At 71.7% G+C, this 57671-nt stretch carries 32 protein-coding genes, 1 pseudogene and 1 riboswitch; of the genes and pseudogenes, 25 read left to right on the forward strand and 8 right to left on the reverse strand.

The window, feature by feature from the left end; all coding sequences use genetic code 11:
• From ACF1DX_RS27415 to ACF1DX_RS27435, 5 genes and pseudogenes are all read left to right on the forward strand, one after another.
• Window positions 1–1509: pseudogene (locus ACF1DX_RS27415) on the forward strand (hypothetical protein); the annotation flags it as partial.
• Window positions 1510–1525: 16 nt separating this feature from the next.
• The gene (locus ACF1DX_RS27420; protein WP_391793812.1) at window positions 1526–2038 is read left to right on the forward strand and encodes a YbaB/EbfC family nucleoid-associated protein; all 513 of its coding nucleotides are present in this window, start codon (window positions 1526–1528) and stop codon (window positions 2036–2038) included.
• Window positions 2039–2040: 2 nt separating this feature from the next.
• Window positions 2041–2388, forward strand: a complete 348-nt coding sequence (locus ACF1DX_RS27425) for a hypothetical protein (protein ID WP_085571654.1) — start codon at window positions 2041–2043, stop codon at window positions 2386–2388.
• Window positions 2389–26979, forward strand: coding sequence for a lonely Cys domain-containing protein (locus tag ACF1DX_RS27430; protein ID WP_391793813.1), 24591 nt, complete (start codon window positions 2389–2391; stop codon window positions 26977–26979).
• Between the two features lie 5 nt (window positions 26980–26984).
• Window positions 26985–27599 (forward strand): type VII secretion system-associated protein, encoded by a 615-nt coding sequence (locus ACF1DX_RS27435; RefSeq protein WP_391793814.1) that lies wholly within the window; start codon window positions 26985–26987, stop codon window positions 27597–27599.
• Window positions 27600–27734: 135 nt separating this feature from the next.
• Here the strand turns inward: ACF1DX_RS27435 and ACF1DX_RS27440 are convergent, their stop codons facing one another.
• The 4 genes from ACF1DX_RS27440 to gcvT all read right to left on the reverse strand — a co-directional run bounded on the left by ACF1DX_RS27440 (window position 27735) and on the right by gcvT (window position 32166).
• Window positions 27735–29102, reverse strand: a complete 1368-nt coding sequence (locus ACF1DX_RS27440; protein ID WP_391793815.1) for an L-serine ammonia-lyase — start codon at window positions 29100–29102, stop codon at window positions 27735–27737.
• A 177-nt stretch (window positions 29103–29279) separates the two neighbouring features.
• Entirely contained in the window at window positions 29280–30539 is a 1260-nt protein-coding gene (gene glyA / locus ACF1DX_RS27445; RefSeq protein WP_391793816.1) for a serine hydroxymethyltransferase, read from the reverse strand.
• A 15-nt stretch (window positions 30540–30554) separates the two neighbouring features.
• Entirely contained in the window at window positions 30555–30932 is a 378-nt protein-coding gene (gcvH, locus tag ACF1DX_RS27450; protein ID WP_391793817.1) for a glycine cleavage system protein GcvH, read from the reverse strand.
• A 115-nt stretch (window positions 30933–31047) separates the two neighbouring features.
• Window positions 31048–32166 carry a glycine cleavage system aminomethyltransferase GcvT gene (gene gcvT, locus ACF1DX_RS27455; RefSeq protein ID WP_391793818.1) on the reverse strand — a complete coding sequence of 373 codons (1119 nt, stop codon included), beginning with the start codon at window positions 32164–32166 and terminating at the stop codon, window positions 31048–31050.
• Between the two features lie 202 nt (window positions 32167–32368).
• A riboswitch (glycine riboswitch) is annotated at window positions 32369–32469 on the reverse strand.
• 218 nt (window positions 32470–32687) lie between these two features.
• On the opposite strand from gcvT, the gene ACF1DX_RS27460 reads away from it, so the two are divergent.
• The 10 genes from ACF1DX_RS27460 (at window position 32688) to ACF1DX_RS27505 (ending at window position 43740) form a co-directional block, all read left to right on the forward strand.
• Window positions 32688–33362: an AAA family ATPase gene (locus ACF1DX_RS27460; RefSeq protein ID WP_391793980.1), complete on the forward strand. Its 675-nt coding sequence runs from the start codon at window positions 32688–32690 to the stop codon at window positions 33360–33362.
• 52 nt (window positions 33363–33414) lie between these two features.
• On the forward strand, window positions 33415–34194 hold the full coding sequence (locus ACF1DX_RS27465) for an enhanced serine sensitivity protein SseB (protein WP_391793819.1): 780 nt from the start codon (window positions 33415–33417) through the stop codon (window positions 34192–34194).
• Between the two features lie 199 nt (window positions 34195–34393).
• Complete coding sequence (locus tag ACF1DX_RS27470; protein ID WP_391793820.1) at window positions 34394–35188, forward strand: enhanced serine sensitivity protein SseB C-terminal domain-containing protein; 795 nt, start codon at window positions 34394–34396, stop codon at window positions 35186–35188.
• Window positions 35189–35544: 356 nt separating this feature from the next.
• Window positions 35545–36543 carry an ABC transporter permease gene (locus ACF1DX_RS27475; protein ID WP_391793821.1) on the forward strand — a complete coding sequence of 333 codons (999 nt, stop codon included), beginning with the start codon at window positions 35545–35547 and terminating at the stop codon, window positions 36541–36543.
• A gap of 37 nt (window positions 36544–36580) precedes the next feature.
• On the forward strand, window positions 36581–38353 hold the full coding sequence (locus ACF1DX_RS27480; protein ID WP_391793822.1) for an ABC transporter substrate-binding protein: 1773 nt from the start codon (window positions 36581–36583) through the stop codon (window positions 38351–38353).
• Window positions 38354–38422: 69 nt separating this feature from the next.
• On the forward strand, window positions 38423–39430 hold the full coding sequence (locus tag ACF1DX_RS27485) for an ABC transporter permease (RefSeq protein WP_391793823.1): 1008 nt from the start codon (window positions 38423–38425) through the stop codon (window positions 39428–39430).
• Window positions 39427–40524, forward strand: coding sequence for an ABC transporter ATP-binding protein (locus ACF1DX_RS27490; protein ID WP_391793824.1), 1098 nt, complete (start codon window positions 39427–39429; stop codon window positions 40522–40524). The genes ACF1DX_RS27485 and ACF1DX_RS27490 overlap by 4 nt, the downstream gene beginning before the upstream one ends.
• Window positions 40521–42059 carry an ABC transporter ATP-binding protein gene (locus ACF1DX_RS27495; RefSeq protein WP_391793825.1) on the forward strand — a complete coding sequence of 513 codons (1539 nt, stop codon included), beginning with the start codon at window positions 40521–40523 and terminating at the stop codon, window positions 42057–42059. Before ACF1DX_RS27490 ends, ACF1DX_RS27495 begins: the two co-directional genes overlap by 4 nt.
• A 69-nt stretch (window positions 42060–42128) precedes the next feature.
• Window positions 42129–42785 (forward strand): trimeric intracellular cation channel family protein, encoded by a 657-nt coding sequence (locus ACF1DX_RS27500; RefSeq protein WP_391793826.1) that lies wholly within the window; start codon window positions 42129–42131, stop codon window positions 42783–42785.
• Between the two features lie 58 nt (window positions 42786–42843).
• Window positions 42844–43740, forward strand: a complete 897-nt coding sequence (locus ACF1DX_RS27505; RefSeq protein ID WP_391793827.1) for a thioesterase family protein — start codon at window positions 42844–42846, stop codon at window positions 43738–43740.
• Between the two features lie 67 nt (window positions 43741–43807).
• Here the strand turns inward: ACF1DX_RS27505 and ACF1DX_RS27510 are convergent, their stop codons facing one another.
• The gene (locus tag ACF1DX_RS27510) at window positions 43808–44455 is read right to left on the reverse strand and encodes a TetR family transcriptional regulator (protein ID WP_391793828.1); all 648 of its coding nucleotides are present in this window, start codon (window positions 44453–44455) and stop codon (window positions 43808–43810) included.
• A 113-nt stretch (window positions 44456–44568) separates the two neighbouring features.
• Between ACF1DX_RS27510 and ACF1DX_RS27515 the strand changes: the two genes are divergently transcribed.
• From ACF1DX_RS27515 to ACF1DX_RS27530, 4 genes are all read left to right on the forward strand, one after another.
• A complete protein-coding gene (locus ACF1DX_RS27515) occupies window positions 44569–44730 on the forward strand; it encodes a hypothetical protein (protein WP_391793829.1) in 162 nt (53 codons plus the stop codon).
• Window positions 44731–44782: 52 nt separating this feature from the next.
• Entirely contained in the window at window positions 44783–45049 is a 267-nt protein-coding gene (locus ACF1DX_RS27520; protein WP_391793830.1) for a DUF4190 domain-containing protein, read from the forward strand.
• Window positions 45050–45118: 69 nt separating this feature from the next.
• On the forward strand, window positions 45119–46288 hold the full coding sequence (locus tag ACF1DX_RS27525; RefSeq protein ID WP_391793831.1) for a cysteine desulfurase family protein: 1170 nt from the start codon (window positions 45119–45121) through the stop codon (window positions 46286–46288).
• Window positions 46289–46612: 324 nt separating this feature from the next.
• Window positions 46613–47146: a Repetin gene (locus ACF1DX_RS27530; protein WP_391793832.1), complete on the forward strand. Its 534-nt coding sequence runs from the start codon at window positions 46613–46615 to the stop codon at window positions 47144–47146.
• Window positions 47147–47334: 188 nt separating this feature from the next.
• On the opposite strand, the gene ACF1DX_RS27535 is transcribed toward ACF1DX_RS27530, so the two are convergent.
• Window positions 47335–48054 carry an N-acetylmuramoyl-L-alanine amidase gene (locus ACF1DX_RS27535; protein ID WP_391793833.1) on the reverse strand — a complete coding sequence of 240 codons (720 nt, stop codon included), beginning with the start codon at window positions 48052–48054 and terminating at the stop codon, window positions 47335–47337.
• 60 nt (window positions 48055–48114) lie between these two features.
• Here ACF1DX_RS27535 and mnmA point away from each other — a divergent pair, with 60 nt between their 5' ends.
• The 5 genes from mnmA (at window position 48115) to ACF1DX_RS27560 (ending at window position 55537) form a co-directional block, all read left to right on the forward strand.
• On the forward strand, window positions 48115–49251 hold the full coding sequence (mnmA, locus tag ACF1DX_RS27540) for a tRNA 2-thiouridine(34) synthase MnmA (protein ID WP_391793834.1): 1137 nt from the start codon (window positions 48115–48117) through the stop codon (window positions 49249–49251).
• Between the two features lie 171 nt (window positions 49252–49422).
• Entirely contained in the window at window positions 49423–50703 is a 1281-nt protein-coding gene (locus ACF1DX_RS27545; protein ID WP_391793835.1) for an ATP/GTP-binding protein, read from the forward strand.
• A complete protein-coding gene (locus ACF1DX_RS27550) occupies window positions 50700–51536 on the forward strand; it encodes an RloB family protein (RefSeq protein ID WP_391793836.1) in 837 nt (278 codons plus the stop codon). Before ACF1DX_RS27545 ends, ACF1DX_RS27550 begins: the two co-directional genes overlap by 4 nt.
• 106 nt (window positions 51537–51642) lie before the next feature.
• Entirely contained in the window at window positions 51643–54276 is a 2634-nt protein-coding gene (locus ACF1DX_RS27555) for an N-6 DNA methylase (RefSeq protein ID WP_391793837.1), read from the forward strand.
• Window positions 54277–54628: 352 nt separating this feature from the next.
• Window positions 54629–55537 carry a hypothetical protein gene (locus tag ACF1DX_RS27560; RefSeq protein ID WP_391793838.1) on the forward strand — a complete coding sequence of 303 codons (909 nt, stop codon included), beginning with the start codon at window positions 54629–54631 and terminating at the stop codon, window positions 55535–55537.
• Here the strand turns inward: ACF1DX_RS27560 and ACF1DX_RS27565 are convergent.
• Complete coding sequence (locus ACF1DX_RS27565) at window positions 55534–55743, reverse strand: DUF397 domain-containing protein (RefSeq protein WP_391793839.1); 210 nt, start codon at window positions 55741–55743, stop codon at window positions 55534–55536. The two genes, ACF1DX_RS27560 and ACF1DX_RS27565, sit on opposite strands and share 4 nt — an antisense overlap.
• A 3-nt stretch (window positions 55744–55746) precedes the next feature.
• Window positions 55747–56598 carry a helix-turn-helix domain-containing protein gene (locus ACF1DX_RS27570; protein ID WP_391793840.1) on the reverse strand — a complete coding sequence of 284 codons (852 nt, stop codon included), beginning with the start codon at window positions 56596–56598 and terminating at the stop codon, window positions 55747–55749.
• Between the two features lie 342 nt (window positions 56599–56940).
• On the opposite strand from ACF1DX_RS27570, the gene ACF1DX_RS27575 reads away from it, so the two are divergent.
• On the forward strand, window positions 56941–57507 hold the full coding sequence (locus tag ACF1DX_RS27575; protein ID WP_391793841.1) for an ATP-binding protein: 567 nt from the start codon (window positions 56941–56943) through the stop codon (window positions 57505–57507).
• The last annotated feature ends 164 nt before the right edge of the window (window positions 57508–57671 follow it).

Genomic DNA, 57671 nt, shown 5'->3' on the forward strand with positions numbered 1-57671 from the left:
GCCGCGAAGGCGGAGGCCGCCGCCGAGAAGGAAGCCGCCAAGCAGGAGCAGGCCCAGGCGAAGGCCGAGGCGGAGCGCGAGCAGGAGGCCGCCAAGGCGGAGGCCGAGAAGGAGAAGGCCGAGGCCAAGGCCGAGCAGGACCGCGAGAAGGCGGAAGCCGAGGCGGAGCAGGAAGCGGCCAAGGCGGAGGCCGAGAAGGAGAAGGCCGAGGCCAAGGCCGAACAGGAAGCCGCGAAGGCGGAGGCCGCCGCCGAGAAGGAAGCCGCCAAGCAGGAGCAGGCCCAGGCGAAGGCCGAGGCGGAGCGCGAGCAGGAGGCCGCCAAGTCGGAGGCCGCCGCCGAGCGGGAAGCCGCCAAGCGGGAACAGACCGACGCGCAGTCCAGGGCGGAGGCCCAGCAGGAGGAGGCCCGCCGCGAGGCTCTGCGGGAGCAGCAGCAGGCCAGGCTGGACGCCCAGAACGCCAAGGCCGAGGCACAGGCCGACTACGAGCAGCAGAAGGCCGAGGCCCGCGCCGAGCGCGACGCCGCCCTCCAGGAGGCCGACCGCCAGGAGGCGGCGGCGCGACAGGAGTACGAGCGGGAGAAGGCCGAAGCCCAGGAGCAGCGGGACCAGGCACGCCAGGACGCCGAACAGGAACGCGCCGAGGCACGCCAGGAGTACGAGCGGGAGATCGCCGCCGGCACCGACGAGGACGTGGCCCGTGAGGAGTACGACCGGCGGATCGAGGAGATCGACGCCGCCGAACGGGAGGCCCTCGAACGGGCGGACGCCGCCGAGGCCGAGGCCAGGAGCGAGTACGACCGGGCGAAGGCCGACGCCCGGGCGGACCGCGAGGAGGCGCGCACCGAGGCCGAGCAGGCGCGCAAGGACGCCAAGGCCGAGTACGACCAGCGCATGGGCGACATCCAGGCCGAGTACGACCGGATCGGCGCCGAGCAGAAGGACATCGACGAGCTGATCCGGCAGCGCATCGCCGACCTCCCCGAACCCCCCGACCTCTCCGCCTACAACCCGGGCGGCTCCACGGGCTCGGCGGGCTCCGCGTATTCCTCCGCGTTCAACGACAACCTCTACAACCAGGACGACCTCGCCTCGGCGCTCGGCCGTCCGCAGGGCGGCGACGCCCTGGCGGGCACCTCCGCCGGCGGCACCGGCACGGGAGCGGGCTCGCCGATGTACCCGCCGATGATGCGCGGCGCGGGCGGCGAGGCCGGCGGCAACTCCGGCGAGCGCACCAGGACCGTCATCGAGCCAGGGGTCGGCCGCTCCGGCCGGACGGCAGCCGGCACGCCGACCGTCGGCGACGAGGAACACCGCGTCGTTCCCAGGTCCACGCAGACCAGTAGCAGCACGCCCTTCATGCCGCCGATGGGTCCCATGGGCGGGGCGGGGGCGGGGGACAGACCGCAGACGGAGAGCGGTGACAGGGAACGGACCACCTGGCTGGCCGAGGACGAGGACGTCTGGGGCACCGACGAGGGCGGCGCACCGCAGGCCCTGGGACGCTGAGAGGAAGGGGACCGGAATGAGCCGGCCGATGGAGGACCGGGTGGCCCAGGCGATGGCCCACCTCAAGGCGGCGGAGCAGGCCGCGGCCTCGGCACGCGCCGAGCTGGACGCGGCCTCGGTCACCGCGCGTTCGACGGACCGGTCGGTCCGGGTCTCCGTCGGCGCGAAGGGCGAACTGACCAGCCTGGAGTTCCTCGACGGCAAGTACCGGACCATGGCAGCCCCCCAGCTCTCCGCGGCCGTGCTGGAGGCCGCGAACAAGGCGCGGGCCGAGATGGCCCGCCGGGTCGTCGCCACGCTCGACCCGCTCACCAGGATGACCGCGCGCGGCGCCGCCCCGGACCGGATGGGCGTCGACTGGGAGTCCGTCTTCGGATCACTGCTCCGCGAGACCTCCGTGGCGGAGGGACCCACGGCGATGAGCAGGCTCCGCGACGAAATCGTCGAGGACGACGAGGAACCCGCCGCCCCGCCCGGGGCGGCCCGCGGCACGGACGACGGACGACGGGAACGGCAGGAGGGCGCGTAACCGTGGCCGGCAACTACTCCGCCGACATCCAGGCGATTCTGCAGGGTTCCAGGCACCTCGCCGACGCCGTGCGCTACGGCGACGAGATGCTGCCCCGGTTCGAGACCGGCAACGCCCGGTACGCGGGCTGGTGGGGCGTGGAGGGCGGCGACGACGACTTCGCCAACGCGGTCGGCGAGCAGGTCCGCCAGGAACAGCAGCAGGTGACGGACACGGTCCTGGCCATCACCAGCGGGTTCATGGCGCTGGTCGACGCGGTCGCCGCGGAGGCCGACCACGTGCAGCGGCCGCAGGTCCAGGCGGTGGAGGACATCGAGACGCACGGCTCGGAGAGCGAGAACAGGCGCTGAATGGCCATCATGTTCCCGCCCGGCCTGCGGGAGTTCATCGAGGTCTGGGTGGGCGCGAACGTCGCCACCGGCAACGAGGACCTGGGCTTCGACAGCCGTAACCCCTACAAACGGCTGGCCGACGACGTCAGGGACCTGTCCGACGCGATGAAGGGAGCGATCTCCACCGCCGGGAACTCGCTCCCGCCCCGGATCGCCGAGGAGTTCGTCGCGGCGATGAAGCTCTTCGTCGACGACAACGGCCAGAACCACCTGCAGAAGTTCTCCGACGAACTCCGGGAGCTCGGCTCCCGGCAGATCGACCGCTCCATCAAGCTGTCCGAGGGGAAGTACCAGATCCTCCTCGAGTTCATCCTGATGAACATCGAGCTGGCCCTGATCGCCGCGCTGGCCGTCTTCACCGGCGGCACGTCGCTCACCGAGATCGCCATCCAGAAGGCGCGCACCGCGCTCACCATCCTGCTGATCCTCCAGCGGCTGGGACGTGCCATCCCCACACCGTTGTCGGTGCTGCTGGAGGCGATCCAGGAGGCGTTCGTCTCCTTCGCCTCGCAGCTGATCTCCATGACCGCGCCGGACGACCCGGAGCGCCGGCGCTACAAGTTCGACTGGAAGGACATCGGCCAGTCGGCGGTCGCCGGCGCGTTCGCGGGACTCTTCGGGGGCATCTTCGGCGAGGTCGGCGGAAGGTTCATCAACAAGTACTTCAAGAACAACAACTTCTGGAAGGAAACCTCCGAGCTCCCGTTCACCTTCATCAACGAGGGGCAGGCGGAAACCTTCGCCGAGGCCTTCACCGGTCTCATCTTCCTGGGCACGTTCACGCTCAACCCCGGCACGTTCCTCAGCGCGGGCCTCAGCGGCCTCGTCTTCGAAGCGGCTTCCACGGGCGCGGAGTTCGGCGGCAAGTGGCTGAACAACAAGTTCTTCCAGAACCTCGACTTCGGCCCCGACGGCATCAACGACCTGCCGGGCGGCGGCAACCGGTACGACCGCGACAGCGGAAGCGACCACACGAACACGTACGGGAACCGGTACGGGAACAGCCCGTACGGGAACAGCCCGTACGAGAACAGCCCGTACGAGAACAGCCCGTACGACAACACCTACGACGACCCCGGCACGTACCAGGACACCTACGACGTCACGAACTCCCCCTCCACCTCGCCGTACCGGCCGTACGACTCCGCCTCCTCCACCGACGACATCAGCGACACCTCGTCGATCTACAGCGACACCGCGTCGGTCTTCAGCGATGTCAGTGACATCAGTGACGTCTCGTCCCTCCCGGACCCGGACCCGGCCGGCGGCGTCACCAGCCCCGTCAACCCGTACCAACTCCCGGGCGTGACAAGCGCGTTCAAGCCGCCGTACGCCACCTCCGTGCCGAACGCGTACGACGACGCCTACCGGGACTCCTTCGCGGGCACCCCGGACACCGACACCGACACCGTCTTCTCCACCCTCAACCCGCCGGCGACCCGGACCCCGGAGACCGACCGGACCGACGACACGGACCGCTCGCTGCCGCTCGGCAGGCCCTCCACGGTCGGCTCCTCCGTCCCGGAGCCGCCGTCGACGCGGACGGGCAGCGGCGCCTTCACGGCGGACGGGGCCGAGCGGCAGGACACCCCCGCGCCCCACGTGACCCCGACCGCACCCGCCCCGTCGAGCACCGCGTCCCCCGGCGGCCACGCCTCGCCGAACGGCGCCACCCCGCAGCCACGGCCGCAGACCACACCCTCCGACGACCCGGCCGTCACCCCCGACCCGTCGCACGCGGACACCCCCGGCACGGACGACGTCCGTACCCCCGGGACCGAGGAGTCCGGGCGTTCCGGACCGTCCACCGCGGTGCCGAAGGGCGAGACGCACCGGGACACCCCCGACACCCCCGCGCCCCACCGGACCGTCCGCACCGAGTCCGAGGACGTTCCGGCCACCCGGCCCGTCACCGTCGACGAGACGCCGCTCAGCTCCCCGGCGCCGGGCGGGCTCCCCGCGGACCTGTCCTCCGAGCCGGGGTCACCCGACTCGCTCGACATGATCATGGACTGGGAGGACGACCAGGACGCGTCCGAGTCCGAGTTCGGGAGCGAACCCGAGCCGGACCCGGTCACCGAGGCGCTGTACGACCGGCTGCTGGCGGACGTGTTCGGCCCCGACATCGCGGCGAACCCCCTCCACCCCGCCCTCCGCGACACCCTCGCGCACCTCGACCAGCTCCGGCAGGCCGATCCCGCACTGCGGGACGCCCCGCTCGACCTGGACGCCCTGACCCGCAAGGTGCTGCTCCTGGACACCGCCCATCCGGTGACCCACGCGCAGCGCGGCGAGCTGTTCCGGGTGGCGATGGACCCGGCGGTGGAGTCGGCGGGCAGCCTGGCCGCCCTGGCCGCCTTCCACCTGGAGCTCCGCGGCGTACTGTCCCCCACCCAGGCGCTGACCGCCGACGACGGCGGCGTCTGGGGCCGCAACTGGACGAACGCCACGATCCCCGACCTCGACCTCACCGAGGTGGGGAAGGTGGTCCGGCAGCCCGACGGCACCCTGGGCCGCGGCGAGGTGGAGCCCGCGCCCTGGCACCGGGCCGGCGAGCCGAAGCCGTACGTCGTCATGGCGGAGGGCGACCACCGGCGGATCGTCGTACGCGGCTACGACGGCGCCCCGCGCCAGGTGCCGATCGACGTGTTCGCCGAACTGCTGGCCCGCGACCCCCGGCTGGCCGGGCTGCCCCCGGACACCCCCGTGGTGCTGCTCGTCCCCGACGCCGGTGCCCGCGGCCTGGAGCTGCCGCGCCAGGCGGCGGACCGCATCGGCCGGGAGGTCTGGTCGGCCAACGGCACCGTGAAGGTGTCCCCGCAGCGCGACCCGTCGCAGCCGTACGTCGTCTCCCTGCTGTACGGGGAGGGGGTGCCGCGCGCCGACTGGATCCGCAGCACCCCCGGCCAGGTGCTCGACCCGGCGGAGCGCGAGAACGCGCCGGAGTGGGAGCGCGAGGTGCTGTCGCACAGCGTCGTCGGCGACGGGGGCACGACCATCGGCAGAGGCGTGTTCGAGGACTCCGAGGCCCCGCGCCGGATCGCGGCGCTGAAGCTCGCGACGGAGTCGTCGGAGCTGTGGCACTACGACCCGGTCACCAAGGACGCGGTCAAGGACGACGAGCCGGTCCCGTTCGCCGGCAAGCCGGTGTACGTCTTCAGCGCCCACGCCCGGCCCGGCGCGACCCGGGTGCCGACCACGACGGACCCGAGGCACCACACCCACCAGCGGGAGACCGGCCGGATGCTCAGGCGGCGCCCGAGCCTGGCCCAGCTCCCCAAGGACCACGCCGTACTGATGGAGGCGTGCTCCAGCGCCAAGCCGCCGGGCGTGGTCCGCACCCGCAGGGGCATCGACGACACCTTCGTCCCCGACCCGCTGGCGGTCGTCAGCGAGAGCCAGCACGTCGCCAACGAGACCGGCCGCACGGCGTACGGCGGCACCCACATGGTCAGCTTCGCGACGCTGCCGGACGGGAAGTTCGTCCACCGCCTCTACACGGACTCGCGGGGGCGGCGCGGCAGGTGGGTGGAGCACCGGCCGGAACCCACGGGCGCCCTGCTCGACGACCGTGCCCGCGCCGCGGGCCTGCACAAGGACCCCGGGCGGCCGGTCACGGACGCCACCCGCGAACGGACCCTGCGGCTGGTCCGCGCGCTGCGGCTGGCCTTCGGCGCGGCGATCGAGGACGACAGCCGGTACGGCGAACTCCTCGCCGGGATCGGCGCACTGGAGACCATGCGGGCGGCCGACCCGGCCCTGCGCGACCTCGGCCCGTTCTCCATGGACCTGCTCGAACGCGCGGCCCACGCGGACCGGCCGGGCGACCGGGGCACCGACGCCTACCGCGACCTGCTCGTCCGGGCCGCCGACACCGTGCGCGGGCAGCCTGACACCGTACTCTCCGACTTCGTCACCCTGCCCCACGTCACCGCCGCCGCACGGCGTCTGGGCGGTCTCCCGGACCAGGAGCTGGACACCGAGGCCGCCCGCGTCCTGCGGCTCCCCGACGGCCCGGCGGGCGTCGGGGACGCCGAGCGGGCCCGGCTGTTCTGGGCCATGGTCAAGGCCCTGGAGTGGGAGAGCCGGACCCCCGACCCGGACGCCCTCACCAGCAGGATCCTGCACCTGGACCGGCCCGACCCGGCCCGGCGGCCCGAGCTGCTCGACCTGGTCGCCCAGGCGGCGGCCGTCGGCGTCGACGTGGACAACCCGACCGAGCTGGGCGCCTTCCACCTGGAGACCCTGGGCGCCCTCGCGCCCCGGACCCAGTTGCTCGACCTGAACGGCGTGCCGACCGGGCGACGCTGGTCCCCGACCCCGCCGGACGCGGCCACGACCACGCTCACCGACCGTGTCGTCGTCGCCGCCCCGCAGCAGGGCGGCGGTTACCAGGCCGTGGGCCAGGAACGCCCGCCGTGGAGCGCCCCCGGCGGATCACCGGCCTACCTGGTGTGGGCGGGCGGCGGCCGGGACCACCTCCTCATGACCCTGCCCGGCGGCTTCCGCGCCCGCGTCCCCTACGACGAGGTCGCCGAGCTGCTGGCCCGCGACCCGGTGCTCAACACCCGCCCGCAGGACACCACGGACGTCGTCCTGGCCGTCCCGAAGGCGGCCCCGGCGGCAGCCACCGGACCGGCCGCCGGCGGCACCCCGGACACCGATCCGCGGGCCGTCGTCAGCGCCGGGACCGGCCGTACCGTATGGGCCTCACAGGGCAGCGTGAGCCTGGCCCCGACCGGGCCGTCCCGGCCGTACGTCCCCTCCCTCCTGCCCAGCGCGCCGGGGCGTCCCGCGGCGGCCGACTGGGCGGCGGTCCGGCCCGGCGACCTCACCGCGCCCGGCACCGGCGACACCGGAGTGGACGACGTCACCTTCGCGGACCGCCAGGTGACCGAGGTCCCGGCCGAGCCGCCCGCCGCACTCGCCGACCTTCTCGATCCCGGACCGGTCGGGGGCCTCGACATCCCGTTGCCGAGCCTGGACGGCCTGCTGGAGGGTTTCGACGCGCCGCTGTCCGACCACCAGGACGACGACGCGGACGGGGACCGGGGGGAGGAGCCGACCCCGGAGGAGGTCCGGCACCGGGAACTGCTGGCGGACATCTACGGCCCCGACGTCACGTCGAGTCCCCTGTACCCGGACATCCGCGACGGGCTCGCGCGCCTCGACCGGCTCCGCCGGGCCGACCCCCTGCTGGAATCCGGCCCGCTCGACCTGGACGCCGTGGCCCGCCGGGTGCTGCTCCTGGACCCCGCCGATCCGGTGAGCAACGTGCAGCGCAGCCGGCTGCTGGGGCTGGCCACGGCACAGGAGGCACGGGCGGCGGGCGGTCTGGCCGCCCTCGCCGCGCTCCACCTCCACCGCCAGGGCGTGCTGTCGCCCACCCACGCCCTGACCACCGGCCTCGACGGGCGCCCCCGCGGCCGCGACTGGACCCGGGGCAAGGACGGGACCGACGACCTGGACCTCACCCGTACGGGAAGGACCGGCCCCCGGACCGACGGCACCCTGTCACGCGACGAGGTGGGGCCCGCGCCCTGGCACCGGCCCGGCGGCCCGGACCCCTACGTCGTGCGGGCGGACGGCGACCGCGACCACGTCGTCGTGCGCGGCCACGACGGCGCCCCGCGCGAGGTTCCCCTCGACGTGTTCGCCGAACTGCTCGCCCTCGACACCGAGTTGAGCGGACTCCCGGCGGACGTGCCGGTGCTGCTGCTCGTCTCCGACGCCGGCGGAGGAGGCCTGGAGCTGCCGCGGCGGGCGGCGGACCGGACCGGCAGGGACGTCTGGTCGGCCAACGGGGCCGTGGACGTCGCCGAAGGCCCGGACGACAGCGCCTCCCACCCGTACGTCGTGCCGCTGCGGAGCGGCCGGGGCAGTGACCGCACCGACTGGATCCGCAGCTCCCCCGGCCTGCTGCCCGACCCCGCGGAGTCCGCCCGCGCCCCCTTCTGGGAACAGGACCTGCAGTCCCACACCATCGTCACCGACCGGGGGCCGATCGGCAGGGCCGTGTTCGAGGACGGCGAACGCGCGCGGCTGCTGCCGGGGATCCGGCACTCGGCGACGGCGACGGAGCTCTACCACGTCAACCGGCAGGACGGGACCTGGACCAAGGACGACCGGCCCGTCCCGTTCGCCGGCAAACCGGTGTACGTCTTCGCCGCGCACGGCTCTCCCGGCGAGACGGCGCTGCCGACCCGGTCCAACCCCCGCCACCGGAAGCGGGAGCGGGCGGCGGGCGGCATGCTCAGGCGCCGTCCGAGCCTGGCGCGGCTCCCCAAGGACCACGCCGTCGTGATGCAGGAGTGCTTCTCCGCGACACCGCCGGGCCTCACCCGCAGGCGCAGACTGGTCACGGACACGTTCGTCCCCGACCCGCTGTCCGACGTCAGTCAGAGCCAGCACGCGGCCAACGAGACCGGCCGGACCGTCTACGGCGCCACCCAGGAGGTCGGCTTCAAGTTCGAGAAGGACGGCCGGGTCGGCCACTACATCATCATGGACTCGCGGGGCCGGCGCGGCCAGTGGGTGGAGCACCGGCCGGAACCCGCCGACGCCGCGCTCGACGACCGCGCCCGCGCGGCGGGCCTGCACACCGACCCGGTGGGACCGGCTTCGGAGGAGGTCCGTGAGCGGACGCTGCGGCTGGTGCGCGCGCTGCGGCTGACCTTCGGGGTGGCGATCGAGGACGACGGCCACTACGGCGAACTCCTCGCGGGGATCGGCGCGCTGGAGTCCCTGCGTGCCGCCGACCCGGTGCTGCGCGACACCGTGCCCTTCTCCATGGACCTGTTCGAGCGCGCGGCCCGCGAGATCCGCGCGACGGAACACGGCGACCCGGCCGGCGAGTTGGGACCCGACGCCTACCGGGACCTGCTGGCCAGGGCCGCCGACGCCGTGCGCCGGGACCCCGGCGCCGTGCTCACCGACTTCGTGACCCTGCCGCACGTGACCACCGTGGCCGAAGGGCTGGACGGTCTCTCGGACGAGGAGGTGAACGACGAGGCCGCCCGGTTCCTGGGGCTGGACCCGGACCAGGTGGTCATCGGGGCGCCCGAGCGGGCCCGGTTCTTCTGGGCGACCGTGAAGACCCTGGAGTGGGAGAGCAGGACCCCCGACCCGGGCGCCCTCACCGGCAGGGTGCTGCACCTGGACCGGCCGGACCCGTCCCGGCTGTCCGACCTCCTGGACCTGGTGGCGCGCGCGGCGGCCGTCGGCGTCGACGTGGACGACCCGGTCGCGTTGGGCGCGTTCCACCTGGAGACCCTGGGCGCCCTCGCGCCGGACACCCTGCTGTTCGACGACTCGGACGCCCCGGCCGGCCGGAGCTGGGCGCCGGGTCCACCGGCTGCGGCGGTGGACGTCAACGCCGCCCTCGTCATGGCGGCGACACCGGACGGCGGCCACCGTCCGCTGCGCCGGGCGAAGATGCCGTGGACCACCGACACCACCAAGCCGGCCCCGTACCTGGTGCGGGGCGAGGCCGGTCCTGACCACCTCATCATGGAGCTGCCCGGCGGATTCCGCGCCAAGGTTCCCTACGAGGAGATCGCCGAACTGCTCGCGGTGGACCCGGCGCTGAACGACTTCCCGCGCACGGCCGACATCGTCCTCGCCTCCACGACCCCCACCCCCACCCCGACCCCGGCCCCGACGGATCCGCAGGTCGCCGACCGGCGGGCCCTCGTCGGCGCCGGGACCGGCCGCGGTGTGTGGACCTCACCGGGGCCCGTGGGCCTGCTCGCACAGAGCGACCCGTCGCTGCCGCACGTCCTCTCCCTGCTGCCCAAGGCGGACGGCCGTCGTCAGCAGGCCGACGACTGGTCGGCCGCCCGGCCGGCCTCCGCGTCCCCGGCGGACGCCCACCTGTCACCCACCACGGTCACGGCCGGGGGCGAAACCGTCACTCCTCCCGGCCCGCCCCTGCCCCCGAAGCCGGACCCGACGACGGCCCTCGTCACGTCGACCACCGAGCCGGACCCGACGACGGCCCTCGTCACACTGACCACCGAGCCGGTCCCGGCGTCTCCGGACGCCCCGCGCCTCGACCCCGCCATGGCGCCCCCGCCGAGGCGCCGCACCCCGGCCCGGTTCCAGGACGGCCGGCAGATGCCCGCGTACGTCGACGACCTCCGGTCGCTGCTGCCGTCCGACCTGACCCCCGCGGAGATCGAACAACTCCTCGCCAATCCGAGCACGTTCGGTCAGAGCACGGTCCTCCTGCGCGGCACCGAGCAGGCCCTGGACGCCATCGACCGCGAACTGGAGCGCAGGCCGGACGCCCGGCCCGCGGACCACACCCAACTGCTGGACGACATCCGGCGGACGCTCCGGGACAAGCCGAAGACCCTGGCGGACGGCGAGGGGCGCCCCTTCCCCTACGTCAACGCGGACGGGAAGGCGCGCGTCCTGTGGGTCAGGGCGCGGCACCACGGCAACTGGGCCCCGTTCGACGACGGCATCGGTGACTCGACGAAGATCGACAGCATGCACCGGGCGGCCGCGACCTTCGGGCTGACCAAGAACATGCAGGTCAACTCCCAGTACGGCCTCGGCGGGCCGATCGGCCCGGCGGGCACCGCGGCGTTCGGCGGCTTCGGCCGGCTCGCCCTGCGGTTCGGCTTCATCGACAAGGTCGGCTACACCCTGACCGACCAGCGCATGAACCAGATGGAGACCCGGACGCTGGACAAGTCGCGGGCGTTCCTGGACGACGTCCACTACGAGATCCGCGTCACCGACCCCGCCGGACGGGTCGTCACGGGCATCGACCCCGAGCCCGGCACCGCCCCCGATCCCAGGACCGACCGGGCCGTGCTCGCCCGGTTCTCCTTCGGCGTCCGCAAGGGCCTCCTGGTCCGCCTGCCCGACAGCGTCACGAAGATCCCGAAGCCGGGCAGGATCCCCCGCTCCATCGACCTGGACCGCAACTCCCAGTACCGCTTCGTCCGTATCGAGGGGTTCGGCCCCGTCGCGGCGATCCGCGACTGGGCGGCCCGGCAGATCGGGGTCCTCCCCGGCAGCTCCGCCTACACCGAGCTGGACATCTTCTTCTCCGGCGACAGCTTCCAGCGGCACGGCGGCACGATGGCGCGCGGCCGCATCACCACCCCGCCGCTGTTCGCCGACGACAAGAAGAAGTCACCGCTGGGCGTCTTCGTCGTGGAGGAGCTGATCCCGCGGACGGCGATCCTCGTCGGCGAGACCGACCAGGCCGAGATGCGGGACATCAACACCTCGACGGTCCGCAGCGAGCGCAGCCGGGCCGACGGCAGGAGCCTGCTGCTGCAGGCCGTCGCCGGACCCGCCTTCAACTTCTTCGACCCCGGTACGGCCCCCTTCGACCTGCGGCTCCAGCTCGGGCCCGCCCTCCAGGCCTCGTTCGCGAAGACCTGGTCGGCCGGACTCGGCGCGGCCGGCACCCTCAAGTCGGCCGGACAGGTGAAGGGCCCCAAAACCGCCCTCTACCTGGTCGTGAAGTCGGTGCGGGTGCGGCGGGCCGGCGACAACGCGCCGCCGACGCGCTTCCTCACCTGGAGCCTGGACCGGATGACCAGCTCCGAGGCACGGCGGCTGGCCGGCTGGGACGACGGGACCACACTCGCCCTGCGCAACGGCGCCGCCCCGCCGTTCGTGCCGCCCTATCTGACCGTGGACCGCCCGCGCACCCTGGGCATGCACCGGGTGAAGGAGTTCACCTTCGACGACGGCCTGCGCACCCGGGTCACCCCGGACGCGGCGGACGGCGTCGGCCGCACCCTGCTGGACCGGTTCGCCGACGGTGTCGTCGACGCCGTCTCGCATCTGAACCAGGACCTGGTGGTGCCCCTCGACCAGCTGCTGCCGCCGAACCTGCCGAAGGGCTGGCGCACCCGCTTCAACGACCTGCTGGGACGCAGGCCCGACCAGGTGCTCCAGGCGGCCCAGAGCCTGCCCATGCCGCCCCGGTGGACCGATCCCGTCAAGTACCGGATCGCGCTCCAGAACACCCTGCAGATCCTCGGCGTGCTGTCCCAGCAGAACGTCACCGCGAACCTGGAGGCGCTCACCACGGTCGGCCTGCCGGTCAGGCTCACGGACCCCGACTCCGTCGGGACGACCTACTACACCCTCCGCGTGCACGGGAGCCTGACCGGGCGCCGCTACGAGGGCAAGGACGTCGACGAGGGAATGCGCTTCAGCGCCCAGGGCGTCGACCGGATCGACGGCCAGGCGAGCGCGAAACGAGGCCTGGAGCTGGGCTTCGAGGGCACGTTCTCGGGCCGTGACAACAGCGTCGACGAGCTGGCGGGCCTGCGCCGCAACACGCTCGGGCTGACTCTGGGCGCACGCGGGGGCTGGCAGTGGGAGACGGAGACCACCTTCGGCTCGACGGTCACCAACGAACCGATGTCGGTGACGAACCAGCCCACCCACCTGTACCGCTACGACCTCGCCCTCGCCGCGAGCCTGAGCGGCTACTGGCGGCCCCGCGGCCTGATCCGCGGTCTCGGCCTCGGGCTGCCGGGACTGCTGGTGCTGGACGAGCCGGTCAACGTGCTCTTCGGCCGGACGTCGCGGGGCCACCTGCGGGGCGGCGGCCCGATGACCGGGCAGGTGCTCATCGGCGTCCCCGTACAGCACACGCCCGACGCGGACCCGTACGCGGACGGGGCGCTCAACCCGTACCTGTCCGACGAGCCCGCACCCACGTCCATGACCACCGAGCGGGCCCTCGCCCTGGCGAAGGGCGACCTCGTCCTGCCCGCCGGCCACGGCACGCAGCAGCCCGCCGGACGGCTCGCCGACCGCGGGACACCGCAGTTCAAGGAGTTCCGGCAGCACCCGTTCGTCATCGTGAACGTGGTGCTGTCACCCACGCTGACCGCGGAGGTGGACCGGGTCCTGCGGGCGGCGTCGGGCAGCGCCTGGCAGCTGGTGAAGGAGGGCGCCCCCACCCGGGACGCCATCGTCCGCACCTTCACCCCCCAGTACCTGACGTCGAGCTTCGACCAGAGTTCGGGGCCGCTGGGCCTGGTGGGCAGCGGCCTGCTGGGCAAGGGGCCGTACGGCGAGCTGTGGGGAACCTTCCGGTACACCACCACGGTCGGGAACCTGCGCGCCCTCACCCCGCCGATGTCCATGGACACCGAGATGACGCTCGGCGGCACCCGCCAGGCGGCCGGCAAGATCAGCAACAGCACCAGTTTCGTCTTCGGCGGCCAGCTGGTCTACTCCGTCGCGCAGAATCCGGGACACGGACTCATGGGCGCGTACGGAATCGTCGCCAACCCCGTCTCGAGGAGCGGCACGCAGAGTCTCAGCGTCGTCCGCACCGTCGTCGCGGACATGAACCGCAAGGGCTTCACCCACCAGGTGCTCGTGGCCGGCGACGTGCAGCACTGGTTCGCGCTGCTCACCAGCCGGCTGGGCATGGGCCGGATCGGCACGGCCGCGGCGGGCAGCGCCCTCGTGCCGCGTTCCCTCGCCGGGGCCGCGGGGACCGCGCTGACCAGCCCGGGCGGTCTGCTGGGGCACCTGCCGGAGAAGAGCGCCCACCGGATGGGGCTGATCGACGACGGGCTGGGCGACGTCCCCCGCTACACGAGTCAGGTCTGGACGCCGCAGCCCTGGATGCGCGGCGCCGCCTTCGGCACGTACGCGGTGAACGCGCTGGACCCCACGGACGTGCTGCTCGCGTTCGACAAGCGGATCGGGAAGCTGGGACTCGACGACGAGAGCCGGGAGCGGATCCGGCAGCTGGTGACGGGCCGTGCCACCCGGGCGCTCAAGGGGGAGATGACGACCACCGGCCCGTCGACCCTGGTCAAGGCCGGCGGCTGGGGCTGGGACAGTATCCGGATCGGCAGCCGGCGGGTGCGGGCACGCGTCGAACTGATCCCCGGGACGCCCGTGTTCGACGGACTCGACCACAGCGCCGAACTGGAGGAGAACCGGCGGGCGATCGAGACCGCCCAGCGGAACTCCGAGTTCTCGGCCGGCGCGGACCTGGGCTTCCTGACCAGCCAGATGGTGTACACCGGCAACCCCCAGGTCCCGGCCGCCGGACCCACGTACACCGAGGGCGGCTCCAACCGGAAGACGGTCGCGTCGAGTCACACGGTCACCACCGTCACCATCTACCGGGCGGCGTCCACCGAACCGCACGCGGAGGTCGTCACCCCGTACCGGATGCGCATCACCCTGGAGGCCGACGACACCCCCAACACCGGCGCGCCGGCCGACCCGGACCTGAAGGAGGCGGAGTCCACGGCCCTCGACCGCTTCCGGGGCCGGCTGAGCATCGTCGAGGAGGGTGACGTCGGCGAGCTGCGCGAACACGTGCCGCTCAGCCTGATGGAGCCGACGCCGTCACCGACGGGTGCGGACGGGGCCGGCACCTCCGGGGCCGGCCGGCGGCTGCCCGCGCCCGACCCGGCGGCCGACCCCGCCCTCGCCGGTCCGCCCCGCCCGGTGCCGCTCTCCGGGGTGGAGGGGAGACTGACGGTCCGGGACGGGGACGGCGTCACGCGGTCGTTCACCTTCCCCGAGAACGGCATGCACCCGCGCGGGATCATCGGCATCGAGAACATCCGCATGGCCGGCGACCTCCTCCTCACGAAGGCGTACGACGTCGGCTTCTCCCTCCGGGCCCTGGAGGCCGAGGGCGGTCCCGACGCCTCCGCCCTCACCGACCTCCTGCGCAGGACCAGGGAGACCGGGCTGACCCGCCTCGGCACCGGCTCGGCGCAGGCGCTGGAGGACGGCACCAGCTCCACGGCGGTCACGGCGTTCTTCCCGCGCACCACCGAACCGGACGGCTACCAGGTGGCGGGGCTGACCGAGAAGTCCCTCATGGGCACCGACACCGGACAACTGACGCTGCGCTCGGCGCCCGACTTCAGCCGCGCGCTGCTGCTGACGGTCGCCGACGGCAAGAAGCTGGAGGTGCTCAGGCGGTACGGGGACAACGCCGGTACGTCGTCGTCCGTCGAGCACAGCCAGTCCTCGGGCTTCGGCGGCGGCTTCCTGTACGACTCGCCCAACAACGCGGGCCTCAACCAGATCGGCGCCTTCGGCCCCGGCCCCAACGACCTCGACGGTGACGTCATGCCGGTCGGGGACGACCACCTGACCTCCCGCAACCTCAAGCCCAAGACGGGCCGGACCTTCCTGTTCGCCGTCCCGGCCACCTGGATCGGCGTCGGCGACGTGCACCGCGGCATCGTGGACTCCAGGCTTGCGAACCGGATCCGGGGCGGGACCTTCGCCAAGGCCCGGTCGGGTCCGCAGGCGATGGAGTCCGAGGCGTACGTCGTCACCTGGATCCGGGAGGACGTCGCCCGCGAGCTGAGGATCATCACCGACACGAACTTCCCCGAACGCGTCTCGAAGGCGTGGGACGCGGTCGAGAGCGCGAGCAAGGCGTGGGTCGACGCCGACAAGGCCTACTGGAAGAAGCGGCGTGCCTCCGGCGGGCTGCGCGCGGACCTCGACGCCGCGCAGACCGCCCTCGACGAGGCCGCCGGGGTCGCCCGCGCGGCCACGCGCCCGGTCGACCTCGCCCGGACCGGCGTCGACGACGCGGACCGGGCCCTGACACAGGCCGAGGCCGACGCCCGCCGGGACCACGGCATCGCGGACGCGAACGTGGCCGCCGCGCAGGCCGAGGTCGACGCCTTCGCCGACGACGAGTACGGCGCCGCACCCGAGCACGACGGCTGGGCGGAGCTCCTGCGGGACGAACAGGACGCCGCTCTGGCCCGCCTCGCCGACGCGCAGGAGGCCGCCGGGAAACTGCGGAAGGCGGCCGATCTGCGGCTGGAGACCGCGCGCACCGAGAAGGCGCTGGCCGACGGGCGGCTCGACGCGGCCCTGCTGTCCGCGCGCGCACCCGGCCGGGCCCTCGACGAGGCCACCGCCCGCCGGGACACGGCACGCGACGCCTTCGACACCCGGCGCGCCGAGCTGGACGCGCTCAGGGACACGGCGGAGAAGGCCGCGGCGGAGTACCACCGGGTACGGGCCGGGGCGGACCAGCTCACCCGTTGGCACCGGCTCGCGGCCACCGCGGAAGGCCGGGAGGAGCTGGACGGTCTCGCCGAGCCGCCCGCGGTGACCTACCAGGCCCCGCCCAAGGCCCCCGTGGTCAAACCCCCGGCCCCGCCCCGCTACACCAGGACCGGTACGGCACCGGACACCGTCCTCACGTCACCCACGAACGAGACGTACACGCTCCAGGACGTGCCGAGGGACGGTGACGCCTTCTTCCGCGCGCTCGCCCTCGGCCTCGAACGCGCCGCCCCGGGACTGCCGGCCGCGCAGGGCATCGACCTCGCCGACCCGCGGGCGGTGTCCGACCTGCGCCGGAGGATGGCCTCCTGGCTCACCGACCACGCCGACGAGGACCTGCTGGCCGCCGTCGCCCCCGACCACACCGACGCCTTCAGCGCGGAGGAGATCGCCGCGGCGGGCCTGGACCTCGGAACGGACACCCCCGCACGCCGGGAGTTCGACGGCCTCGGCGGTCTGATGCCGCACGCCGTCGACCTGCCCCCCGAGGTACGGGCCGAACTGGCGATCACCCAGCTCCTCCGCCGGGGCGACGCCCCGTCCGAGGCCGGCTGGAACCACGCCGCGTCCGACCTGCTCCCGCTGCTCGCCGCACGCACCTTCGGCGTGCGCGTCACGGTGGTCGGGAGCGACGGCACCTTCCAGGACTTCGCCCCCGAGGTCCCGGCGGGCGCCGGCAACCTCCAGGCACTCGTCGGCACCTCCGCCCACTCCGGCGCACACGTGGTCCTGAGCCTCGACGACCGCCACTACCAACTGGCCCTGCCGACCAACCCGGAGCCGAAGCCCCCGGCACCGGGCCCAGACCCGGAGCCGGAGCCCGAGCCGAAGCCGAAGTCCGAGCCGAAGTCCGAGCCGGAGCCGAAGTCCGAGCCGAAGTCCGAGCCGAAGTCCGAGCCGGAGCCGGAGCCAAAGCCCGAGCCGAAGCCGAAACCGGAGCCGCCCCAAGGGGACGGCAAGAAGGACGCCGGGTCGAAGGACGCCGAGCCGAAGGGCGACAGCGGTCAGGCGAGGGGACGTCGGGTGCCGGTGCCCGGCACGGGGGAGTGCCTCCTGTACTCCTTCATGGCCGGCGACCCCGTGCACATCCGAAGCCGTCTGGCCGGCCTCGCCGTCACCGACCGAGCCGCGTACGACTGGCTCGGGGACCCCGACGCGGTACGCGCCGAACTGCGCCGGCAGGCCCGCTTCGGCACCGAGGACGGCCCCTCGCGGACCGCCCTCCACACCATGCGGTCCCACGTGGAGGACTACGTGCGCCGCAGCGCGGGACGGCTGCACCCGCAGATCATCGGCCAGTACCGGAAAACGGTCGCCGACGCCTTCGCCGCACGGGTCCAGAAAATGAACCGGGCCGAGAGGCTCGCCCTCCTCGCCCACCACGGCGTCCGGCGCGTCCCCGTCCCCGAGGCCCTCGACCCCGCCGAACTGCGGAAGCGGTACGTCGACGCCCGTATGACGTCGCTCCCCGCCGATCCGAGCATCTCCCCGCAGGACGCCCGGGCCGCCCTGGAGGCGGAGGCCGAGGACCTGAGCCCGAGCCAGATGTTCGAGCACCTCGATCAGCACGGCCTGCTGCCGACCCCCGACGAGCTCGGCGACCGTGCACTGGCCCGCCTGCTCGGTACCGCCTACACGCAGAGCACCGCGCCGCTGGACGACACGGAACTGTCCAGGCTCCTGGACGCCGTCGTCAACTGGGAGCAGCGCTGGGGGACGCCGGAGGGGGAGGCCTTCCTGCCCCTCGCCGCGCACGCGTTCGACCTGAGGGTCGACGTGGTGCGGTCCTTCCGGTCGGGCGCCCGACGGGTCAGCGAGGCCGGGCCCGACAACGCCACGCGGCAGACGGAGGTCTACTACAACGGCGTCAACCACTACGACGGCAGCGACGCCGCGGCCCGCGACCGGTTCGGTGACTCCGTCCTCCCGAAGCGGGTCAAGGACGAGGAACGCGACCAGGACGGTGACGTACGGCTCAACCCCCTGTGGGTGCCGTTGGACGAGGTCGACCCGGACCTGCTGATCACCGGCAACCGCGACGCCGTATGGCTGTACACGGTCACCGATGACGGGCGGGTGATCCTGGGCACGGAGGACCTGAGTGGGATCATCACGCCGGAGCAGTTCGACGCGCTGCTGGCGGGGATGCGGGAGAAGGACCCCGACCTGACGGCGGAGGCGCTGCGCAAGACACTGGACGGCCTGGGGCACACCGGCATCGCCGCCGGTTTCGTCGACGACGGCGGGGTGACGGCCGGCCGGACGCTGCCGGGACGCAGCCGGGTGTCCGGCGAGTTCCGCTGGAGCGAGAAGCTGCGTTCCTGGGTGGTGAACGACAAGTCGGGCCGCTACATGAGCGAGTCGGTCCGCCCGGGGCTGGACGCGGCGGAGGCCGCCGGCTGGCTGACCAACGTGGCGGCCCTGTTCAGCGCCCGGCTGGGCGTCGTCGTCCGGACCGACCAGGTGAAGACCGCCGCGACCGTCCCCCCGCCTCCACCGGCGCCCGCGCCCCCGCCTCCGCCGTCGGCGCCCACCGCCACTCCGGCCTCCTCGACCACGTCGGCCTCCTCGACCACGTCGGCCCCCTCGGCCACGTCGGCCACCCCGTCCGGTGACGACACCGCCAAGCTGGACGTCGCGCGCCGGTTCGGCGCCGTGCTGCACGGCCTCGGCCACCCGGTGGTGCTGTCCGGAGCCGCCCGCGGCCGGGTGCAGTTCGGCGGGCCCCGGCCGCTGGGCGCCGTGGAGTTCCAGCTGTCCGCGGCCGCCCTGCCCGCCGTCGACGGGATTCGCGAGGCGCTGGAGCGGGAGCTGCCCGGAGCGTCGGTGCGGGTCCTGCCCGGCACGGACGGCGGCCGGGTCCTCGGCCTGTCGGTGAACGGAGTCGACCTCACGGTCACGGCGGTGGACCGGCCCGCCTCCGGCACGGTCACGGCCGACGGCTTCACCGTGCCGGCCCCCGCGGAGTCCCTGGCCGACGCCGCCCTCGCCCTGGCCACCGGGACCGATCCGGAGCTGCGCGGACGCGACCTGCTCGACCTGCTGTGGGCACTGCACCGCACCCCCGCCGACGGCCCCCGCACGGTCACGCCGGTCCTCACGCGCGAGGACGCCTACCGTTCCGCGCGGCCCGCCGGCGCCGCCCCCTCCCTCGCCGTACGGCTCAGCGAACTGCTCGACTCCACCGCCCGGAACCCCGACGCCCTCACCCGCCACGAGGAGACCTGGCGCGCCCTCGGCGTCACCGACGCCGACCTGCCCGCGCTGCGCGCCGAACTGACCGCGCTCGCCGACGGGCTGCGGTCCCGTCCGGAGGTGACCGCGGACCCGGTCCGGGCGCTCGCCGCACGGCTGCCCGGCCTGTCCACCGCCGACCGCGCGGCGGCGCTGGCGTCGCTGCCGCCCGCGGACCGCGAACGGCTGGCCGCTGATCCCGCGCTGGTGGACGCCCTGCGCGCCGGACTCGACCCGGCCGAGTTCGCCACGGTCGCGGCGCACCTCATGACGCAGGTGCCCGACGGGGTCGAGCAGCCCGTCTCCGCCGGTGACCGGGCCCGCGCCCAGATCGCCCGGATGCTGCAGGATCCCGACGTCGCGGCGCGGCTGCTCAAGCGCGGCTCACGGGTCCTGGTGGTGCCCAAGGGCGAGGCCCTGACCTCGCTGGACGCCTTCCGCTTCCTGCGGGACGCCGTCACCGGCGACGGCCGCCCCTGGAACGACGTCCGAGGCGTCGGCACGCGCACCGCGGCCGTCACCGAGGAGAACCTGCTCGGCGAACGCACCACCGTCGGCACCGGCAAGTCCGCCTATCCCGACGGCTACTCGACCACCCTGCACGAATTCGCCCACACCATCCACCAACACGGCCTGGACCCCGTCGCCCGGCAGCGCATCACCAACACCTTCCGCACCACCACCCGGGCCGGCGAGGCGGGCAACTGGCCCGACGGCCCCCTCCACAGTCGCGACGCCGACGGCCGCCGCAGCGCCCCCAACTACAGCAGCCACAACGAGCTCGAGTTCTTCGCCCAGCTCACCAACGTCTACCTCATGGCCAACGGCGGCGACGACCCCTACACCGGGCTGCCCCGCAACAACGCCGGCCCGGAGTGGGTGCGCACCCACCAGCCCGCCCTGTACCCCCTGCTGCGCCGGCTGTACGGCGAGGGCCCCAAGCCCCGCCCCCGTCATCCGCGCAGTGTCGAACCCGCCCGCCCGCGCGGAGTACGTGCCGCGGAGGTCAACCCCGTCGACGCCACCGACGTCGAGAACGAGGCGCTGGCCCGCGCCCGCGCCCTGTGGGACGTCGCCGAGGGCGGCCCGGGCGACGGCGGCGACTCCTCCGTGGCCGTGCGCGCCCTGTGGGACGGCACCACCGGTACGCACACGCCCCAGCCGCACACCCCGGCGCCGTTGCCGTCGCCGTCCCCCGACCCGGCGCCGCGGGCGCGGTCCGCCGCCGCACCGCCACCCACCGACGGCGCGGTCCAGCAGCGCCTTCAGGAACTGCGGGCGCTGGTCGACGCCACCTTCGGCTCCCAGCCGCTCTCGCAGGAACTGCGCGACGGGCTGTTCCACTCGCTGCGCGTGATCGAGGCGGCGCGCACCCGGCACCCGCGCTTCGGCCGCGGCCCGCTGGACCTGGCCGGCATCACCCGGACGCTGCTGCACCTGCCGTCCGACGCGCCGGTGGACGCGGCCCTGCACTACGACGCCCTCACCCTCGCGAGCAGCGCCCACCGCCGGGGCCGCGGCGGCAGCCTGGACGCCATCGCCGCCTACGGGCTGACCCGGCGGCACGGCTACCCGCAGCAGACCCTGCTCAGCGGCGACGACAACACGCCGTACGGCAGGAACTGGACCGGACGTTCCGGTATCCGCCTGAACATGGACGTCGTCGCCGACCCCCGCGGCATCCACCCCGTGCCCTGGGGGCCGGACGCCCACACGGTGCTGGCCCAGCGGAACGACGAGGGAGTGCTGCTGGCGGACGGAACACCGGTGTCGGACGAGGAGTTCGCCGAACTGGTGCTGCACGACCCGGTACGCCGGCCGGGCGCGCCCGTGGTGATCCTGCTCGCCGACGAGGACGGCCGCAACGAGACCCTCGCCCGGGTCATCGCCGACCGCACCGGCACCCGCGCCTGGTTCAGCTACGGCGACCTGCGGCTGGAAACGGCCCCGGACGGCCGCCGGGTGCCGGTCCTGGCCGCGCCCGCCTCCGGTGAGCCGGCCGGGGCCTGGATCCCCGCCGACCCCGGACTGGTCCCGGACGACCCGGCGGCCACCGTCAGGGCCGTGAACGGCACCCTCTTCCCCGACACCGACATCCACTCGTATCCGCTGGTCACGGTCGACGGACAGACCCTGACCGGGCGGGTGTTCCTCGACGCGCACGACATGGCGATGCGCGACGAGGCCATGCGGGTGGTGTCCGCCATCCAGCACCACACCCTCGTCATGGAAGGGCTGCCCGGTGTCTACGCCGGGAAGCAGAGCGGCCTGCTGCCCCTGCCCCGGAGTCTGGCCGACGCGTACATCGCCGTCGGCCACGGCGACAGCGGACGCACCACCCTGGCCCGCCGCAGCACCCACGCCAACCAGGCCGTGCACCCGAAGCAGTTGGGCCGGGTACTGGCGCGGCGCAAGAGCCTCCAGGCGCTGGCTCCCGACCAGCCGGTGTGGCTGCTGATCTGCGAACTGTCCATGACGCGCCCCGACCAGGACCTGCTCACCCACCCCTCCTCCGCCCAGTACGTCGCCAACGAGGTCCGCCGCACCGTCTTCACCGTCGACCGGCAGATCACACCGAGCGAGGCCGACGGCGGCCTGCCGCCGCACCTGATCGTGTACGACGACCCCGACAACCCCGCCGGTCACATAGGGGAGTTCCCACCCGAGCCCAGGACCGCCGCCCTGGACGCCCTGGCGGATCTGGGCTCACTGCCCGACGGCCTGCCGGGCCGCACCGACCGCGCCCTGCACTGGGTACGGGCCCTGCGGCTGACCCACGGCGTGCACATCGACTCCGACCCGGCCCGCGAAGCGGAGTTCCACGAGCTGATCGAGGGCTTCGGCGCCCTCGAGAGGCTGCGGTTCCAGGCGGCCGGCAACACCGACCCCGGCCTGCTCACCTGGGGCGGGCTCCGGCACGTCGTCGGCCGGTACGCCACCCGGCAGGGCTGGGACCGGACACTGACCGCCGGCTCCCTGGCACACCTGCTGCACGCCGCACACACCGGCCGGCTGCGGCCCTCCGACGCCGCGGACCCCACCGCCCCCGCCGCGCCGCCGGCCTCCACCGTCACCCCGGCCCCGACGCACACGGTGCCGCTGTCGGGCCCCGACTCCGACAGCGACCTCGCCTCCGATGTCGGCCTCGACAGCGACCTCGACGACGGCTCCGTCTCCGATGTCGACCTCGACAACGCCCCCGACGACGACCCCGTCCTCGATGTCGACCTCGACAACGACGAGGCCGGGAGCACGGCGGTACCGGACGGCGCCGGACCCGTCGTGTCCGCCCCGGCGCCGCCTTCCTCCCGGTCCCGGGTCGCCTTCGAGCACCGCCACCGGGACATCACCGATCCGGACCAGCGCCGCCGGCTCGCCGACCTGGCCGAGCAGATCGTGGTGTCCGGCCTGCGGGACCTCAGGGCGGGACTCCGGCTCCCCACGATCACGGTCACCGGCTACAGCAACGGCCCACGCTTCGCCCTGTCCGGTGACGCCGTCGAGCACGCCGAGACGGTCGGCCGGCAACGGGCGGACGCCGTGCGCGCCTTCCTCCTCGACGAGATCCGGCGTCAGCTGGAGCTCAACGAACAGGCCGTGCGCGACGTCGCGGAGGTACGCGGCGGCACGGTCCGGGCCGAGGACTTCACGGTCGTCGCGGAGAGCGGCGGCCGGGACATCAGCGCCGTCGGCCCGATCGACGGCGCCACCGGGCGGGCGGCACGGCGACAGGCGGTCGTCACGGTCGACCGTTCCCCCCTGTCGGAGGCCGTCGCCCGGCTGGCGGAACTGAGCCCGGAGGACTTCGGCAGGCCGGACCACTTCACCGGCCCGGACCGGCTCGCCGGGAAGCTCCTGCACCTCGACGACAACCCCGGGGACGACCCCGACTCGGACAGCGACTCGGACAGCGACTCGGACAGTGACACGGACGGCGAGTCCACGGACTCCCCTCCCGCCCCGGTGCGCTTCGACGTCGACGACCTGTCGAACCGCGTACGCCGGCTGTACGAGCTGACGGCCGAGGCGATGGCCGCCGGCCGGGCGACCAGCACGGTGTCGCTGACCGCGTACCACCTCGGCAAGCAGGGCCTGCTGTCCGACGCCACCCGCCTGACCGCACCGGACGGCACCCCGCTGGGCCGGAACTGGACGGGCCGGCCCGCCCGGGACGTGGACGTCTCCTCGTACGACGTGGTGGGCGGCGACCGGAACTCCCAGCCGGCACCGTGGGCACGCCGGCCCGGTGCTCCCCTCCCGTACGTGATCGGGACGGAGGACGGCGACCACACCAAGGTCCGGCTGGTCCTGCCGGACGGCAGCAAGCGGTGGCGGCTGTCGCCGGAGGAGTTCGCCGAACTGCTGGCGCAGGACACGGAACTGACGGACCGTGAGAAAGCCGCCGAGGTGGTGCTCGTCTCGCAGAACGCGGGCGCCATGGGACTGGACCTGCCGCGCAGGGCCGCGGCCCGGACGGACCGGACGCTGTGGTCGCACAGCGGTGAGGTCGCCCTGAAGCCGCGCCCCGACACCGGCCGGCACCGCATCGAGGTGACCGACGACCGGTTCTTCGGCGACGAGTCGCTGGGCGAGTCGGCGGATGAGCCGATGGGTGAGCCGGTGGGCGAGTGGATCGCCAGCGACCCCGACGACCTGGGTCCGGACGAGGGACGGCCGGAACCCGGGGAAGGCGTCCTGCGCACGATCGACGGGAGGACCCTGCGGGACGCGGACGTCAAGTCGGTCACCCTCACCGACGAGGGCCGGCCCGTCGGCCGCGCGGTGGTCAACGGCGCCGACCTGATCCGGCGCGAGCCGTGGCTCCAGGACCTGGTCCGGTCGACGGAGTGGTACGTCTACGACCCGGTCACCGGCGAGCCGATCGGGAATCCCCGGCCGGTGCCGTGGAAGGGCCGCAAGCCCTACTTCTTCATCGTCCACGGCCTGCCGGGGCAGACCCTCATGGTCGAGAACATGTTCCAGAACAACGTTCCGGTCCGGGGCACGGAAACCGGCGGCTACCTCCGGCGGCGCCCCAGCGTGAGCCGGCTGGACCGGGACACCCCCATCGTGTTCCTGTCCTGCTGGGGGAGCGGACCGGAGGGACACACCGCCGCAGCCCTGAAGCGGAGCCGCCCGTTCGTCCCCGACCCGCTCGCCGTCTCGTCGGCGGCCCAGGACGTCTCCAACTCGACACGGCGCGACGTCTACGCCCCGGACAGGGAGCACCTGAGCCGTTACGCGAAGGGGAAGCTGTACGACCACGGCATCGGCACCACCCCGGCGAACGACCCGGTGGACATGGTGAAGCTGCGCCCCGAACCGACCCCGGACGAACTCGACGCCCTGGCCGCGCAGGCCGGCCTGGAGACCTCCCAGGACCTCACCCCGGCCATGGCCCGGGACACGGCGCTGCGACTGGTCCGCGCCCTGCGCGCCACGTTCGGCGTCGACGTGGAGGAGGACGGGGACGACCCGGCCGGCACGTACCGTCACCTGCTGCGCGGCATCGGCGCCCTGGAGGTCATGCGCCGCGGGGACGGGAACCTGCGGGAGTACGGGGAGCTGACGCTCGACCTGTTCGACCGGGTCACCCGCGCGCACCACGGCCTGACGACCGCCCCCGGCACCCGGCCCGCGCCGCCGGACCCCGACGCCGTACGGACGATGCTCGACGCCGCGTCGGCGCGTCTGTCCGCCGACCCCAGGTCCACGCTGCCCGACTTCGTCTCCCTGCCCTCCGTGGACCGGGCCCGCGAACTGATCGGCCGGCACGATCCGGACGGGTGGACCCGCCAGGTGCTGGGACTGCGCCCGTCGGCGCACGTCACCGCGACCGACCGGCAGAACGCGCTGTGGGCCACGGTCCAGGCCGTGGAGAGCGTGGAGAACCACCCCGACCCCGACGCCCTCACGACGAAGGCGCTCCACCTGCCCCCCGGCGAGGACCCGCGGGACGAGGCCCTGCGGACGGACCTCCTGCGGACGGCGGCCACGGCGGCGGCCCTCGGCCGCGACGCCTACGACCCCACCGCGCTCGCCGCGTACGACCTCGAACGCCACGGCGCGCTGGACGAGCGCACCCTCATCACCTCCGTGAACGGGACGAAGGCCGGCCGCAGCTGGACGGGGAGGCCCGCCCCGAGCCGCATGTGGGCGGACCGCTACGTGATCTCCCCCGACGGCGGCCTGGGCAACAGCCGCGGGGCCCTGGCGCCCTGGCACCGCAAGGGCGCCGGGAAGAGCGACCACCCCGGCGCATACGTACTGGACATGACCGGCACCACCCCGGGACGGGTCGACATGCCCTGGCCGGACGGCACCACCCGCCCGGTGCCCTACGAGGAGATCGCCGAACTGCTCTCCCACGACCCCGTCCTGGCGCAACTGGACCGGGACGTCACGGTCGTCCCCACCGGGACGGGAGCGGGCGACACCGGCCTGGCCGAGGCGATCGCCGCCCGGACGGGGGCCGCCCGGACGGTGTGGCTGCCGACGCGGCCCCTCCGGATCCTCGACCGGCGGCCGGCGGTGAACGAGAGCCTCCTCGTGCTGACCTCACCCCAGGACGACCCGGGAACCCACTGGTCGCAGACCCGCCCGCCCGCGCCCGCGGTCCAGCCTTCCGCACCCGCACCCACGCCCGACGTCATCACGGACGGCGACGACACCTCGCTCCAGGCACCGCCGTCCGAGGACGTCCGGCGCCGGTGGATCGCCGGCCAGGTGAACGCGGACGACCTGCCGGGCGGCTCGCCGGGGTTCACCGGCGCCGAACTCGTCACCCTGGCCGAACTGAGGGACGCGGGCATCGAGATCACCCCCGGAATGGACGTCGAGGCGCAACTCGGCGGAGGCGTCCGGGGCAGCGGGCTGGCACCGCTCGACCAGGTGCGGCTGCTGCTGGCCCGCCCCGGCCCGTGGCCGGACGCCCTCGACGCCGTCACGGCCGCGGTGTCGCGCCGGATCTGGCGCTCGGCGTTCACGGCCTTCGAGACCGCGACCCCGGCCCCGGACGCCGTCCGGGCGTGGGACACCGCCCTCGGGCTGCTCCTGCCGGGCGACGCGGACTCCGTGCTCGCGGACTGGCGGTACGCGGCGGAGGCGTACCGCGACGCGGTGCGCCGGCTCGCCGACCTGCTGGCGGCGGAAGGAACGGACCCCCGGACGGTCGAGCGCCTCGCCGCCCGGTTCCGGGAGATCCTCGGACTGCCGCCCCTCGGGACAGTGAACACAGGTGAAAGCGAACAAGGGTGAACGAGATGAGTGAGCGGAGCGGGACGGCGATGCCCACGCCCCCCGACGACATCGTGGAGGCCGCACGGCTCGCGCCGGACCACTGGATCAGCATGATCGACCCCGGCTGGGACGGCGAGGGCGTGCCGCCCGACCGGGTCGTGGTCGGCCGCTGGCGCACGGGGGCGACCGGCGAGATCGAGGAGTGGGAGGACAACGAGGCGTACCGCCCCTCCCCGGAAGCGCTCGGCTGGCCCGAGCCCACCGACGACGTCGACAAGGCCCTCCAGCTCGCCGTCACCGGTTACGGACCGCCCGAGGACGCCCTGCGCGCCCTGGCCACCGCCGAGGTGGCGGTGCTGACCCTGCCGGACGGCACACCGGTGACCGCCTCCGTCGAGGACGGCAGACTCGTCGTCCCGGTCTTCACCGCCTCACCCCACCTCCACGCGGCAGGGGGCTTCGCCTTCGAACGCGTCACCGTCCCGGCCCTCCTGGACCGCCTCCCACCCGGCCACGCGCTCTACGTCAACCCGACCGGTCCGGCGGGCACGGTGCTGGAACCCGATCAGCTCGCGGAGACGATCACGGACGGAACACGACCGGACGACACACCCGGCCCCCCTGACGCCATCGGGTGACGGTCCCCCTGTCCGGTGCGACGTACATCACGCCGTGCCCGCGCGCAGGTGGAGCCCGCCGAGGGCATGAACCTCACCGACACCGCTCGGTCCCGGCGCCGGGGCCTCGACGAACAGGGGCCGGGGCCTGTTCCCTCAGCACTCGATGATGTTCACCGCGAGCCCGCCCCGCGCCGTCTCCTTGTACTTGACCGACATGTCCGCGCCGGTGTCCTTCATCGTCTTGATGACCTTGTCCAGGGACACCTTGTGCGAGCCGTCGCCGCGCATCGCCATCCGGGCCGCCGTGACCGCCTTCACCGCGGCCATGCCGTTGCGCTCGATGCACGGGATCTGCACCAGGCCGCCGACGGGGTCGCAGGTCAGGCCCAGATTGTGCTCCATGCCGATCTCCGCGGCGTTCTCCACCTGCTCGGGGGAGCCGCCCAGCACCTCCGCCAGCGCGCCCGCCGCCATCGAGCAGGCGGAGCCGACCTCACCCTGGCAGCCGACCTCGGCGCCGGAGATCGAGGCGTTCTCCTTGAAGAGCATGCCGATCGCGCCGGCGGCGAGCAGGAACCGGACCACGCCCTCCTCGTCGGCGCCGGGGACGAAGTTCATGTAGTAGTGCAGGACGGCCGGGATGATCCCCGCCGCGCCGTTCGTCGGCGCCGTGACGACCCGGCCGCCGGCCGCGTTCTCCTCGTTCACGGCCATGGCGTACAGGGTGATCCACTCCATGGCGAGGGCCTGCGGGTCGCCCTCGGAGCGCAGCTTGCGCGCGGTGTTCGCGGCCCGGCGGCGCACCTTCAGGCCGCCCGGCAGGATGCCCTCGCGGGACATGCCGCGGTCGACGCACGCCCGCATCACCCGCCAGATCTCCAGCAGGCCCGCGCGGATCTCCTCCTCGCTCCGCCAGGCGCGCTCGTTCTCCAGCATCAGGGCGGAGATGGACAGGCCCGTCTCCTTCGTCAGGCGCAGCAGCTCGTCGCCCGTGCGGAAGGGGTACTTCAGGACCGTGTCGTCCAGCACGATGCGGTCCGCGCCGACCGCGTCCTCGTCCACGACGAAACCGCCGCCGACCGAGTAGTACGTCTTGGTCAGCAGCTCCGTACCGGAGGCGTCGTACGCCCACAGGGTCATGCCGTTGGCGTGGTACGGGAGCGCCTTGCGGCGGTGCAGCACCATGTCGTCGTCGAAGGAGAACGCGATCTCGTGCTCGCCGAGCAGCCGGATCCGGCCACCGTCCTTGATCTTCTCCACCCGCTCGTCGGCCGACTCCACGTCCACCGTGCGCGGCGAGTCGCCCTCCAGGCCCAGCAGCACCGCCTTGGGCGTGCCGTGGCCGTGGCCCGTGGCGCCCAGGGAGCCGTACAGCTCCGCCCGGACCGAGGCGACCGAGTCCAGCAGGTCCTCGTTGCGCAGCCGCCGGGCGAACATCCGGGCGGCCCGCATCGGGCCGACCGTGTGCGAACTGGACGGGCCGATGCCGATCGAGAAGAGATCGAAGACCGAGATGGCCACGGGAGGACTCCTAAGGGTTCGGCGGACGACGCTGTCCACCGGGGAAGGGTGGTTCGGGGAATCTGCGGATCGGAAGAGAGGGATCGTTCATGCGGCGGTGCATGGTGCGGGGCACCGCGCCCACCGACCCAGTGTGCGCGATGCCCCTGATGTCCGTACGTATGAAAGCGTACGAAATTACTGCAGACCGGGGTACAGCGGGTGCTTCGCGGCGAGTGCCGTCACCCGGGCCCGGAGCCCCTCCACGTCGAAGGACGGCTTCAGCGCCTCGGCGATCACGTCCGCGACCTCGGCGAAGTCCTCGGCGGTGAAGCCGCGGGTGGCCAGGGCGGGCGTGCCGATGCGCAGGCCCGAGGTGACCATCGGCGGGCGCGGGTCGTTCGGGATCGCGTTGCGGTTGACCGTGATGCCGACCTCGTGGAGGCGGTCCTCGGCCTGCTGACCGTCCAGCTCGGAGTTCCGCAGGTCGACCAGGACCAGGTGCACGTCCGTGCCGCCGGACAGCACGTCCACGCCCACGGCCCTGACGTCGTCCTTGACCAGGCGCTCGGCCAGGATGCGGGCGCCCTCCAGGGTACGGCGCTGGCGCTCCTTGAAGTCCTCGGTGGCGCACACCTTGAAGGCGACCGCCTTGGCGGCGATCACGTGCTCCAGCGGGCCGCCCTGCTGACCGGGGAAGACCGCGGAGTTGATCTTCTTGGCCAGCTCGGCCGTGGAGAGGATCACACCGCCGCGCGGGCCGCCGAGGGTCTTGTGGGTGGTGGTCGTCACGACGTGGGCGTGCGGGACCGGGTTCGGGTGCAGGCCCGCGGCGACCAGGCCGGCGAAGTGCGCCATGTCGACCATGAGGTACGCGCCGACCTCGTCCGCGATCCGGCGGAACGCGGCGAAGTCGAGCTGACGCGGGTACGCCGACCAGCCGGCGACGATCAGCTTCGGCTTCTTCTCCTTGGCGAGGCGCTCGACCTCGGCCATGTCGACCTGGCCGTCGTCGCCGACGTGGTAGGCGACCACGTCGTAGAGCTTGCCGGAGAAGTTGATCTTCATGCCGTGGGTCAGGTGCCCGCCGTGCGCGAGGTTCAGGCCCATGATCGTGTCGCCGGGCTTGAGCAGCGCGAACATCGCGGCGGCGTTGGCCTGCGCGCCCGAGTGCGGCTGCACGTTGGCGTGCTCGGCGCCGAAGAGCTCCTTGACCCGGTCGATGGCGATCTGCTCGATCACGTCGACGTGCTCGCAGCCGCCGTAGTAGCGGCGGCCGGGGTAGCCCTCGGCGTACTTGTTGGTGAGGACCGAGCCCTGGGCCTCCATGACCGCGACCGGGGCGAAGTTCTCCGAGGCGATCATCTCGAGGGTGGACTGCTGGCGGTGCAGCTCGGCGTCGACGGCGGCGGCCACCGCCGGGTCGAGCTCGTGCAGGGGCGTGTTCAGAACGGACATGCGGCTACAGACTCCTCAGCCGGCGATTTCGGCGTCGTACTCGGCGGCGGTCAGCAGGTCGGCCGGCTCGTCGGTGACGCGCACCTTGAACAGCCAGCCACCCTCGAAGGGGGCGGAGTTCACCAGCGACGGGTCGTTCACCACGTCCTCGTTGACCTCGGTGATCTCACCGGTGACCGGGGAGTACAGGTCGCTGACCGACTTGGTCGACTCCAGCTCGCCGCAGGTCTCGCCCGCGGTCACGGTGTCACCGACCTCGGGGAGCTGGACGAAGACCACGTCGCCGAGCGCGTTGGCCGCGTGCTCCGTGATACCGACCGTCGACACGCCGTCCTCGGCGGCCGACAGCCACTCGTGCTCCTTGCTGTAACGCAGCTGCGTGGGGTTGCTCATGTCCTGAATTCTCCTGTACGCGGGGGACTGCTGATGAGGGAGGGAACTGCGGTGCGGCGCCGGTGAGCAGGCACGACGTGCTCACCTCACGCGCGGAAAGCCGTCTACGACGGTGTCACTTCCGCCGCTTGTAGAACGGCAGCGCCACGACCTCGTACGGCTCGTGGCTGCCGCGGATGTCCACGCCGACACCCTCGGCGCCGGGCGCCGCGTGGGCGGCGTCGACGTACGCCATCGCGATCGGCCTGCCCAGCGTGGGGGAGGGGGCGCCGGAGGTGACCTCGCCGATCACCTCGCCGCCGGCCACGACCGCGTACCCGGCGCGCGGGACCCGGCGGCCCTCGGCGACCAGGCCGACCAGGACGCGGGGCGGCTCGGAGGCGGCGCGCTCGGCGGCCTCGGCGAGCGCCGCACGGCCCACGAAGTCGCCCTCCTTCTCGAACTTCACCACCCGGCCCAGACCGGCGTCGAAGGGTGTGAGGGAGGTGCTCAGCTCATTGCCGTACAGCGGCATGCCGGCCTCCAGACGGAGCGTGTCCCGGCAGGACAGCCCGCAGGGGACCAGTCCGGCGCCCTCGCCGGCCTTGGTGAGCGCCTGCCACAGCTCGACCGCGTGCTCGGGCTTCACGAACAGCTCGAAGCCGTCCTCGCCGGTGTAGCCGGTACGGGCGATGAGCGCGGGCACACCGGCGACCGTGCCGGGCAGACCGGCGTAGTACTTCAGGCCGTCCAGGTCGGCGTCGGTGAGCGAGGCGAGGATGCCGGGGGACTCGGGGCCCTGCACGGCCAGCAGCGCGTAGGCGTCGCGGTCGTCGCGGACCTCGGCGTCGAAGCCGGCCGAGCGCTCGACGAGCGCGTCGAGCACGGTCTGCGCGTTGGAGGCGTTGGCGACCACCATGTACTCGGTGTCGTCCAGCCGGTAGACGATCAGGTCGTCCAGGATGCCGCCGTCCTCGCGGCAGATCATGGTGTAGCGGGCGCGGCCCGGCTTCACGCCGCCGATGTTGCCGACCAGCGCGAAGTCCAGCAGCCCGGCGGCCCCCGGTCCGGTGACGGTGATCTCGCCCATGTGCGAGAGGTCGAAGAGGCCGGCCCTGGTGCGGACGGCGTTGTGCTCGTCGCGCTCGGAGCCGTAGCGCAGGGGCATGTCCCAGCCGGCGAAGTCGGTCATCGTCGCGCCGAGCGAACGGTGCAGGGCGTCGAGCGCGGTCCGGCGGGGTTCGGTACTGCTCATCGGTCGGTCTCCCAAGGCGATGGGGTCCCCCCGCGCGAGTTCGTTCGAGCGTGGGGGAGGGCGAGGACGTTCCTCCCCATCTGTCATCGGAACCTGAGAGGTTCGCCATGACGTCCCCGCGGGGACGGTCCTGGCTTGCACCTTGGGTGGAGCCACCGGAGCACTGCTGGATGCCCTTCGGCGGCCCGCTTTTCAGATGTGCCTCGCCCGCGCGGTAACGGGGCCTGAGAGATTCAAGGGAGGGACTTGCTCCTTCGGCGCCCCGGCGGCAAACGGTGCCGGGGACTCTCCCGCGCGGATTCAAACGGCCGGTATGCAGTTGGCGCGCACATCATTGCACGCATCGCGGGGGCGCGGCAGGGGGACCCTTCCCAGGGGGTGCACCGGGTGTGCGGGCGCCGTCATCAGGATGCTGTGACACGCCTGTTTCGAGAAACGGACGGAAACGACAGACATCCGGCATTACCTTCTCTTTACACTCGGCGGGGATCGGTACTCGTACCCGGCCCCAGGGGAGGACGATCACGGTGAACAGGACCACGGCGTGCGCCACCACCACGGGCGTCACGCTGCCCCAGCAGCCGGCCGCCCAGGCCCGTCGGGCCCGCGGCGCGCTGGCGGCGCCCGTCGTCCGCGATCTGCGCGCGCGGGCCGGCCGCAGCCCGCGCGCCCTGATCTTCGGGCCCCGGGACGTCGTCGTGGTCACCGGGCTGCCCGGCAGCGGCAAGTCCACACTGATGCGGCGCACGGTGCGCGGCACCCGTGTCGACTCCCAGGACACCCGGGACCGCTGGGACAGCCGCATGCCGCGCTTCCTGCCGTACGCGGTCTACCGCCCGCTGGTCCGCCTCGCCCACTACGCCGGACTGCGCCGCGTGCTGCGGACCGGAGGACCGGTCGTCGTGCACGACTGCGGTACGCAGGCCTGGGTGCGCCGCTGGCTGGCCCGCGAGGCCCGCCGCCGGGGCGCGAGCCTGCATCTGCTGCTGCTCGACGTCACCCCGCAGCAGGCCCTGGCCGGCCAGCGCGAACGCGGGCGCGGTGTCTCCCGGTACGCGTTCCTGCGGCACCGCGCGGCGAGCGAGCGGCTGCTGCGCTCGGTGGAGCGGGGCGTGCTGACGGCGGGCACGGGTTCGGCGGTCCTGATCGACCGGGACGCGGCGGACGCGCTGCGCCGGGTCGGCTTCACGGGCTGACCGGTAGCCTTTCCAGCCACAGCAGTGGTTCCAGGCAGCAGGCGGTAGGCAGATGGACTTCCCGGCGGACTTCCCGGCACAGACGCACCCCCATCCGCACGGAGGATGGCCCGGCAACGAACTGGAGGAGGTGCTCTCCGCCTCCCTCGGCGTCCCCTCGGCGGGCGGCAGGATCGTCGAGGTGCTGGGCCGCAGCTTCGTCTGGGTCCCGCTGCCGAACGGCGGCGGCCCGGACAGCGGCCCGCTGGACCTGCCCACCCTGGAGATCGACGGCCAGGCCCACGTCCCCGTCTTCAGTTCCGAGGAGCAGTTCCGTCAGGTCGTCGGCTCCCACATGCCGTACACGATCGCGCCCGCCGTGGAGTTCGCCCGCGGCCTGCCGCCGCAGGCCGGGATCGCGGTGAACCCCGGCGGCGTGGTCGGCATCCCGCTGCCGCCGCCGGCGGTGGCCGAACTCTGTCGGGCCGGACGCACCCCACTGGACGGCGCGGCGGCCGGCGGCCGGGTCCGGCTGTTCGAACCCGACTGGCAGGACGACCCGCTGGACTTCCTCGCCGCCGCCTCGGCGGAGTTCGACGCCCTCGGCCTGGTGACCACCGCCCGCCGCTGCCTCGCCGCGATCGAGACGGCCGACCCGGTCCTCTTCGTCGGCGTGGAACTCTCCCGGTGGGAGGGCGACGCGCGCACCCTCCCCCTGAACGCCCTGGGCCGGGCCCTCGGCCGCACCCCCGCCCCCTGGCCGGTCAACCTCATCGTCCTGGACATCGCCCAGGACCCGGTCGGCGACTGGCTCCGCACCAAGGTCCGCCCCTTCTACCAGCGCCGGCGGTAACACCCCCAGGGGCGCGGGGCCGTACCGACGTGCGGCTCCGCCGCGCGGGCGCGACAAGCCGCGACGAACCCGCACCCGCCCACGGCGCCACAGCCCCGAACTCTCCCGCGAGCTCACCGCCATGCAGCCAGGCAGCCCGCCGCACGGCATCGGCTTAAGCTAGGTCCATCCGCTGGCGAGGTACGGAGGGGCGATACAAGTGAGCGCTGGCACCGCGGCGACCGGACAGGTCGAGCACATGCTGCGCCAGGTGACGCCCGGGCGTTACGACGCGTACGAGGCACTGCTGCGCGCCCTCGCGACCCCCGCCTCCGGCCAGGTCTGGATGCTGCTCTGGCACGGCCAGGCCGGCTCCCCGGACGCCCAGTACGGAAACATGGAGGTCGACGGCTTCGGCTACGCGCCCTGCGTCACCTCCGCCCAGGAGCTGTCCGCCAGCGGCTGGAACCGGTCGTACGAGGTGGTCGACGGCCTCGAAGTGGCCCGCGCGCTCTACCCCGACCGCTACGGCCTCTGGCTCAATCCGCACGCCCCCGGCGGCGGCGTCGGCATCCCCTGGCTGGACCTGCGCCGGATCGCCGACGGCCTGGACCGCCAGCCCGCCGGACCGCTGCGGCTGTCCGAACCGGCCATCGCGATCCCGCAGTTCTACGCCCTCCTCGCGCAGAACGCCCACCGCACCCCGGCCGTCCGTGCCCTGCGCCGCGCCTGGGTGCAGCCCGCGCTGGGCGCCCCGTACCTCGCCATCGGCCTGGACGTGTACGACACCTCCCCGCCCGCCGTGGACGCCGTACGCGCGATGATGCGGCAGTCCCTCGGCGCGGTCCCGGACGGACTGCCCGTGTCGACCGTCGCGATGTCCGACGAGCACGACCCGGTCGCGATGTGGCTGCGCGTCAACTCCCGGCCGTTCTACGACCGCGAGGCCCACGCGGCCCCCGCCCAGGCGCCCGCCGCCGGGTACGGCTACCCTCCGGCCCGCGGGGTCCGCTGACGGGGTGACGGGCTTCCGCCGGCCGTGTCGGCGGCATCCGTGATCTTCACGCGGTGGGCACATTTCTTCGCGCGTAGACGACGGCGAATCGTCACGAAGATCATCGATTGCGCCATTGTGTCCCAACTGTCGGTCGTCCGAAGGGTGTTACCCACTGTTCGGATAACGGAATCCCATGCAGTGCATCACGGTTGTGCATACTTTCCCGGTCAGGCCTGGCGGGTGATCGTGAAGACGCTGAAGACTCCCGACACAGATGCCGGATCGTTCGATCCTGTGATCGAAAGCAAGTTGACAAAGCCGTGATCAACGGCGGGTGTAGGCCGGTCACCACCGGCGAGAGGGGTCAGGTCACTGTGACCGCACCGATCGAGACCACCGGGGCACAAGCCGAGGTACAGCCGGAGGCTGTCCTCGTCGGTGCCGACAAGGGGCAGATCGAGGGTCGTTCCCTGGGGCAGATCGCCTGGTCCCGTTTCAAGAAGGACAAGGTCGCCGTGGCCGGCGGGGTCATCGTGGTCCTGCTGATTCTCCTGGCGATCCTCTCCCGCCCGATCCAGGCGATCTTCGGCCTGGATCCCAACGTCCTCAACCAGGATCTGATCGACCCCAACACCTCGCTGCCCAAGGGCGACTTCGGCGGTATGAGCTGGGACCACCCGCTCGGTGTGGAGCCGAAGTTCGGCCGGGACATCGCCACCCGCATCCTGGAGGGCTCCTGGGTCTCGCTGGTCGTCGCCTTCGGCGCCACGCTCCTGTCCAACACGATCGGCGCGATCCTCGGCGTGGTGGCCGGTTACTACGGCGGACGCGTCGACACGATCATCAGCCGTCTGATGGACACCTTCCTGGCGTTCCCCCTCCTGCTGTTCGCGATCGCCATCTCGGCGACCCTGCAGGGCGGCGCCTTCGGCCTGGAGGGTCTGCCGCTGCACATCGGCGTGCTGATCTTCGTCATCGGTTTCTTCAACTGGCCCTATCTGGGCCGCATCGTCCGGGGCCAGACGCTGGCCCTGCGTGAGCGGGAGTTCGTCGACGCCTCCCGGGGGATGGGGGCCAAGGGGCCGTACATCCTCTTCCGGGAGCTGCTGCCGAACCTCGTGGGTCCGATCATCGTCTACTCGACGCTGCTCATCCCGACCAACATCCTTTTCGAGGCGTCCCTGAGCTTCCTCGGTGTCGGCATCCAGCCGCCCCAGGCTTCGTGGGGCGGCATGCTCAACCAGGCGGTCGCCTTCTACCAGGTCGATCCCCAGTTCATGATCGTGCCGGGTCTCGCCATCTTCGTGACCGTCCTGGCGTTCAACCTGCTCGGCGACGGTCTCCGTGACGCTCTCGACCCGCGCAGCCGCTGACCAGCGGCTGTCACGAGAGTCCAAAGTTTTGCCATCAATGGAGGGGAAGCAGACCATCATGCGAAGGTCAGCGCTGGCCGCGGTCGCGGCCATCGGCAGTGCGAGCTTGCTGCTTTCGGCTTGCAGCAAGGCCGATGACAACTCGGACAGCAACGGAAAGAAGTCGGCTGAGGCCAACGCAGCGACCAAGGGTGTCGTCAACGCCTCCACCCAGAAGGGTGGGACGGTCACGTACGAGTACTCGGACGTCCCGGACTCCTTCGACCCCGGCAACACGTACTACGCGTACATGTACAACCTCAGCCGGCTCTACGCCCGCCCGCTGATGACCTTCCAGCCCGGCGCGGGCGAGGAGGGCAACACACTGGTCCCGGACCTCGCGGCCAGCAAGGGCGTGCCGAGTGACGGCGGCAAGACCTGGACGTACAAGCTGCGTTCGGGCCTGAAGTACCAGGACGGCACTCCGATCACCTCGAAGGACGTCAAGTACGCCGTCGAGCGCTCCAACTTCGCGCGTGACGTGCTCTCCCTCGGCCCGAACTACTTCCAGCAGTTCCTCGAGGGCGGCGACAAGTACAAGGGCCCCTACAAGGACAAGAACCCCAAGGGCCTGAAGTCCATCGAGACGCCGGACGACACCACGGTCGTCTTCCACCTCAACCGCGCCTTCCAGGAGTTCGACTACCTGGTCGCGACGCCGCAGACGGCTCCGGTGCCCCAGGCCAAGGACAAGGGCGTCGACTACGTCAAGAACATCGTGTCCTCCGGCTCGTACAAGTTCGAGAGCTACGAGGAGGGCAAGCAGGTCGTCCTCGTCCGCAACGAGAACTGGGACCCGAAGACGGACCCGCTGCGCAAGCAGTACCCGGACAAGATCGTCGTCAAGCTCAAGGTCAACGCCGAGACGATCGACCAGGACGTCCAGGCCGGCACCGCGATCGACCTCGGCGGCACGGGCGTCCAGGCCGCCACGCAGGCGAAGGTCGTCAACGACGTCTCCCTGAAGGCCAACACCGACAACACCTACGGTGGCCGCCTCGTCTACATGGCGATCAACAACCAGGTCGCCCCGTTCGACAAGGTCGAGTGCCGCAAGGCCGTTCAGTACGCCGTCGACAAGGTCTCCGTGCAGACCGCCCTGGGCGGCCCGATCCGCGGTGACATCGCCACCACGGTCCTGCCGCCGGACATCCCCGGCTACGAGAAGACGGACGTCTACGCCACCCCCGGCAACAAGGGCGACGTGGCCAAGGCCAAGGAGCAGCTGAAGGCCTGCGGCAAGACGAGCATCAACACCAACATCTCGGCGCGCAGTGACCGCCCGCAGGAGATCGACGCGGCCACCGCGATCATCGCCGCGCTGAAGAAGGTCGGCATCAACGCCAGCCTGAAGCAGTACCCGTCGGGCAAGTACTTCACCGACCAGGTGGGTGTGCCGTCGTTCAACAAGAAGCAGAACATCGGTCTGCACATGATGCAGTGGGGTGCCGACTGGCCGTCCGGCTACGGCTTCCTCCAGCAGATCCTGAACGGTGACGCGATCGGCACCTCCGGCAACACCAACCTCTCGTACCTCGACGACAAGCAGATCAACGAGACGCTCGGCAAGGCCATCGCCACCGAGGACGCCGCCGAGCGCAACTCGCTGTACGCCCAGATCGACAAGCGTGCGATGGACCAGGCCGCCCTCGTCCCGCTGACCTACTTCAAGGTCCTGCTGTACCGCCCGGCCAACTTCACCAACCTGGTGTCCTCGGCGGCCTTCAGCGGTCAGTACGACTACCTCAACATCGGCACGACCAAGAAGTAGCCCCGGAAGGCAGGTGAAGGCATTGGTGCCCGCGGGCTTCGCGGCCCGCGGGCACCAGCGCCGGTCCCCGTGATCTCGTACATCCTCCGTCGGACGTTCGCGGCAGTGATCCTGCTGCTGGTCGTCACCGCGGTCACCTTCGCGATCTTCTTTTTGCTGCCGCGGCTCGCCGGCCAGACCGCCGACCAGCTCGCGCAGCAGTACATCGGAAAGAGCCCGACGAAGGCGGACATCCTCGCGGTCAAGCAGAACCTCGGTCTGGACCAGCCCCTGTACGTCCAGTACTGGCATTTCATCAAGGGGATCGTCAGCGGCGCCACCTACAACCTGGGCCCCACGACGGCGCACTGCAACGCGCCCTGCTTCGGCTACTCCTTCAAGAACCACGTCGAGGTGTGGCCGCAGCTCACCTCGCGCCTCCCGGTGACCCTCTCGCTGGCCGGCGGTGCCGCCGTGCTGTGGCTGCTCTCCGGTGTCCTGATCGGCGTGATCTCCGCGCTCAAGCCCCGCAGCATCTTCGACCGCACCTTCATGGGCGTCGCGCTCGCCGGTGTCTCGCTGCCCATGTTCTTCACCGGCAACCTGGCGCTGCTGCTGTTCACCTTCCAGTGGCCGATCTTCGGCCGCACCTACGTACCGCTCACCGAGAACCCGGCCCAGTGGGCCAACACGCTCTTCCCGGCCTGGTGTTCGCTGGCCCTGCTGTACTCCGCCATCTACGCGCGGCTCACCCGCTCGGGCATGCTGGAGACGATGAACGAGGACTTCATCCGCACGGCCCGGGCCAAGGGGCTGCGCGAGCGCAAGGTCGTGACCCGGCACGGGCTGCGGGCCGCGCTGACCCCGATCATCACCGTCTTCGGCATGGACCTCGGCCTGCTGCTCGGCGGCGCCGTGATCACCGAGAAGGTGTTCTCACTGCCCGGCATCGGTCAGTACGCGGTGCAGGGCATCACCGACAACGACCTTCCCCCGATCCTCGGCGTGACCCTGCTCGCAGCCTTCTTCGTCGTGATCGCAAATCTCCTGGTGGACCTGCTGTACGCCGCCGCCGACCCTCGCGTGAGGCTCTCGTGACCGAACTCTCCAAGACCGGGGCCGCCGTGGGCGGGCCCACGAGCTCGCCCTCGAACGCGCCCGACGCGTTCCTCGCGGTCCGCGACCTCAAGGTGCACTTCCCCACCGACGACGGCCTGGTCAAGTCCGTCGACGGGCTCAGCTTCGAGGTGGAGAAGGGCAAGACCCTCTGCATCGTCGGCGAGTCCGGCTCGGGCAAGTCCGTCACCTCGCTCGCGATCATGGGCCTGCACCGGCTCGGCGCCCGCGGCAAGAACGTGCGGATGTCCGGCGAGATCTGGCTGGGCGGCAAGGAGCTCGTCTCCGCCGACCCGGACGAGGTGCGCCGGCTGCGCGGCCGCGAGATGGCGATGATCTTCCAGGACCCGCTGTCCGCGATGCACCCGTACTACACGATCGGCAACCAGATCGTGGAGGCGTACCGGGTCCACCACGACGTCAGCAAGAAGACCGCGCGCAAGCGGGCGATCGAGATGCTCGACCGGGTCGGCATCCCCGAGCCCGACAAGCGGGTCGACAACCACCCGCACGAGTTCTCCGGCGGTATGCGCCAGCGCGCGATGATCGCCATGGCGCTGGTCAACAACCCCGAACTGCTCATCGCGGACGAGCCGACGACCGCCCTGGACGTGACCGTCCAGGCGCAGATCCTCGACCTCGTCCGGGACCTGCAGAAGGAGTTCGGCTCCGCGGTCGTCCTCATCACCCACGACCTCGGCGTGGTCGCCGAGATCGCCGACGACGTCCTGGTGATGTACGGCGGCCGGTGCGTGGAGCGCGGCTCGGTCGACGACGTCTTCGAGCGGCCGCAGCACCCGTACACCTGGGGGCTGCTCGGCTCGATGCCGCGCGTCGACCGCGAGACCTCCGAGCGGCTCATCCCGGTCAAGGGCTCGCCGCCGAGCCTGATCAACGTCCCCTCGGGCTGCGCCTTCCACCCCCGCTGCCCGTACGCCGACCTCCCCAAGGGGGATGTCACCCGTACCGTGCGCCCGGAGCTCCAGCCGGTCGGCAGCGGGCACTTCTCCGCCTGCCACCTCTCGCCGGAGGACCGCACGCGGATCTGGACCGAAGAGATTGCGCCGAAGCTGTGAGTGAGACCAAGAAGACGGACGCGACGACGGTCCCGGCCCAGGCCGCCGCTCCCGAGGAGCGCGAGGTGCTGCTCAAGGTCGAGGGCCTGCAGAAGCACTTCCCGATCCGCAAGGGCGTCCTGCGGCGCCAGGTCGGTGCGGTCAAGGCCGTCGACGGCATCGACTTCGAGGTGCGCAAGGGCGAGACCCTCGGTGTGGTCGGCGAGTCGGGCTGCGGCAAGTCGACCATGGGCCGGGTCATCACCCGGCTCCAGGACCCGACCGGCGGCTCGATCCGCTTCGAGGGCAAGGACATCACGCGGCTGAACACGGCCGGGATGCGTCCGCTGCGGCGGGACATCCAGATGATCTTCCAGGACCCGTACGGCTCGCTGAACCCGCGGCACACCATCGGCGGCATCGTCTCGGCGCCGTTCCGGCTCCAGGGCGTGGAGCCGGAGGGCGGGGTGAAGAAGGAGGTCCAGCGGCTCCTGGAGCTGGTGGGCCTGAGCCCCGAGCACTACAACCGCTACCCGCACGAATTCTCCGGCGGCCAGCGCCAGCGCATCGGCATCGCCCGCGCGCTCGCCCTGAAGCCGAAGCTGGTCGTCGCGGACGAGCCCGTCTCCGCGCTGGACGTGTCGATCCAGGCGCAGGTCGTCAACCTCATGGACGACCTCCAGGAGGAGCTCGGCCTGACGTACGTGATCATCGCGCACGACCTGTCCGTCGTCCGGCACGTCTCGGACCGGATCGCGGTGATGTACCTGGGCAAGATCGTCGAGCTCGCCGACCGCACCTCGCTGTACGAGACGCCGATGCACCCGTACACCAAGGCTCTGATGTCGGCCGTGCCGGTGCCGGACCCGAAGCGCCGAGGCGCCAAGAGCGAGCGCATCCTGCTCCGGGGTGACGTGCCCTCGCCGATCTCCCCGCCGAGCGGCTGCCGCTTCCACACCCGGTGCTGGAAGGCGACGCAGATCTGCACGACCACGGAACCGCCGCTGAAGGAGCTGCGGCCGGGCCAGCGGGTGGCCTGCCACCACCCGGAGAACTTCGCGGACCAGGCCCCGCAGGACGTCGTCCTGCTGACCGCCGCCAAGGAGGCGGCGGCGACGGTCCCGCAGGAGGCACCGGAGAAGTCCGCGGAGACCTCGGAGCCCGAGGAGACCTCGGCGGGGGTGGCGGCGGACGCGGAGGGCGCGAAGCCGAAGGCCCCCGAGACTGAGGCGGAAGCCGGCTCCGAGGCGGGGTCGGCGGAAGCGGAGTCCGAGGCGGAGTCGGCGGAAGCCGAGACTGAGGCGGAGTCGGCGGAAGCCGAGACTGAGGCGAAGCTGGCGGAAGCCGGGTCCGAGGCGGAGTCGGCGAAAGCCGAGACTGAGGCGGAGTCGGCGGAAGCCGGGTCCGAGGCGGAGTCGGCGAAAGCCGAGACTGAGGCGGAGTCGGCGGAAGCCAAGACCAAGGCCGTGAAGGCCGAGGCCGCCGCGTCCGGCCCCGCGGAGACGGACGCCCCCGGGGCCGACACCGACGCCGGGCCTCTGACCAAGGAGAAGTAACCCAACCCTGCCGCGAGCCCCTGCCTTCGTTTGTAAGGCGGGGGCTCGTCCACGGGTGAGAATGGCAGGGTGCTCCAGCAACTGTTCAGTCCGTCCGTCCTGCACACGCTCGACCTGATCGGCATCTTCGTCTTCGCGATCTCCGGCGCCCTGCTGGCCGTCCGCAAGAACTTCGACGTCTTCGGCATCGCCGTACTCTCCGAGGTCACCGCGCTCGGCGGCGGACTCTTCCGCGACCTGGTCATCGGCGCCGTACCGCCCGCCGCCTTCACGGACCTGGGGTACTTCGTCACCCCGCTGCTCGCCACGGTCCTGGTCTTCTTCCTCCACCCGCACGTGGAACGCATCCAGACCGGCGTCAACGTCTTCGACGCGGCCGGCCTCGGCCTGTTCTGCGTCGTCGGCACGACCAAGGCGTACGACTACGGCCTCGGCCTGACCGCCTCCGCCTGCCTGGGCCTGGCCACCGCGGTCGGCGGCGGCGTGCTGCGCGACGTGCTCGCCAACGAGGTGCCGTCGCTGCTGCGCTGGGACCGCGACCTGTACGCCGTCCCGGCCGTCGTCGGCGCCGCCCTGACCGCGCTGTGCATCCGCTACGACGTGCTGAACGCGGGGACCAGCGGCGTCGCCGTGGTCACGGCCTTCGTACTGCGGCTGCTCGCGATGCGCTACCACTGGCGGGCTCCCCGCGCGTGGCACCGCCGCTCGACGGTCCAGGAGGAGTAGTCCCCGGGACACACCGGCAAAGCTACCGCTTAGTATTATCTTCTTGTACTGTTCAGCCATGCCAGAAGCAGCCTCCGCCCAGCCCGTCAGGGCCACCATCGGCGCCAGTGAGTTCGACCGCGACACCGCACTCACCCCGCGTGCGCCCGGCGTCTACGACATCGACCTCTCCGCCGGCTGGACGATCATCAACGCCGTCAACGGCGGCTATCTGCTGGCGGTCCTGGGCCGCGCGCTCGCGGACACCCTGCCGCACGCCGACCCGTTCACCCTCTCCGCGCACTATCTGACCGCCTCCCAGCCGGGCCCGGCGGTCGTCCGCACCGAGACCGTGCGCACCGGACGGACCCTGTCGACCGGTCAGGCGTCCCTGTTCCAGTTCGACGAGCAGGGCGACGAGGTGGAGCGCATCCGCGTCCTCGCCTCCTACGGCGATCTGGACTCCCTGCCCGACGACGTCCGTACGACGGCCGAGCCGCCCGCGATACCGCCGATGGAGCAGTGCTTCGGAACGGAGGACGGCCCCGCCCCGGTCGACGGCAGCTCCGCCATCACCGAGCGCCTGATGCTCAGGCTCGACCCCTCGACCCTGGGATGGGCGCTCGGACAGCCCTCGGGCAAGGGGGAGATGCGGGCCTGGTTCGGTCTCGCCGACGGCCGGGACCCCGACCCGTTCGCGCTGCTCCTCGCGGTGGACGCCCTGCCGCCGACCGCCTTCGAGCTGGGCCTGTCCGGCTGGGTCCCCACGGTGGAGCTGACCGTCCACGTCCGCTGCCGCCCGGCCCCGGGCCCGCTGCGCGTCTCGGTCACCACCCGCAACCTCGCCGGCGGCTTCCTGGAGGAGGACGCCGAGGTCTGGGACAGCGAGGACCGCCTGGTGGCCCAGTCCCGCCAACTGGCCCGGGCCCGCCTTCAAGTCCGTCCGGCGAAAATCAGCCCCTCCGGGGGAGTTTGAGGAGCGGGGGTCCGAGGGCAGCGCCCCCGGGATGGGACGGGTAGGGGCGGCGGGGGCGAAAAACCCCTCACCCGCCCCCACCCACCCCACCGTCCAGCCAGTGCGCACGCCCGATCCCGATCAACCGCAGCCGGCGCACCGCCATCCGAGTCACCCGCTCCCGCGCCCCCGCCCCACCCCCCGGTGCCTCCAGGAACAGCGACGCGGTCCCCAGCATCTGATCCACGTACAGCTGAGCCAGCATCGCCAGATCCTCCTCCCCCCACCCCGCGGACACCGGATCCTCCGCCAACGCCTCCGCCACCTCCACGGCGAACAGCGCGAGCTGATCCCGTATCGCCTCCCGCACCGCCCGCACCCCGCCGTGCCGCTCCCGGGCGATGAACCGCACATGCGCCGGATGCGCGTCGACGTGCCCCGCGATCAGCTCGACGGCCCGCGCGACGCGTTCCTCACCGTCCCCGGTCGTGGACACGATCGTCCGGATCATCGGGTGCAGACTGCCCAGCGCCTCCTCGACCAGCGCCACCCCCAGATCCCCGATGGACCGGAAGTGCCGGTAGAAGGCGGTCGGCGCCACCCCCACCGCACGGGTGACCTCACGCAGCCCCAGGCTGCTCAGGCTCTGCTCCTCCAGCAGCTCCAGCGCCGCGTCGAGCAGCGCCCGCCGGGTCTTCCACTTCTGGGCCTGCCGGACGCCGAGGGTGTGACTCATGCCATGCAGTTAACAACTGTTCTCCGCCCTGGGAAAGTCATGGCCCGCGCTAGCCTGGGAACTCAGTGAACAACTGTAACTACAACCGTTCACCGAACCTGGGGGATCCACCCATGCTGTTCCTCGTCGCAGCGCTTCTCCTGCTGGGCGTCGTCCTGGGCGCCGTCGTCCACGCCCCGCTCTCCTTCTCTCTCGTCACCGGTGCCGTCATCGTCGTATGGCTCGGCGTCTTCGCCCTGCGCGAGCGCCGCGGACGCCGCGACCCGGCGCACTGACCCGCACCGGACCGTCCGAACCCCGTCCCTCCGACCGTGGGAGCCGATCACCATGCATCTGACCGCACCGGCCACCCGACGCACCGGTTTCCGTGACACCGACGGCATGGCCGTCGCGTCCTTCGTCCTGGGCCTGCTGGGCCTGCTCGTCCTCAACGTCGTCCTCGGCCCGACCGCCATCGTGCTGGCGGCCGTGGCGCTGTGGCGGGGCACGGCCCGGCGCGGCCGGGCCTTCCTGGGGCTCGGACTCGGCGTGGCCGACCTCCTCGTCCTCGCCGTGTTCGTCCAGGCGGACAACACGATCTCGTGGAGCTTCTGAGCGGGCGGCACATCCCGGCCAACCGTGATCCGCGGCCGCCGCACGGGGCCCCGTAGAATCGGCCCCACCATGGCTTACCTCGACCACGCCGCGACCACCCCGATGCTTCCCGAGGCGGTCGAGGTGCTCACCGCGCACCTGGGCGTCACCGGCAACGCCTCCTCCCTCCACGCGGCCGGCCGCCGCGCCCGGCGCACCGTCGAGGAGGCCCGCGAAACCCTCGCCGAGGCCCTCGGCGCCCGGCCCAGCGAGATCGTGTTCACCTCCGGCGGGACCGAGGCCGACAACCTCGCCGTGAAGGGGCTCTACTGGTCCCGCCGCGCCGCGGACCCGGCCCGCACCCGGGTCCTCGCCGGCCCCGTCGAGCACCACGCCGTCCTCGACGCCGTCCACTGGCTCGGCGAGCACGAGGGCGCCACCGTCGAGTACCTGCCGGTCGACTCCCACGGCCGGGTCCACCCGGACGCCCTGCGCGAGGCCATCGCCCGCAACCCCGACGACGTCGCCCTCGCCACCGTCATGTGGGCCAACAACGAGATCGGGACGATCCTGCCGGTCCGCGAACTCGCCGAGACCGCCGCCGAGTTCGGCGTGCCGCTGCACTCCGACGCGGTCCAGGCCTTCGGCCAGGTCCCGGTGGACTTCGCCGCGTCGGGGCTCGCCGCGATGACCGTGTCCGGCCACAAGATCGGCGGCCCGTACGGCATCGGCGCGCTGCTCCTGGGCCGCGAGCACACCCCCGTGCCCGTCCTCCACGGCGGCGGCCAGGAACGCCACGTCCGCTCCGGCACCCTCGACGTCCCCGCCGTCGCCTCCTTCGCGACCGCCGGGCGGCTCGCCGCCGAGCGGCAGGAGTGGTTCGCCCGCGAGATCGGCAGGCTACGCGACGACCTGGTCACCGCGGTCCGCGAGGCCGTCCCGGACGCCATCCTCGGCGGCGACCCCGCGCCCGGGGGGCGTCTTCCGGCCAATGCGCACTTCACCTTCCCCGGCTGCGAGGGCGACTCCCTGCTGCTCCTCCTGGACGCCCAGGGCATCGAGTGCTCCACCGGCTCCGCCTGCACCGCCGGCGTCGCCCAGCCCAGCCACGTCCTCCTGGCCACCGGGGTGGATCCCGACCTCGCCCGCGGGACCCTGCGTTTCTCCTTGGGCCACACCTCCACGGAGGCCGATGTGACGGCCGTGGCCAAGGCCATCGGCCCGGTGGTGGAACGGGCCCGCGCGGCGGGACTGACCTAGACCAGTGATTCCTGACGGTGTCAGTGGTCGTATGAGACCAGGGATCGCATGACCGGCCGTCCGGCCGTCCGGCCGTGCCTGATCGCCGCGGCCAGGGCGAGGGCCCGCTTCAGACGCCACGGTCCGGCCGGCTCAGCCGGACAACGGCAGCCGTTGCGATCCGGTGCGCGACCTCGGTCGTACGCGCGGGTACCTCTGGAGACGCAGGCCGCGGGCATCCTCCCACCTTGAGACGGACGCCCGATGCCGCCTCGGGCGTGACGTGGCAGGAGCGCGGAGCCGGGAGAGTAGGAGCCGTCCGATCATCCCACCGAAAGGACCGGCATGAACCACCGTACGAAGACTGCCGTGCTTGGTGTCACGCTCCTGCTCACCGCCGCGGCGGCGGGATCCGCCGTCGCGTCCGGTGACGACCGACGGGAAGCCGCCGCCCTCACCGGTACCGCGAAGCTGGACCGGTTGGCCGGGGGCGAGATCACGTTCTCCTTCGACGCGCATCTGGCGGCGAAGGACACCGACAACCCGCTCGAGGCGACGGGGACCTTCGAGTGGAGCCACTACACCGATGGCCACGGCGCCTGGGCGAAGGCGAAGGTCAATTGCCTTGTCACCGGTGGCAAGGTGGCCGTCGTCTCCGGCGTCATCACCGACTCGGACCTGCCCGGCGCCAAGGGGAAGCAGGTCGGCATCACCGTCCATGACCTCGGCCGCCACGACCGGCTCGGCTACAGCTGGGCCGCGACCGGCACCCCCGTGGAGACCGGCGACATGCCCAAGTGCGTGAGCTCGGCACCCTTCGAGAAGGTCGAGCAGGGTACGGGCGACTACAAGGTCGTCCCCTGGCAGCCGAAGTTCTAGACGAGTCGTCCCGGACGCCGACAGTGCGTCCGGGAACCCGGACAGGGCGTCCCGGAGGGATCTGTGACGAATGACCGGGATGCCCTGCTCACCGCGCTTCGCGTGCAGAGCGACGACGGGATCCGGCACGGCCACAAGAGCCGGACAGCCGGTCATACGATCCCGATCGCATACGACCACCGACACCGTCAGGAATCACTCGTCCGGCCCGCCGCGGCCGACGGGGAGCCGGAGGGGCCGGTGTCCGCCCGCGCCGTACGGGCCCGGCGGACCAGCTTCATGTAGCGGTCCCAGTCCCAGTGCGGCCCCGGGTCCGTGTGGTCCGTGCCCGGGACCTCGACGTGGCCGATGATGTGGTCGCGGTCGACCGGTATGTCGTAGCGCGCGCATATCCGTGCCGTCAGGCGGGCCGACGCCTCGTACATCTCGTCCGTGAAGTCCTCGGGGCGGTCCACGAAGCCCGCGTGCTCGATGCCGACACTGCGCTCGTTGTAGTCGCGGTTGCCCGCGTGGTACGCCACGTCCAGCTCGCGGATCATCTGGGTGACGCGGCCGTCCTGGCCCACGATGTAGTGCGAGGCGGCCTTGTGGTCCGGATCCTGGAACGCCCGCACCGCGCTGTCGAAACTGCCCTGGGTGACATGGACGATCACCATGTCGACGCCGAAGTCGTCCGGCCGGTCCGCGCGGCGCCAGTTGGCGTCCGAGGCCGCCACCCAGCGGGCGCCCGCGTAGTCCACCACGCCCTGCTCGCGCGGCTTCTCGACGCCCGGCACACGCCACCACAGCCGCGCCAGCTCGTCCCGCGCCAGCGCCGCCGTGCCCGCCGCTGCCGCCACCCCGCCCACGATCAGGGCCCGCCGCCCGATGCGCCGGTCCCCGTCCTCGGATGCCCTCTGTGCCCCCATGTGATCCAGAACGGATACTCGGCGGCCGTGGTTCCCGCGCCCCCGTACCCTGGAGGGGTTATGACTGAGACCTCGCAGCGCTCCCGCCCCCTCCGCGTCCTGGCCGCCATGTCCGGCGGCGTCGACTCCGCCGTCGCCGCCGCCCGCGCGGCCGAAGCGGGCCACGACGTGACCGGCGTCCACCTCGCGCTCTCCGCGAACCCGCAGTCGTTCCGTACCGGCGCGCGGGGCTGCTGCACCATCGAGGACTCGCGCGACGCCCGCCGCGCCGCCGACGTCATCGGCATCCCGTTCTACGTGTGGGACCTCGCCGACCGCTTCCGCGAGGACGTCGTCGAGGACTTCGTCGCCGAGTACGAGGCCGGCCGCACCCCCAACCCGTGCCTGCGCTGCAACGAGAAGATCAAGTTCGCCGCCCTGCTGGACAAGGCGCTGGCGCTCGGCTTCGACGCGGTCTGCACCGGCCACTACGCCCAGGTGATCCTGCGCGAGGACGGCACCCGCGAACTGCACCGCGCCTCCGACATGGCCAAGGACCAGAGCTACGTCCTCGGCGTGCTCGACGACCGCCAGCTCGCCCACGCGATGTTCCCCCTCGGTGACACGGTCACCACCAAGGAGGAGATCCGTGCGGAGGCCGAGCGCAGGGGGCTGGCCGTCGCCAAGAAGCCCGACTCGCACGACATCTGCTTCATCGCCGACGGCGACACCCAGGGCTTCCTCGCGAACCGCCTCGGCAAGGCCGAGGGCGACATCGTCGACGAGTCCGGCACCAAGATCGGCAGCCACGAGGGCGCGTACGGCTTCACCATCGGCCAGCGCAAGGGCCTGCGGATCGGCACCCCCGCTCCCGACGGCAAGCCCCGCTACGTCCTCGACATCTCCCCGGTGACCAACACGGTCACCGTCGGCCCCGCGGCGGCCCTCGACGTCACCGCCCTCACCGCGATCAAGCCCCGCTGGTGCGGCGCCGCCCCCACCGGCCCCGGCACCTACACCGCCCAGCTGCGCGCCCACGGCGGCGAGACCGAGGTGACGGCGGAACTCGTCGACGGCTCCCTGGAGGTGTCCTTCACCGAGCCCGTCCGCGGCGTGGCCCCCGGCCAGGCGATCGTCCTGTACGACGGCACCCGCGTGGTCGGCTCGGCGACGATCGAGTCCACCGTGCGGGCCAGGGAAGCGACCTCGGCGGTCTGACGCACGGCTGCGAACAGCAGTCCCTTCCCCGGCGCGGGAAGAATGCGGTCAACGTTCGATGACGAGCTCTGGCACATTCCGGTGAGTCGCTTTAGGCTCGGCCGTGCGGATTACCCGCACGTAGGAGCCTAAGGCGGCGAACCAGGTACCCGCCTCGTCTGGAGGTCGGCCGTGCTGCTCAGTTTTCGGGTGGCCAACCACAGGTCCATCCGGGAGGAGACCGAGCTCTCCCTCGTGGCCACGGAGCTCAACGAGAGCACGGCCCGGCAGACCGGCGCGCGCTCCGAGGGCAAGCCGGTGTCCGTGCTGCCGGCGGTCGGCATCTTCGGAGCCAACGCTTCCGGCAAGAGCAACGTCCTGAACGCCCTGCGGTTCATGCGGAGGGCGGTACTGGAGTCCTTCGCGGACTGGGGCAAGAGGCCCGGAGTGCCACGGGAACCGTTCGAGCTCGCCCCGGAAACGCAGGACGAGACCAGCCTCTTCGAGGTCGACCTCCTCCTCGGCAAGCAGCCCGTCCGCTACACCTACGGCTTCGAGCTCTCCGACGACCGGGTGGAGGCCGAGTGGCTGCACGCCTACCCGTCCGGGCGGCGCCAGGTGTGGTTCGACCGTGAGGCGGACCGCCCGGAGGACGAAGGCGGCGAGTTCCGCTTCCCCGGCAACGGGCTGAAAGGGCACAAGGACGTGATCGTCGCCTCCACTCGCCCCGACGCCCTGTTCCTGACAGCCGGAGCCACGCTCAATCACCCGGCGCTCTCGGCAGTGCATCGCTGGTTCGTCGACAACCTCTGGCTGGTGACGTCCGGCGCGGACGTTCCCCAGCGGACGGAATGGACCCGAACGCGGCTCACCGACCGCAAGAAGGGTGCCGAGCTGCGCAAACGCATCGGCGCGATGCTGGCCGCAGCGGATCTGGGGATCACCGGACTGACCCTGGACCCCGAGAGCGGCGAGGTGCAGCTGCTGCACCGCAGCGCCGACGGCACTCCCCGCCCCCTGGACTTCTGGGCCCAGGAGTCCCTCGGTACTCACGCCTGGTTCGCCTTCCTGGGCCCTCTCTTCCAGGTCCTGGAGCAGGGCGGGGTACTCCTCGCCGACGAACTCGACTCCAGCCTTCATCCGATCCTCGCCGCGGAGGTCATCCGCCTCTTCCACGACGAGGAGGCCAACCCGCGGACCGCCCAGCTGATCTTCACCACGCATGACGCGACCCTGCTGGGCCCGTCCGTGGTGGAGCGGCCACTCGACCGCGACCAAGTATGGATCGCCCTCAAGAACGCCACCGGCGAGTCCCAGCTCTACCCGATTACGGCAGCCCGCAAGGCCCGCCGTGACGACAACCTGGAACGCCGCTACCTGCACGGCCACTACGGCGGCGTCCCCCGACTGACCAGCGGGGAGATCGCACGGCAGATCGCACTCATCGAAGAGGGGCTGCGGGCAACAGCGTGACCAGGGGACAACAGGACCGCCAGAACCGGAACCAGCCGCGAAGCCGTCGGCGCCGCCGTGACGCCGACGACGCCAGGCCGCTGCGCCGGCCGCCCCAGTCCTACGAGGACGAGTCCCGCCGGGTGGTCTACATCGCCGCCGAGGGCGAGAAGACCGAACGGGACTACATCGCGCTGCTGAACAAGACCTACGGCGAGCGGGAGAAGTTCTTGCTCAAGTTCCACGGGGCCAGGAACGGGCTGCGCCCCACCGAGGTCGTCAAGAAGGTGATCGAGTCCGCGTCCGACCCGGCGGACGAGAAGTGGGCGCTCTTCGACCGTGACGCGCAGGACAACCGGGACCAGGACATCCCGGACGCGATGCGCGAGGCCGCCGAGCAGGGCGTCCAGGTGGCGCTCTCCCATCCCTCCTTCGAGCTGTGGCTGCTGCTGCACTTCCAGCAGTTCACCAGCCAGGAGGGAGGCGTGAACGACACCGTCCTGCGCCGACTGCGCGAGCACCGGGACGCCAAGGGCTTCGCGGAGTACGACAAGGCCTCCGGTGACCGTGGAAAGGGCCTCGACGACCAGCGCGGCCAGTCGCTCCTGGGGCGGGAGAAGGACGCCGTACGCAATGCCCGCAAGCTCGTGAGCCTGTGCTCGCACGGTTCGTGCTCGGCCCGGAACCTCGTGCACGCTCCGATTCCCAGGCCGCGCACCGAGAGCTACGAGGAGTGGAACCGACGCAGCGGCCACGCGGAGAACTGCGACCCGCTCAAGCGCGACCCGTCCACCGACGTCTGGCGGCTCCTGGTCCACCTGGGGATCGTCGAGGACGAGACGTCGGCCCGGTGAGGCCGGGAACCGTCCGCGGTCCGACGGGCGATTTCCTGCGGGCCGACCGACCGGATTAGGCTGCCGGGGTTCTCCAGAATCCCGACGGCGCACGAAGGACCGGTCCGTGGCCAGACTGACCCTGCCCCAGCTCGAACGGCATCTGTTCTCGGCCGCCGACATCCTGCGCGGCCGCATGGACGCCTCCGAGTACCGGGACTACATCTTCGGGATGCTCTTCCTGAAGCGTTCCTCGGACGAGTTCCAGCCGGAGTGGGAGCGGATCTACCACGCGGAGCTGGAGAAGCCGGGCAAGGGCGAGAAGGACGCCCTCACCCGCGCCAACGACCCCGAGAGCTACCCCCGCGTCTTCTACGTGCCCCAGAAGGCACGCTGGTGGAAGGGCCCCCACAAGTACCACGAGCCCCTGGAGAAGGACGGCCCGATCCCGGAGCCGGAGCCCGGCGTCTCCGCCCTCACCGAGCACGTGGGTCAGGGACTCGACCAGGCGCTGGCGGCACTCACCGGCTCCAACGAGCGGCTGGCGGGCGTCACCTCCCACATCTCCTTCAACGACACGGTCGGCACCAAGTCCCGCTTCACGACGGTCGAACTGCGCGCCCTAATCCGGCACTTCAGCCTCTACCGGCTGCGCAACGAGGACTTCGAGTTCCCGGACATGCTGGGCGCCGCGTACGAGTACCTGCTCGCCCGCTTCGCCGACTCGGCGGGGCAGCGCGGCGGCGAGTTCTACACCCCCCGCGAGGTCGTGCGGATGATGGTCCGGCTCGTGGGCCCCAAGGAGGGGGAGTCGGTCTACGACCCGTGCGCGGGTTCGGGCGGCATGCTGATCGCCGCGCGGGAACACGTCGAGGAGCACGGCGGGGAGCCGCAGCTGCTGTCCGTCAACGGGCAGGACAAGAACGGCCCCTCCTGGTCCATGGCCAGCATGAACATGGTGCTGCACGGCATTCGCGAGTTCGATCTCCAGCTCGGCGACACCCTCACCGAACCGCTGCACTGGCGACGGGACGGCAGCAAGCGGCTGCGGACCTTCACCAAGGTGCTGTCGAACCCGCCCTTCTCCCTCCCTTACGACAAGGACGAGGTGGAGAAGGCCGAGGAGACGCACGGCACCCGGATGAAGTGGGGCTGGGCGCCGGAGGCGGGCAAGAAGGCCGACCTGATGTTCGTCCAGCACATGATCTCCGTGCTGGAGCATGACGGCGTCGCCGCCACCGTCATGCCGCACGGCGTGCTGTTCCGGGGCGGCAAGGAACGCGACATCCGCAGGGAACTGCTGAAGGACGACTGCGTCGAGGCGGTGATCGGCCTCGGCCCGAACCTCTTCTACGGAACCGGCATCCCGGGCTGCATCCTGATCCTGCGCAAGCCGCACCGCAAGCACGGGGACCGGCAGGGCAACGTCCTCTTCATCAACGCCGACCGTGAGTACCGGCCGGGCAAGAACCAGAACGTCCTCGGCCCGGAGCACGTCGAGAAGATCGTCACGGTCTACCGCGACTGGACCCCGATCGACGGTTACTCGCGCGTCGTCAGCAGGGACGACCTGCTGGCCGCCGACTGCAACCTCAACATCCGCCGCTGGGTCGACAACTCGCCGGCCCCGGAGCCGCAGGACGTGCGTGCGCACCTGTACGGCGGCGTGCCGAAGACGGAGATCGACGCGAAGAAGGAGGCCTTCCGGGCCTATGGCGTGGAGCTGCCGTCCCTCTTCGCGGCACGAGCGGACGACGAGGACTACGTCGACTTCCTGCCGGAGGGACCGGAGGCCACGGCCGAGCGCATTCCCGGCCTCGCGGCGGCGAAGGAGCGCGAGCTGGGCGAGGCGTACGAGAAGTGGTGGGCCGAGCAGGCCGAGCACTTCTCGAAGCTGAACGTGAACAGGCAGCCGATGCGGTTGCGGGAGCGGCTGGTCGCCGGCTTCCGGTCGGCGATCGAGCCGGTCGGCATCCTGGACCGGTACGAGACGGACGGGATCGTCGCCGACTGGTGGGCGTCCGCGCGGTACGACGTGAAGGCGCTGGCGGCGGGAGGCTACGAGCGGGTGCTCGACGGCTGGGTGGAGACCGTGGAGACCATGGTCAACCCGGTCGTCCCCGACGAGGAGGAGAGCGAGGGCGGACGTCCGCGCCGTGGCCGCTCCAAGTCCACGGTCACCACGGCGGACAAGCGCCGCGCGCTGGACGAGTCCGTCGTACGGTCCCTCATCCCCGAGTTCCTGGCGGAGGTCGCCCGCGCGGACGCGGCGCTGACGGAGGCGGACGCGGTGTACAAGGAGGCGGTGGCCCGGCTGGCGGAGGCGCAGGGGACTGCGACCTCGGATACGGATTCGGACGAGGAGGAAGAGACCTCCGAGCCGGAGGGGGCGGAATCCGAGGCGGTCGACCCCGAGGAGATCGCCGCCCTGGAGAAGACGGTCACCCAACGCCGCAAAGAGCGCACGGCGGCCTCGAAGCGCCGGTCGGCCCTGGACACGAAGTTCCTGCCGGAGTTGAAGGCGGCGGCCGAGATGGCCAAGGCCGAGGACGGCGGACAGCGTGTTGTTCTTGAGGTCCTCGGCGAGGGCCTCTCCACCCGCCTGGACGCGATGTCCGCCGCGGGCCGCCGCGAACTGGTCGCGGCCTTCCGCCGCTGGGCCGAGAAGTACGCGGTGTCGCTGGCGGAGCTGGAAGCGGACAGCGAGGGCGCGGCGGAGGAGTTCGGGGCGTGGCTTGAGGAGCTGGGTTATGGGCAGTGAGACAGCTGTGCCGAGGAGTGGAGTCGCTCGAGGAAATATCGAGTTGGGTTCTCTCCTGTCGAATATCGAGACGGGTTGGAGTCCTGCCTGCGACGCCCAGCCACCAGGCGCGGACGAGTGGGGGGTCATCCGAGTCAGCGCAGTAACCGCTGGTCGGTTCGATCCCCGGGAGGCGAAACGGTTGCCACCAGGTCTGACACCTCGACCAGCGCTGGAGGTGCGACCCGGTGATGTTTTGATGGCTCGGGCAAATGGTGCCCGTTCGCTGGTTGGAGCCGTCACCTATGTAGAAGTGACTCGGCCGAATCTCATGCTCTCGGACAAGGTCCTTCGGCTTGTTCCGAACGGCTCCATGGCCGATCCTGCGTTCCTTGCATTGCTGCTCTCATCCCAGGTTGTACGGCGTCAGGTGGGTAACCTCCTGAACGGCGGAACAGGGCAGAACAATATTTCGCAGCAGGACGTTCGCGGACTTGTTGTTCCTGAAGTCCCGCTACCTGAGCAGCGCAGGATTGTAGCCGCTCACGCGGCGGTGGAGCGGCGAATTGCGGCGCTGGAACGTGTGCGGGACAAGTTGAAGACCGTTGAGACCGCTCTCGTTTCAGGGAAGCTCACGGAGACTTCGGAAAGGGTGCCGCTCAGTTCCTGGCTTCATCGTATTGAAGCAGGGAAAAGTCCCTTGGCTCAAGACACTCCCGCAGGGGATGGCGAATGGGGAGTGCTTAAAGTTAGTGCCGTGCAGGCTGACGGGTTTTTGAGCCGCGAAAACAAAGTCGTTCGTAATGCTGAATTTATCAACTCTCAGTTCGAAGTTCGATCCGGCGATTTGCTGATGACGCGGGCCAACACGGAGGATCTTGTGGGGCTTGCGTGCGTCGTGGAAAATTCACCGCCCAGGCTCATGCTGAGTGACAAGACGCTCAGGCTTATGGTTGATGATTCGATGGCTGATACAGGGTTTGTTGCAGCAGTGTTGTCCAGCCCTGTCGTCCGGGCGCAGATTAAGTCTGCCGCGACAGGTACGAGCGGGAGCATGAAGAACATCAGCCAGGGTTCGATTGAACGGCTGTTGGTGCCGGATGTCCCGCTTGAGGAGCAGAGACGAGTCCAGGCCGCACTGGCGGTAGGCAGACGACGAGCCAATTCGATGCAGAGGCAGATTGCCAAACTGCGCACTACTCAGCTTGGTCTCATGGAAGACTTGCTTAGCGGAAAAGTCTCCCTGCCTCCAGTAGAGTTTCTTGTGTCGGCTACTGGTTAACGTGTGCTGATGCTGAGACTCCCGGACCGTACCGCGGTAACGAAGGAAGAGAATGCCGTCCGGCCGACGGTGAACCCCCGGGCAGGGTGGACGCTATGACGTATCGCCACCCGTGCGTCATTGCGGACCGCAACCTCGACACAGGCGTTGCCGGAAGCCTCCGAGAACGAGGACTTGAACCACTTCAACTCGGACAAAACTGACACCTCTTACAGATCTCCGATGATTTCGAGGATGAGGTCCCTCGATTTCCTCGGATTCAACGCCACTTGTTCGACCAAGTCCAGCCGCGTTCGGAAGTTGGCCAGATGGGTGGGGGAGTCGAAAAAGACTGCGCCGATGGGGGAGTCCACCTGCACGGTGTCCAGGTGCGGGTTCGGTGCTGACGCGTACATCACGGTGTCCCCGGCCATGGGGAAGCCCTCTGCCGTGAAGGGGATGACGAGCAGCCGGACGTTGTCGCGTTCGCTCTCTTCAAGCAGTCGGTTCAGTTGTGCCTTGGCGACGTACCGTCCTCCGATCCGCATGCGTAGGGCCGCCTCATGGACGTACCCCACGTACGGCACCCCCGGGCTGTCCGTCACCACGGTGTGACGGCCGAGTCGCTGCGCTACTCGCAGTTCCACTTCCAGGCGGGGGAGTGCTGGTACGAACAGATCGAACAGAGCTCGGGCATGATCTTCTGTCTGGAAGATGCCCGGGATGTGGGCGGTCTGGAGGGTTCTGAGGCTGGTGGAGTGGTACTCCAACTCCGCTACGTCGAGGAAGTCCGGGGGAATCTTTCCCTGGTACTCGTCCCACCAGCCTTTGGGGCGCCCGCCCGTCATCGTGGCCAAGGCGTCGATCAAGTCAGGGTCGTTGCACTCGTAGATGCTCGCGAGTCGCCGTAGCCGCTCCTCGCTGATGCCGAACCGGCCCGACTCGATGTTCGAGATCATCGTGCGATCCGCGCCGAGTCGCGCCGCGGCCGCAGGTGCGGCCATGCCGGCGGCTTCGCGCAGTCGCCGCAGTTCGGCCCCGAACCGGCGCTGACGGATGCTCGGCTGATGCCGTGGTGCCATGAACAACTCCTCGCTCGCGCGCACAGTTTGCCGATCGTCTGAGGCTGGCGTCCATCGGAATCTAAAATAAAACCCGTTTTAGTGAAGCTAGTAGCACGCGTTTTAGTCGACGCGCTAGCGTGTGATCCGCGCCACCACTCCACCCCCTTCCAGCGGAAGCGCACCGCCCGCCCTGCTCCCGTCCCGGGCCCGACGGGACATGGGGGCTGGCGGCAGGCCACCGCCGGATGTCATGGACTCGGCCCATGCCGTGGGGGGCGCCGTACGGGACACCCCACCGACCAATCCCAGCGAACCGACACCGTGACCGTCGCACCGCGAACCCGCACAAGGAGGTGACGCGTGAAGAACGCGGAACCGGAACACGAGCAGACCCCCGAACCACCCCATCAGGACGAGCACGTCATCCCCACTCCACCCCTCATCCCCTTCACCGAACCCTGGGAGTACGAGCTGCACTTCCCCCGCGATCCGCGCGGGCCGGTCGTCGCCCGTACGACGCTCAAGGCCGTGCTCGGCGCGCACGGCCTGGGGGAGTTCACCGACCGGGCGGAACTGCTCACCTCCGAGCTGACCACCAACGCCGTCCGCTACTCCCTCGGGCCCGCCACCGTGCGACTGTGCTGGACCAACCCGGTCCTGCGGGTCAGCGTCATGGACACTTGCCCCGTGTTCCCCCTGCCACTGGTGCAGGACAGACCGGACGCCGAACACGGACGAGGCCTGTTGATCCTCGACCTGCTGGCCGACGCGTGGGGCGGGTGCAGCCTCGGCGAGTCGGTGTTCGGAGTGGGAGGCAAGACCATCTGGTTCGAGCTGGTGCTCGGCGGAGGTGATCCGCCGCCCGACGGCGGTACCGGCGACGGCATCGCGCCGAGACCGCCCGTACTGCCGGTGCTCGCGGCCTGAACGCCGGACCGCCGGCCCTCCCCTGAAAACCGTGAACACTTGCCCGGCAAGTGTTCACGGTTTCATGACGCCCCATCCCATGCCCACCAGCCGGTTGGCTGGATATGCCGCCTCACTCACACGCCACCTGACGTCATCCACCCCCACAGGTAGGCTGATCCGCA

Source organism: Streptomyces sp. NPDC014676 (genome assembly GCF_043084105.1).
Lineage (GTDB): Bacteria > Actinomycetota > Actinomycetes > Streptomycetales > Streptomycetaceae > Streptomyces.

Excerpts from the sequence above, each read along its gene's own strand:
- mnmA (WP_391793834.1), top strand. The coding sequence starts at position 48,115 with ATGACTGAGACCTCGCAGCGCTCCCGCCCCCTCCGCGTCCTGGCCGCC.
- ACF1DX_RS27435 (WP_391793814.1), top strand. The coding sequence starts at position 26,985 with ATGAGTGAGCGGAGCGGGACGGCGATGCCCACGCCCCCCGACGACATC.
- ACF1DX_RS27505 (WP_391793827.1), top strand. The coding sequence starts at position 42,844 with ATGCCAGAAGCAGCCTCCGCCCAGCCCGTCAGGGCCACCATCGGCGCC.
- gcvT (WP_391793818.1), bottom strand. The coding sequence starts at position 32,166 with ATGAGCAGTACCGAACCCCGCCGGACCGCGCTCGACGCCCTGCACCGT.
- glyA (WP_391793816.1), bottom strand. The coding sequence starts at position 30,539 with ATGTCCGTTCTGAACACGCCCCTGCACGAGCTCGACCCGGCGGTGGCC.
- ACF1DX_RS27515 (WP_391793829.1), top strand. The coding sequence starts at position 44,569 with ATGCTGTTCCTCGTCGCAGCGCTTCTCCTGCTGGGCGTCGTCCTGGGC.
- ACF1DX_RS27520 (WP_391793830.1), top strand. The coding sequence starts at position 44,783 with ATGCATCTGACCGCACCGGCCACCCGACGCACCGGTTTCCGTGACACC.
- ACF1DX_RS27510 (WP_391793828.1), bottom strand. The coding sequence starts at position 44,455 with ATGAGTCACACCCTCGGCGTCCGGCAGGCCCAGAAGTGGAAGACCCGG.
- ACF1DX_RS27465 (WP_391793819.1), top strand. The coding sequence starts at position 33,415 with ATGGACTTCCCGGCGGACTTCCCGGCACAGACGCACCCCCATCCGCAC.
- ACF1DX_RS27430 (WP_391793813.1), top strand. The coding sequence starts at position 2,389 with ATGGCCATCATGTTCCCGCCCGGCCTGCGGGAGTTCATCGAGGTCTGG.
- gcvH (WP_391793817.1), bottom strand. The coding sequence starts at position 30,932 with ATGAGCAACCCCACGCAGCTGCGTTACAGCAAGGAGCACGAGTGGCTG.
- ACF1DX_RS27480 (WP_391793822.1), top strand. The coding sequence starts at position 36,581 with ATGGAGGGGAAGCAGACCATCATGCGAAGGTCAGCGCTGGCCGCGGTC.
- ACF1DX_RS27525 (WP_391793831.1), top strand. The coding sequence starts at position 45,119 with ATGGCTTACCTCGACCACGCCGCGACCACCCCGATGCTTCCCGAGGCG.
- ACF1DX_RS27570 (WP_391793840.1), bottom strand. The coding sequence starts at position 56,598 with ATGGCACCACGGCATCAGCCGAGCATCCGTCAGCGCCGGTTCGGGGCC.
- ACF1DX_RS27420 (WP_391793812.1), top strand. The coding sequence starts at position 1,526 with ATGAGCCGGCCGATGGAGGACCGGGTGGCCCAGGCGATGGCCCACCTC.
- ACF1DX_RS27535 (WP_391793833.1), bottom strand. The coding sequence starts at position 48,054 with ATGGGGGCACAGAGGGCATCCGAGGACGGGGACCGGCGCATCGGGCGG.
- ACF1DX_RS27560 (WP_391793838.1), top strand. The coding sequence starts at position 54,629 with ATGGCCGATCCTGCGTTCCTTGCATTGCTGCTCTCATCCCAGGTTGTA.
- ACF1DX_RS27530 (WP_391793832.1), top strand. The coding sequence starts at position 46,613 with ATGAACCACCGTACGAAGACTGCCGTGCTTGGTGTCACGCTCCTGCTC.